This window comes from Streptomyces sp. NPDC090022 (assembly GCF_044748145.1).
Lineage (GTDB): Bacteria > Actinomycetota > Actinomycetes > Streptomycetales > Streptomycetaceae > Streptomyces.
Genome location: NZ_JBIVFN010000012.1, coordinates 114,744 through 167,857, shown reverse-complemented (window position 1 = coordinate 167,857; position 53,114 = coordinate 114,744). Strand labels below are relative to the sequence as shown.

Annotated in this window: 66 protein-coding genes (2 of these 66 cut by a window edge); 7 read left to right on the top strand and 59 right to left on the bottom strand. The window is 70.9% G+C overall.

What is annotated here, in order from left to right:
• Both ACIPXB_RS22125 and ACIPXB_RS22120 read right to left on the bottom strand, forming a co-directional pair.
• A protein-coding gene (locus tag ACIPXB_RS22125; RefSeq protein ID WP_401452446.1) for a polysaccharide deacetylase family protein crosses the window boundary here: on the bottom strand, positions 1-606 show its 5' portion. It extends 306 nt beyond the left edge of the window; only the first 606 of its 912 coding nucleotides appear in the window; its start codon is at positions 604-606; the stop codon falls past the left edge of the window.
• Positions 603-1,535 carry a polysaccharide deacetylase family protein gene (locus ACIPXB_RS22120; RefSeq protein WP_401452444.1) on the bottom strand — a complete coding sequence of 311 codons (933 nt, stop codon included), beginning with the start codon at positions 1,533-1,535 and terminating at the stop codon, positions 603-605. The genes ACIPXB_RS22125 and ACIPXB_RS22120 overlap by 4 nt, the downstream gene beginning before the upstream one ends.
• A gap of 100 nt (positions 1,536-1,635) precedes the next feature.
• On the opposite strand from ACIPXB_RS22120, the gene ACIPXB_RS22115 reads away from it, so the two are divergent.
• Positions 1,636-2,883, top strand: coding sequence for a methyltransferase domain-containing protein (locus ACIPXB_RS22115; RefSeq protein ID WP_401452442.1), 1,248 nt, complete (start codon positions 1,636-1,638; stop codon positions 2,881-2,883).
• Here ACIPXB_RS22115 and ACIPXB_RS22110 read toward each other — a convergent pair.
• From ACIPXB_RS22110 to tsaB, 5 genes are read right to left on the bottom strand one after another with little or no spacing between them, the layout of a single operon-like run.
• Positions 2,825-3,484: a hypothetical protein gene (locus ACIPXB_RS22110; protein WP_401452440.1), complete on the bottom strand. Its 660-nt coding sequence runs from the start codon at positions 3,482-3,484 to the stop codon at positions 2,825-2,827. The two genes, ACIPXB_RS22115 and ACIPXB_RS22110, sit on opposite strands and share 59 nt — an antisense overlap.
• Before the next feature lie 56 nt (positions 3,485-3,540).
• On the bottom strand, positions 3,541-3,843 hold the full coding sequence (locus ACIPXB_RS22105; protein WP_401452438.1) for a hypothetical protein: 303 nt from the start codon (positions 3,841-3,843) through the stop codon (positions 3,541-3,543).
• Positions 3,840-5,009, bottom strand: a complete 1,170-nt coding sequence (tsaD, locus tag ACIPXB_RS22100; protein ID WP_401452436.1) for a tRNA (adenosine(37)-N6)-threonylcarbamoyltransferase complex transferase subunit TsaD — start codon at positions 5,007-5,009, stop codon at positions 3,840-3,842. Before tsaD ends, ACIPXB_RS22105 begins: the two co-directional genes overlap by 4 nt.
• Entirely contained in the window at positions 5,002-5,481 is a 480-nt protein-coding gene (rimI, locus tag ACIPXB_RS22095; RefSeq protein ID WP_401452507.1) for a ribosomal protein S18-alanine N-acetyltransferase, read from the bottom strand. Before rimI ends, tsaD begins: the two co-directional genes overlap by 8 nt.
• Before the next feature lie 20 nt (positions 5,482-5,501).
• Positions 5,502-6,164 carry a tRNA (adenosine(37)-N6)-threonylcarbamoyltransferase complex dimerization subunit type 1 TsaB gene (gene tsaB / locus ACIPXB_RS22090; RefSeq protein ID WP_401452435.1) on the bottom strand — a complete coding sequence of 221 codons (663 nt, stop codon included), beginning with the start codon at positions 6,162-6,164 and terminating at the stop codon, positions 5,502-5,504.
• Positions 6,165-6,287: 123 nt separating this feature from the next.
• Between tsaB and ACIPXB_RS22085 the strand changes: the two genes are divergently transcribed.
• The gene (locus ACIPXB_RS22085; protein WP_401452433.1) at positions 6,288-6,857 is read left to right on the top strand and encodes a hypothetical protein; all 570 of its coding nucleotides are present in this window, start codon (positions 6,288-6,290) and stop codon (positions 6,855-6,857) included.
• A gap of 64 nt (positions 6,858-6,921) precedes the next feature.
• Here ACIPXB_RS22085 and ACIPXB_RS22080 read toward each other — a convergent pair whose 3' ends face one another.
• From ACIPXB_RS22080 to ACIPXB_RS22045, 8 genes are all read right to left on the bottom strand, one after another.
• On the bottom strand, positions 6,922-7,176 hold the full coding sequence (locus ACIPXB_RS22080) for a hypothetical protein (RefSeq protein ID WP_401452431.1): 255 nt from the start codon (positions 7,174-7,176) through the stop codon (positions 6,922-6,924).
• Positions 7,177-7,305: 129 nt separating this feature from the next.
• Entirely contained in the window at positions 7,306-7,860 is a 555-nt protein-coding gene (gene tsaE / locus ACIPXB_RS22075; protein WP_401452429.1) for a tRNA (adenosine(37)-N6)-threonylcarbamoyltransferase complex ATPase subunit type 1 TsaE, read from the bottom strand.
• Entirely contained in the window at positions 7,811-9,028 is a 1,218-nt protein-coding gene (locus tag ACIPXB_RS22070; RefSeq protein WP_401452427.1) for an alpha/beta fold hydrolase, read from the bottom strand. The genes tsaE and ACIPXB_RS22070 overlap by 50 nt, the downstream gene beginning before the upstream one ends.
• Positions 9,021-10,160 (bottom strand): alanine racemase, encoded by a 1,140-nt coding sequence (gene alr / locus ACIPXB_RS22065; RefSeq protein ID WP_401452425.1) that lies wholly within the window; start codon positions 10,158-10,160, stop codon positions 9,021-9,023. Before alr ends, ACIPXB_RS22070 begins: the two co-directional genes overlap by 8 nt.
• Before the next feature lie 712 nt (positions 10,161-10,872).
• Positions 10,873-12,339 carry an NAD(P)H-hydrate dehydratase gene (locus ACIPXB_RS22060; protein WP_401452423.1) on the bottom strand — a complete coding sequence of 489 codons (1,467 nt, stop codon included), beginning with the start codon at positions 12,337-12,339 and terminating at the stop codon, positions 10,873-10,875.
• Positions 12,340-12,356: 17 nt separating this feature from the next.
• The gene (locus ACIPXB_RS22055) at positions 12,357-12,725 is read right to left on the bottom strand and encodes a holo-ACP synthase (RefSeq protein ID WP_401452421.1); all 369 of its coding nucleotides are present in this window, start codon (positions 12,723-12,725) and stop codon (positions 12,357-12,359) included.
• A 34-nt stretch (positions 12,726-12,759) separates the two neighbouring features.
• Positions 12,760-14,607 carry a glutamine--fructose-6-phosphate transaminase (isomerizing) gene (glmS, locus tag ACIPXB_RS22050; protein WP_401452419.1) on the bottom strand — a complete coding sequence of 616 codons (1,848 nt, stop codon included), beginning with the start codon at positions 14,605-14,607 and terminating at the stop codon, positions 12,760-12,762.
• 106 nt (positions 14,608-14,713) lie between these two features.
• Positions 14,714-15,442, bottom strand: a complete 729-nt coding sequence (locus tag ACIPXB_RS22045; protein WP_401452417.1) for a hypothetical protein — start codon at positions 15,440-15,442, stop codon at positions 14,714-14,716.
• Positions 15,443-15,657: 215 nt separating this feature from the next.
• Between ACIPXB_RS22045 and coaA the strand changes: the two genes are divergently transcribed.
• Both coaA and ACIPXB_RS22035 read left to right on the top strand, forming a co-directional pair.
• Positions 15,658-16,686: a type I pantothenate kinase gene (gene coaA / locus ACIPXB_RS22040; protein WP_401452415.1), complete on the top strand. Its 1,029-nt coding sequence runs from the start codon at positions 15,658-15,660 to the stop codon at positions 16,684-16,686.
• 2 nt (positions 16,687-16,688) lie between these two features.
• Complete coding sequence (locus ACIPXB_RS22035) at positions 16,689-17,639, top strand: DUF389 domain-containing protein (RefSeq protein WP_401452413.1); 951 nt, start codon at positions 16,689-16,691, stop codon at positions 17,637-17,639.
• Between the two features lie 93 nt (positions 17,640-17,732).
• Here ACIPXB_RS22035 and glmM read toward each other — a convergent pair whose 3' ends face one another.
• From glmM to ACIPXB_RS21850, 37 genes are all read right to left on the bottom strand, one after another.
• Positions 17,733-19,091: a phosphoglucosamine mutase gene (gene glmM, locus ACIPXB_RS22030; RefSeq protein ID WP_401452411.1), complete on the bottom strand. Its 1,359-nt coding sequence runs from the start codon at positions 19,089-19,091 to the stop codon at positions 17,733-17,735.
• 143 nt (positions 19,092-19,234) lie between these two features.
• The gene (gene rpsI, locus ACIPXB_RS22025) at positions 19,235-19,750 is read right to left on the bottom strand and encodes a 30S ribosomal protein S9 (protein ID WP_401452409.1); all 516 of its coding nucleotides are present in this window, start codon (positions 19,748-19,750) and stop codon (positions 19,235-19,237) included.
• A gap of 42 nt (positions 19,751-19,792) precedes the next feature.
• Entirely contained in the window at positions 19,793-20,236 is a 444-nt protein-coding gene (gene rplM, locus ACIPXB_RS22020) for a 50S ribosomal protein L13 (protein WP_401452407.1), read from the bottom strand.
• A 235-nt stretch (positions 20,237-20,471) separates the two neighbouring features.
• Complete coding sequence (locus tag ACIPXB_RS22015) at positions 20,472-21,722, bottom strand: glycosyltransferase family 87 protein (protein ID WP_401452405.1); 1,251 nt, start codon at positions 21,720-21,722, stop codon at positions 20,472-20,474.
• A gap of 67 nt (positions 21,723-21,789) precedes the next feature.
• Complete coding sequence (locus tag ACIPXB_RS22010) at positions 21,790-23,418, bottom strand: ABC-F family ATP-binding cassette domain-containing protein (RefSeq protein WP_401452404.1); 1,629 nt, start codon at positions 23,416-23,418, stop codon at positions 21,790-21,792.
• Positions 23,419-23,479: 61 nt separating this feature from the next.
• Positions 23,480-24,343: a tRNA pseudouridine(38-40) synthase TruA gene (truA, locus tag ACIPXB_RS22005; protein ID WP_401452402.1), complete on the bottom strand. Its 864-nt coding sequence runs from the start codon at positions 24,341-24,343 to the stop codon at positions 23,480-23,482.
• A 93-nt stretch (positions 24,344-24,436) separates the two neighbouring features.
• Positions 24,437-24,916 carry a 50S ribosomal protein L17 gene (rplQ, locus tag ACIPXB_RS22000; RefSeq protein WP_401452400.1) on the bottom strand — a complete coding sequence of 160 codons (480 nt, stop codon included), beginning with the start codon at positions 24,914-24,916 and terminating at the stop codon, positions 24,437-24,439.
• Between the two features lie 173 nt (positions 24,917-25,089).
• Positions 25,090-26,112 carry a DNA-directed RNA polymerase subunit alpha gene (locus ACIPXB_RS21995; protein ID WP_401452398.1) on the bottom strand — a complete coding sequence of 341 codons (1,023 nt, stop codon included), beginning with the start codon at positions 26,110-26,112 and terminating at the stop codon, positions 25,090-25,092.
• Between the two features lie 137 nt (positions 26,113-26,249).
• Positions 26,250-26,654, bottom strand: a complete 405-nt coding sequence (rpsK, locus tag ACIPXB_RS21990; protein ID WP_003956432.1) for a 30S ribosomal protein S11 — start codon at positions 26,652-26,654, stop codon at positions 26,250-26,252.
• 54 nt (positions 26,655-26,708) lie between these two features.
• A complete protein-coding gene (gene rpsM / locus ACIPXB_RS21985; protein WP_007265919.1) occupies positions 26,709-27,089 on the bottom strand; it encodes a 30S ribosomal protein S13 in 381 nt (126 codons plus the stop codon).
• Between the two features lie 188 nt (positions 27,090-27,277).
• Positions 27,278-27,391 carry a 50S ribosomal protein L36 gene (gene rpmJ, locus ACIPXB_RS21980; protein WP_003956441.1) on the bottom strand — a complete coding sequence of 38 codons (114 nt, stop codon included), beginning with the start codon at positions 27,389-27,391 and terminating at the stop codon, positions 27,278-27,280.
• A gap of 73 nt (positions 27,392-27,464) precedes the next feature.
• The gene (gene infA, locus ACIPXB_RS21975) at positions 27,465-27,686 is read right to left on the bottom strand and encodes a translation initiation factor IF-1 (RefSeq protein ID WP_003956442.1); all 222 of its coding nucleotides are present in this window, start codon (positions 27,684-27,686) and stop codon (positions 27,465-27,467) included.
• Between the two features lie 161 nt (positions 27,687-27,847).
• The gene (gene map, locus ACIPXB_RS21970; protein WP_401452396.1) at positions 27,848-28,699 is read right to left on the bottom strand and encodes a type I methionyl aminopeptidase; all 852 of its coding nucleotides are present in this window, start codon (positions 28,697-28,699) and stop codon (positions 27,848-27,850) included.
• A 133-nt stretch (positions 28,700-28,832) separates the two neighbouring features.
• Positions 28,833-29,480 (bottom strand): adenylate kinase, encoded by a 648-nt coding sequence (locus tag ACIPXB_RS21965; protein ID WP_401452394.1) that lies wholly within the window; start codon positions 29,478-29,480, stop codon positions 28,833-28,835.
• Positions 29,480-30,793 carry a preprotein translocase subunit SecY gene (gene secY / locus ACIPXB_RS21960; RefSeq protein ID WP_401452392.1) on the bottom strand — a complete coding sequence of 438 codons (1,314 nt, stop codon included), beginning with the start codon at positions 30,791-30,793 and terminating at the stop codon, positions 29,480-29,482. The genes ACIPXB_RS21965 and secY overlap by 1 nt, the downstream gene beginning before the upstream one ends.
• Positions 30,794-30,981: 188 nt before the next feature.
• Positions 30,982-31,437 carry a 50S ribosomal protein L15 gene (gene rplO, locus ACIPXB_RS21955; RefSeq protein WP_366474133.1) on the bottom strand — a complete coding sequence of 152 codons (456 nt, stop codon included), beginning with the start codon at positions 31,435-31,437 and terminating at the stop codon, positions 30,982-30,984.
• Positions 31,438-31,439: 2 nt separating this feature from the next.
• On the bottom strand, positions 31,440-31,622 hold the full coding sequence (rpmD, locus tag ACIPXB_RS21950) for a 50S ribosomal protein L30 (RefSeq protein WP_005313525.1): 183 nt from the start codon (positions 31,620-31,622) through the stop codon (positions 31,440-31,442).
• On the bottom strand, positions 31,622-32,227 hold the full coding sequence (gene rpsE / locus ACIPXB_RS21945) for a 30S ribosomal protein S5 (RefSeq protein ID WP_005313527.1): 606 nt from the start codon (positions 32,225-32,227) through the stop codon (positions 31,622-31,624). Before rpsE ends, rpmD begins: the two co-directional genes overlap by 1 nt.
• 45 nt (positions 32,228-32,272) lie before the next feature.
• Positions 32,273-32,656, bottom strand: a complete 384-nt coding sequence (gene rplR, locus ACIPXB_RS21940) for a 50S ribosomal protein L18 (protein ID WP_401452389.1) — start codon at positions 32,654-32,656, stop codon at positions 32,273-32,275.
• Between the two features lie 3 nt (positions 32,657-32,659).
• Positions 32,660-33,199, bottom strand: a complete 540-nt coding sequence (gene rplF / locus ACIPXB_RS21935) for a 50S ribosomal protein L6 (protein WP_042812337.1) — start codon at positions 33,197-33,199, stop codon at positions 32,660-32,662.
• Positions 33,200-33,219: 20 nt separating this feature from the next.
• Complete coding sequence (rpsH, locus tag ACIPXB_RS21930; protein WP_079429302.1) at positions 33,220-33,618, bottom strand: 30S ribosomal protein S8; 399 nt, start codon at positions 33,616-33,618, stop codon at positions 33,220-33,222.
• Positions 33,619-33,837: 219 nt separating this feature from the next.
• Positions 33,838-34,023: a type Z 30S ribosomal protein S14 gene (locus tag ACIPXB_RS21925; RefSeq protein ID WP_003956452.1), complete on the bottom strand. Its 186-nt coding sequence runs from the start codon at positions 34,021-34,023 to the stop codon at positions 33,838-33,840.
• A 5-nt stretch (positions 34,024-34,028) separates the two neighbouring features.
• A complete protein-coding gene (rplE, locus tag ACIPXB_RS21920) occupies positions 34,029-34,580 on the bottom strand; it encodes a 50S ribosomal protein L5 (protein WP_401452386.1) in 552 nt (183 codons plus the stop codon).
• Positions 34,580-34,903, bottom strand: coding sequence for a 50S ribosomal protein L24 (gene rplX / locus ACIPXB_RS21915; protein ID WP_401452384.1), 324 nt, complete (start codon positions 34,901-34,903; stop codon positions 34,580-34,582). Before rplX ends, rplE begins: the two co-directional genes overlap by 1 nt.
• Before the next feature lie 2 nt (positions 34,904-34,905).
• Entirely contained in the window at positions 34,906-35,274 is a 369-nt protein-coding gene (gene rplN / locus ACIPXB_RS21910) for a 50S ribosomal protein L14 (protein ID WP_003956455.1), read from the bottom strand.
• Between the two features lie 97 nt (positions 35,275-35,371).
• Positions 35,372-35,656, bottom strand: coding sequence for a 30S ribosomal protein S17 (rpsQ, locus tag ACIPXB_RS21905; protein ID WP_401452382.1), 285 nt, complete (start codon positions 35,654-35,656; stop codon positions 35,372-35,374).
• The gene (gene rpmC / locus ACIPXB_RS21900; protein ID WP_030773828.1) at positions 35,656-35,880 is read right to left on the bottom strand and encodes a 50S ribosomal protein L29; all 225 of its coding nucleotides are present in this window, start codon (positions 35,878-35,880) and stop codon (positions 35,656-35,658) included. Before rpmC ends, rpsQ begins: the two co-directional genes overlap by 1 nt.
• Entirely contained in the window at positions 35,880-36,299 is a 420-nt protein-coding gene (rplP, locus tag ACIPXB_RS21895; protein ID WP_401452380.1) for a 50S ribosomal protein L16, read from the bottom strand. The genes rpmC and rplP overlap by 1 nt, the downstream gene beginning before the upstream one ends.
• A gap of 5 nt (positions 36,300-36,304) precedes the next feature.
• Positions 36,305-37,141 carry a 30S ribosomal protein S3 gene (gene rpsC, locus ACIPXB_RS21890; RefSeq protein WP_401452378.1) on the bottom strand — a complete coding sequence of 279 codons (837 nt, stop codon included), beginning with the start codon at positions 37,139-37,141 and terminating at the stop codon, positions 36,305-36,307.
• Complete coding sequence (gene rplV, locus ACIPXB_RS21885; RefSeq protein WP_226734108.1) at positions 37,141-37,488, bottom strand: 50S ribosomal protein L22; 348 nt, start codon at positions 37,486-37,488, stop codon at positions 37,141-37,143. Before rplV ends, rpsC begins: the two co-directional genes overlap by 1 nt.
• A 43-nt stretch (positions 37,489-37,531) precedes the next feature.
• Positions 37,532-37,813, bottom strand: a complete 282-nt coding sequence (gene rpsS, locus ACIPXB_RS21880) for a 30S ribosomal protein S19 (RefSeq protein WP_007265903.1) — start codon at positions 37,811-37,813, stop codon at positions 37,532-37,534.
• A 12-nt stretch (positions 37,814-37,825) separates the two neighbouring features.
• Complete coding sequence (gene rplB, locus ACIPXB_RS21875; RefSeq protein ID WP_125642230.1) at positions 37,826-38,662, bottom strand: 50S ribosomal protein L2; 837 nt, start codon at positions 38,660-38,662, stop codon at positions 37,826-37,828.
• A gap of 39 nt (positions 38,663-38,701) precedes the next feature.
• Positions 38,702-39,022, bottom strand: coding sequence for a 50S ribosomal protein L23 (gene rplW, locus ACIPXB_RS21870; protein ID WP_401452375.1), 321 nt, complete (start codon positions 39,020-39,022; stop codon positions 38,702-38,704).
• Positions 39,022-39,672, bottom strand: a complete 651-nt coding sequence (rplD, locus tag ACIPXB_RS21865; protein WP_401452373.1) for a 50S ribosomal protein L4 — start codon at positions 39,670-39,672, stop codon at positions 39,022-39,024. Before rplD ends, rplW begins: the two co-directional genes overlap by 1 nt.
• 5 nt (positions 39,673-39,677) lie before the next feature.
• The gene (gene rplC / locus ACIPXB_RS21860) at positions 39,678-40,322 is read right to left on the bottom strand and encodes a 50S ribosomal protein L3 (protein WP_150209236.1); all 645 of its coding nucleotides are present in this window, start codon (positions 40,320-40,322) and stop codon (positions 39,678-39,680) included.
• 14 nt (positions 40,323-40,336) lie between these two features.
• On the bottom strand, positions 40,337-40,645 hold the full coding sequence (gene rpsJ, locus ACIPXB_RS21855; protein ID WP_003948644.1) for a 30S ribosomal protein S10: 309 nt from the start codon (positions 40,643-40,645) through the stop codon (positions 40,337-40,339).
• Positions 40,646-41,178: 533 nt separating this feature from the next.
• Entirely contained in the window at positions 41,179-43,002 is a 1,824-nt protein-coding gene (locus ACIPXB_RS21850) for a hypothetical protein (RefSeq protein WP_401452371.1), read from the bottom strand.
• Between the two features lie 429 nt (positions 43,003-43,431).
• On the opposite strand from ACIPXB_RS21850, the gene ACIPXB_RS21845 reads away from it, so the two are divergent.
• Entirely contained in the window at positions 43,432-45,141 is a 1,710-nt protein-coding gene (locus ACIPXB_RS21845) for a hypothetical protein (protein WP_401452369.1), read from the top strand.
• Positions 45,142-45,219: 78 nt separating this feature from the next.
• Here the strand turns inward: ACIPXB_RS21845 and ACIPXB_RS21840 are convergent, their stop codons facing one another.
• The 6 genes from ACIPXB_RS21840 to rfbB all read right to left on the bottom strand — a co-directional run bounded on the left by ACIPXB_RS21840 (position 45,220) and on the right by rfbB (position 50,516).
• Complete coding sequence (locus ACIPXB_RS21840) at positions 45,220-46,119, bottom strand: glycosyltransferase family 2 protein (RefSeq protein WP_401452367.1); 900 nt, start codon at positions 46,117-46,119, stop codon at positions 45,220-45,222.
• Positions 46,120-46,125: 6 nt separating this feature from the next.
• Positions 46,126-46,539: a DUF2304 domain-containing protein gene (locus ACIPXB_RS21835; protein WP_401452365.1), complete on the bottom strand. Its 414-nt coding sequence runs from the start codon at positions 46,537-46,539 to the stop codon at positions 46,126-46,128.
• The gene (locus ACIPXB_RS21830; RefSeq protein WP_401452363.1) at positions 46,539-47,225 is read right to left on the bottom strand and encodes a glycosyltransferase family 2 protein; all 687 of its coding nucleotides are present in this window, start codon (positions 47,223-47,225) and stop codon (positions 46,539-46,541) included. The genes ACIPXB_RS21835 and ACIPXB_RS21830 overlap by 1 nt, the downstream gene beginning before the upstream one ends.
• Positions 47,226-47,293: 68 nt before the next feature.
• Positions 47,294-48,625, bottom strand: coding sequence for a lipopolysaccharide biosynthesis protein (locus ACIPXB_RS21825; RefSeq protein WP_401452361.1), 1,332 nt, complete (start codon positions 48,623-48,625; stop codon positions 47,294-47,296).
• A complete protein-coding gene (gene rfbD / locus ACIPXB_RS21820) occupies positions 48,622-49,491 on the bottom strand; it encodes a dTDP-4-dehydrorhamnose reductase (protein WP_401452506.1) in 870 nt (289 codons plus the stop codon). The genes ACIPXB_RS21825 and rfbD overlap by 4 nt, the downstream gene beginning before the upstream one ends.
• Before the next feature lie 47 nt (positions 49,492-49,538).
• On the bottom strand, positions 49,539-50,516 hold the full coding sequence (rfbB, locus tag ACIPXB_RS21815; protein ID WP_401452359.1) for a dTDP-glucose 4,6-dehydratase: 978 nt from the start codon (positions 50,514-50,516) through the stop codon (positions 49,539-49,541).
• An 82-nt stretch (positions 50,517-50,598) separates the two neighbouring features.
• Between rfbB and rfbA the strand changes: the two genes are divergently transcribed.
• Complete coding sequence (rfbA, locus tag ACIPXB_RS21810; protein WP_401452357.1) at positions 50,599-51,474, top strand: glucose-1-phosphate thymidylyltransferase RfbA; 876 nt, start codon at positions 50,599-50,601, stop codon at positions 51,472-51,474.
• Positions 51,471-52,070, top strand: a complete 600-nt coding sequence (rfbC, locus tag ACIPXB_RS21805; protein WP_401452355.1) for a dTDP-4-dehydrorhamnose 3,5-epimerase — start codon at positions 51,471-51,473, stop codon at positions 52,068-52,070. The genes rfbA and rfbC overlap by 4 nt, the downstream gene beginning before the upstream one ends.
• A 72-nt stretch (positions 52,071-52,142) precedes the next feature.
• On the opposite strand, the gene ACIPXB_RS21800 is transcribed toward rfbC, so the two are convergent.
• Positions 52,143-53,114, bottom strand: partial view of a hypothetical protein gene (locus ACIPXB_RS21800; protein WP_401452353.1) — the 3' portion only. Its footprint extends 198 nt past the window's final position; only the last 972 of its 1,170 coding nucleotides appear in the window; its start codon lies off the right edge, out of view; it ends in the stop codon at positions 52,143-52,145.

The following is a 53,114-nucleotide window of genomic DNA, read 5'->3' as shown; positions in this document are numbered from 1 at the left end:
GTGGTCCTGCTGGCCGCAGATCTCGCGCTTCTGCGTGGTGTACGGCAGGGTCCGCAGGTTGGGGTGGGACAGCGTGTGGTTGTTGATCACACTGCCGTTGCCCATGTCACGCAGCTTCTGGAAGTAGCCGTAGTCCGCCGACGCGATGTCGTCCGTGAGGAACATGCTGATCGGCAGTTTGAGGTCGGCCGCCATCTTCAGGAACTCGGGGTCCTTCTCGGCGCCGTCGTCGAAGGTCAGGAAGACGACCTTCTCCCCGGCCGGCACGGGTATTCGGTCCACCACCGCGACCTTGCCCGCGGGCGCGGCCGGCAGCTTGGGCTTCTCCGCCGGCTTCGGGGCGAACTCCAGGGGGCGGCTCAGCCCCCACTTCCGGTACGCCTCGTCGGACGCGCCGCCCGAGGGCGGGAGCGAGGGCGAGGCCGGGGCCGAGGGAGCCGCGGAGCCGCCCGGCCCCGGCGCTCCGGACGCCTCGTCCTGGACCTCCTGCGTCGTCTTGCGGCCCAGCCGTTCGATGGGTTCGACGCTCTCCCCGCACCCCGCCAGGGAGAGCGCGAGCGCGCCGGCCGCCAGCGTTCCGGCCACCGACCGGCGCGCGTTCCTCACAGGTAGTCCTCCAAGCGGGCCACGGCGTATCCCTTGTCCGTGACGGTCTTCATGACCTGACGGATCATGTCGGGCATGGTCCCCTTCCAGTCCTCCCGGCCCCGGAAGTGGGTCAGGATGATGTCCCCGGGGTGCAGGTCGCGGTCCCACTCCCGGTAGTCCATCTTGTCCGGGAAGGCTTCGGCGTTCCACAGCGGGGCGTACTTGATGCCGCAGGACTTCGCCGCCTTGAGGGTGTCCTCGTTGTAGTTGCCGTACGGCGGCCGGAAGAGGGTCGGCGCCTTGCCGAACTCCTTGTGGATGGTGTTCTGCTGGCCGCAGATCTCCTGGCGCTGCTTCTCGTACGACAGGGCCGGCATGTACCGGTGGTTGAGGGTGTGGTTGTTGATGGTGACGCCCGAGGCCTGCATCTCCTTGAAGTACGCGTAGTTGTCGCGGATGACGTAGTCGCTGACGAACGCCGTGTACGGGATCTTCAGCTCCTTCATCATCTTCAGGAACTCGGGATCCTTCTCCGCGCCGTCGTCGATGGTGAGGAAGACGACGTTCTCCTCGGTCGGGATGGTCGTGAAGACCGGGGGCAGGCCCAGCTCCTCGTGGTCCTCCACCTCGAAGCCGTCGCGGGTGGTGATCTCCGGCTTGGTCGTGGGCGCGGCGGGCGCGGTGAGCGGCACCTTGGCCAGGCGCCATTTCTTGGTGGCGGCGACGAGGGCCTGCCGCTGCTGCTGGGGGGTCAGGGCGGGGGCGCCGCCCTGGGCGCCGCTGCCGGTCTTGGGTTTCTCGGGCTTGGTGGCGGGCCTTCCGCCCTCGCCCGAGCCGCAGGCGGTGCCGAGGGCGGCGACCATGAGCGCGGCCAGCGCCACCCCGTACCGGCCGCGCGGGCGTGCGGGAAGGCGGGCGGTTTTTCCTGATTGTCCTACTAGCTTCATAGTTGCGGATGGTGGCAGGCGGAAGCCGCGCCGCTGTGCCGACACCGCGACCGGACGCTCCACTTCCACCGAGTGGCCCACACTGGCCGACAATGAACCGGTGAACCACGACGACTTCGCCGCCCTCCTGACCCCCGAGGGCCAGGCCCTGCTCGCCGGCCTGCGCGACTACGACCCCGCCACGGAACTCGCCACCGCCACCCGGCTGCGCCGCGAGCATCCGGCCGCGCTGGTCTCCGCCGCCCTCGGCCAGGCCCGGCTGCGCGGGCGCGCCGTGGCGAAGTTCGGCGAGCGGGACGCGTACCGGATGTACTTCACGCCGGGCGGCGGCGAAATGGCCACCCGCGCCTCGGTGGCGGCGTACCGCGCCGAGCGGATCGCCGCGCTCGGCGTCCGCAGCCTGGCCGACCTGTGCTGCGGCATCGGCGGCGACGCGATCGCGCTCGCCCGCGCCGGCATCCGCGTCCTGGCGGTGGACCGGGACCCGCTGACCGCCGCCGTGGCGCGGGCCAACGCCGAGGCGCTGGGGCTGGCGGAGCTGATCGAGGTCCGTGAGGCGGACGTGACGGAGGTGGACACGAGCGGGTACGACGCCGTGTTCCTGGACCCGGCCCGCCGGGGCGGCCGGGGCCGGATCTTCGACCCCGAGGCCTATTCGCCGCCGCTGTCCTGGGCCGTGGAGACCGCCCGGGCGGCGCGGTACGCGGCCATCAAGATCGCCCCGGGCATCCCGCACGAGGCGGTCCCCGCCGAGGCCGAGGCCGAGTGGATCTCGGACACCGGCGACGTGAAGGAGGCGGTGCTCTGGTTCGCCGCCCCACTGGAACCGGCCCCCGGCACCGCGACCACCCCCGCCGCCACCACGCCCGCCACCACCCCCGCCGTCACCCCCGGCGCCGTGCGTGCCACCCTGCTGCCCGGGCCGCACTCCCTGCGGACCACCGATCCGCTGCCCGACCCCGAGACCGGCCCGGTGGGGCGCTACCTCTACGAGCCCGACGGCGCGGTGATCCGCGCGCACCTGGTGGCCGAGGTCGCGGCCGGACTCGGCGGCCGGCTGATCGACCCGACCATCGCGTACATCACGGCCGACGAACTGCGCGCGACGCCGTACGCCACGGCGTACGAGATCACCGACGTGCTGCCCTTCGGCCTGAAGAAGCTCAAGGCGCTGCTGCGCGAGCGCGAGGTGGGCGTGCTGACGGTCAAGAAGCGGGGTTCGGCGATCGAGCCGGAGGAACTGCGCAAGAAGGTGAAGCCGCAGGGGAGGAACGCGGCGACCGTCTTCCTCACCCGTGTGGCGGGAGCCCCGTCGATGCTGATCGGCTTCCCCGCCCCGGCGCCGTGAGCGCGCGCAGCGCCCAGCGGTAGTGGGCGGCGGCCTTGCCGACGCCCAGCAGCCCGGTGATCCACAGGATCATGCCCAGGCCCATGTGGTACGCGACCTCGCCGTACGTGTCGCTGCCCGGCCGGGCCGTCGCCGCCGTACCGAAGGTCACCCACAGGCCCAGCGCGCACAGCCCCAGCGACGGCAGCAGCCAGCCCAGGCTCAGCCCGGGCGCCCGCAGCCGGGCGTCGACCACCGGGTCCGGTTCGAACTCGGCCCACGCGCACAGCAGTTGACGTACCTGCCGGTCCCGCCGGGCGCCCCACGCCAGCCAGAATCCGGCGGGCACCAGCACACCGGCGCCCAGGGCGGCGTACACGGCGCCGAAGATGTCCTCCAGGGCCCGGTCCTGCTCGAACGACATCAGGGCCATGCCGACGAACGACCAGCCGAACGCGAAGACGGCCGCGATCGCCCAGAGCAGCAACAGCCGCCCCGGGCCCAGGCTGCGCCGCCCGAGGTCCTCCAGGAACCGGGCGCGGTCGGCCCGTACGACGCTGTCGTCGAGCCAGGCGCGCAGGTGCGCGGGCGGCGGCAGGGGCGGCAGGTCGCGACGAGGCATGACCATGACGATAGCGCCAGCCGGACGCGGCCCCGACCGCCCGCCCCGGGCCGTCGCTAGGGTTTCCCGACTGTTCCCCGCAGCGTTCCCCCGGCCGCGCCCTCGACCGACTCGAAACGCCAGCGGTGCACCGGACGGGTGATCAGATCTGCTGCGGGTTCGGGGAGTTCGGGCAGATCGGCCGAGAGGGCCGGGGCGTGCCACCAGGTGATGACGAGCACCCGGTCCTGCGGGGCGCGCAACACCTCGCGGTGCACCGGCTCGTGGGCGAGGACCTGCGAACGGGCCCACTCCAGGAGCTCGTCCCCCCGCCCGGCGGTCGCCCGCGCCTCCCACATCAACGCGACGGTGAGGCTCATGAGTAGAGGTTGTCCTTGCTGAGCTCGTGCACGTGGTCGTGGTCGTGCGCGTGGCCGTTCCCGTGCCCACCGCCGTGCCCGTGCCCCTCGCCGTGCCCACCGCCGTGCTCGTGCTCGTGACCGGCGCCCGGCACGTGCGGGTCCGTCACCGGCAGCGAGGAGTCCGCCGACAGATCCCAGTCCGATGCCGCCCGGTTCCGCTTGACCATCTCCGCGCCCAGCGCCGCCACCATCGCGCCGTTGTCGGTGCACAGCTTCGGCCGCGGCACCCGCAGCACGATGCCCGCGTCGTCGCAGCGCTCCTGCGCCAGCGCCCGCAGCCGGGAGTTGGCGGCCACGCCGCCGCCGATCATCAGGTGGTCGACGCCCTCGTCCTTGCACGCGCGGATCGCCTTGCGGGTGAGCACGTCGACCACGGCCTCCTGGAAGGACGCGGCCACGTCGCGCACCGGCACCTCCTCCCCCGCGTTCCGCTTCGCCTCGATCCAGCGCGCCACGGCGGTCTTGAGCCCGGAGAAGGAGAAGTCGTACGCCGGGTCCCGCGGCCCGGTCAGCCCGCGCGGGAAGTGGATCGCCGTCGGGTCGCCCTCCTTGGCGAGCCGGTCGATCACCGGGCCGCCCGGGAAGCCCAGGTGCAGCACCCGCGCGATCTTGTCGAAGGCCTCGCCCGCCGCGTCGTCGATGGTCGCGCCCAGCGGCCGGACGTCGGAGGTGATGTCGGGGGCGAGCAGCAGCGAGGAGTGCCCGCCGGACACCAGCAGCGCCATGGTCGGCTCCGGCAGCGGCCCGTGCTCGAGCTGGTCCACGCAGATGTGCGAGGCCAGGTGGTTCACGCCGTAGAGCGGCTTGCCGAGCGCGTACGCGTACGCCTTCGCCGCCGATACGCCGACCAGCAGGGCGCCGGCCAGGCCGGGCCCGGCGGTGACCGCGATGCCGTCGAGGTCCTTGGCGCTGACGCCGGCCTCCTTCAGGGCCCGCTCGATGGTCGGGACCATCGCCTCCAGATGGGCGCGGGAGGCCACCTCGGGCACGACACCGCCGAAGCGCGCGTGCTCGTCGACGCTGGAGGCGACCGCGTCCGCGAGCAGCGTGGTGCCGCGGACGACGCCGACGCCGGTCTCGTCGCAGGAGGTCTCGATGCCGAGGACGAGGGGTTCGTCAGCCATGGGTGTCAGATCCTTGTACGGAGCGTGCGGGGTCGGAAAGGCGCATGACGAGCGCGTCGACGTTGCCGGGCTGGTAGTAGCCGCGCCGGAAGCCGATGGGCTCGAAGCCGAAGCGCTCGTAGAGCTTCTGGGCGCGGGTGTTGTCCACCCGTACCTCCAGCAGCACCTCGGCGCACTCGAACGCGGTGGCGGCGCTCAGCAGGTCGGTGAGCAGCCGGGCACCGAGCCCGGTCCCCCACTGGTCGCGGGCGGCCGCGATGGTCTGTACGTCGGCCAGGTCGCCGGCGGCGGCCAGGCCCGCGTAGCCGACGACCCGGCCGCTGCCGGGGTCCTCCGCCACGATGTAGCGGCGGGTGGCGTGCGGGCCGCGCGCGTGGGCCAGCTCGGACCAGAACATGCCGGCGGACCAGGCGTCCTCGGGGAACAGCTCGTGCTCCAGTTCCAGCACGGGCTCGATGTCCCACCAGCGCATGTCGCGCAAGACGGCCGTCGTCACTTCGGAGTGACCACCTTGTAGTTCTTGGGGACCTGCGCGTCGGGGCGGCGCAGGTACAGCGGTGTCGGAGGCAGGAACTCCGCCCCCGCCGCCAGCCGTTCCGCGGCCAGGGAGGCCAGGGCCGCCGCCGACTGGTGCTCGGGGCCGCGGGCGTCCGCGAAGACCTCGGGGTAGAGCAGCGCGCCGGCGCCCACCGCGGGCAGGCCCGCGACCTGGTCGGCGATGTCGGCCGGCCGGTCCACGGCCGGCTCGCCGGTGCGCGTGCGCGGGTCCTCGTAGCGGGCCCAGTAGACCTCCTTGCGGCGCGCGTCGGTGGCGACCACGAAGGGGCCCTCGATCCCGGCGGTCCCGGCGGCGTACGCGAGGCCGTCGAGGGTGCACAGGCCGTGCACCGGGACGCCGAGCGCGGCGGCGAAGGTGGAGGCGGTCACGAGGCCGACGCGCAGTCCGGTGTACGGGCCGGGGCCGACGCCCACGACGATGCCGGTCACGGCGTCGAGCCGGAGCCCCGCCTCGGCGAGCACCTTGTCCACCGAGGGCAGCAGCAGCTCCCCGTGGCGGCGGGCATCGACCTGGTGGGACTCGGCGACGACGGAGTCGCCGTCGTGCAGGGCGACGGTGACGGCGGGCGTGGCGGTATCTACAGCGAGCAAGAGCACGCGAACAGCCTACGACTCCTGGCACCGGGCCCGGTGCGGCCCGATCGCCACCGCCCCGGCTGCTACCTTCGATCACGTATCCAGGGTCAAGAGCCGGGGGAAGCCCGGGGAAGGCGGCGCAAGGTGGCACGCAGCAGCTCGGGAATCGTGGCCGGGCTCACCGCCGCGGCACTCGCCATGGTCGGCTTCCTCGCGTACCAGGCGTCCGCGACCGCGCCCGCCCGTCCCGCCGCCGGGGCGAAGGCCGAGCCGTCGCCGGCCGCCGGCCAGGCCCAGCAGCCCGCCGCGCCGCAGGGCCCCGCCAAGCCGGGACCGCTGCCGGCCGACTCCGGGACCGGGACCCGGGTGGTCTACTCGGTGGGCCAGAAGCGGGTGTGGCTGGTGGGTGAGCCGGGCAAGCCCGAGCCGCGCACCTTCGCCGTGATGCCGAGCACCGTGCAGCCCAAGGCGGGCACCTACATGGTCAACTCCCGCTCGGGCGCGGTGACCGGCTCGGACGGCGTGCCGGTCGAGCACGTGGTGCGGTTCGCCACGTCGGACGGTGTGGTGGTCGGCTTCAGCGCCCGGCTGGACGGCGCGCTGCCGGAGCCGGACCCGAAGAAGAAGACCGGCGGCATCCGGATGTCGCGCGCGGACGGCGACGCGATGTGGAACTTCGCGACGATCAACACCAAGGTGGTCGTCGTCCCGTAGTCACCCGAACGGGGCAGCGGCCACCGCGGCCCCGGGTGGACTCAGGCCGCTTCGGACTCCGCACTCAGGCCGCTTCGGACTCCGGAGCGGCCTGCCCGCGTACGGCGCCCGGCCCGCGCACCGGCGCCTGCCCCGGCCCGTGCCCCGGCCCTTGTCCCGCCCCCTGTCCCGCCCCCTGCTCCCGCGCCGGCTCGCGGCGCGGCGGGGTGGAGACGGCGGTCGCGGCCGCGCACGAGGCGAGCAGCGCCTGCATGGACAGCCCGGACGACGGCACGGCGTAGGGGCGACGGGGTGCGTCTTCGCGCTCTGCTGCCGACATGGCTGCCCTCCAAAGGACCCGGGGCGCCGGACTGGGGCCTGACTTAGGTAGACCTAACCGGCTCTCGGTACCATGTCATCACGCACCCCACCGTGGGCGCAATATCTTGCCGACGGGTTGTCGGTACGTTTACGCGAGCTTCGCCAGCTCGGCCGCGTCCCAGCGGTCGCCGATGCCCGTCACCGACACCTCGCGCACGTCGTCGAGGACCTCCTCGTGGCCCACCGCCCGCGCGATCACCACGTGCAGCCGGTCGTCCGAGAGCTCCTCCACCTTGCCGTCGCCCCACTCCACGACGATCACGGACTCGGGCAGCGAGACGTCGAGGTCCAGGTCCTCCATCTCGTCCAGGCCGCCGCCCAGCCGGTACGCGTCCACGTGGACCAGCGGCGGGCCGTCCACCAGCGAGGGGTGCACCCGGGCGATCACGAAGGTCGGCGAGGTCACGGCCCCGCGCACGCCCAGGCCCTCGCCCAGGCCCCGGGTCAGGGTGGTCTTGCCCGCGCCGAGCTCGCCGGTCAGCAGGACGAGGTCGCCGGGGCGCAGCAGGGCGGCGATCCGCCGGCCCAGGTCCTGCATCCGCTCGGGCGAATCGACGGTGATGACGGCCGGGGCGGCCGGGACGGCCGAGGCCTCAGTCCCGGCCCCGGTGGTGCGGGGGTGCGCTGCGTGCGGTGCTTCCATACGTGCCAACGTTAGCCGCTGCGGGCACCGCGCCCGTGCGGGCCAGCAGGTCGGTCAGCAGCCCGGTGACGGTCTCGGGGTGCTCCAGCATCATCAGGTGTCCGGCGCTCTCCAGCACCGTCAGCTCGGCGGCCGGGAGTTCGGCCTTGATGGCCACGCTGTGCCCGGGCGGGGTGATCATGTCGCGGTCCCCGGCGATCACGGTGACCGGGATGTCCGCGAACCGCTGGAGGGCGGCGGTCTTGTCGTGGGTCTGGAAGGCCGGGTAGAACTCCGCGACCACGTCGATCGGGGTGGCCTCGATCAGGCGTTCCGCGAACCGGGCGACGGCCGGGTCCACGTCGCGCGAGGCGAACGAGTACCGCTTGACGGTCCCGGCGAACAGGTCGGCGGTGGCCCGCCGGCCCCGCTCCACCAACTCCGCCTGCGAGCCCAGCGCCTTCAGCACGCCCGGCAGCACCCGGCGCACCGCGCTCACCCCGGCGGCCGGCAACCCGAACGTGACCTCGTCCATGCGGCCGCTGGAGGTCCCGATGAGGGCGATGCCGACGATGCGGTCGCGCACCAGCTCGGGGAACCGCTCGGCGAGCGCCATGATCGTCATACCGCCCATGGAGTGCCCGACGAGGATCAGCGGGCCCTCGGGGGCGGCGGCGTCGATGACCGCCTTGAGGTCGCGGCCGAGCTGGTCGATGGTGACGGGCTCGCCGTCGGCCTGGGCCAGGCCCCGGTCCGAGCGGCCGTGGCTGCGCTGGTCCCAGTAGACGGCGCGGACCAGGCCGCGCAGCGCGGCCCGCTGGAAGTGCCAGGCGTCCTGGGCCAGGCAGTAGCCGTGGCAGAACACGACGGTGGCGGGCGGGGCGGCCTTGCGGCGCAGCCGGCGGCGCTTGGGGGTGCTCTCCTCGCCGATCTCGTCGACCTCGTAGTGGAGCGCGGTCCCGTCCTCGGCCCGGCAGGTGCCCTCGCGGCCGCGCAGGGAGCCGAACGGGCCGGCGGCGTCGAGGGCCAGGCGGGCCCTCATCCGCATGCCGCGGCCGACGGTGAGCCGCTCGACCGCGACGCCCGCCGCCGCGCCGGCGGCCAGCACGCCGATGGCGGCGCCGGCCCAGCCGGCCCGCCGCCAGTTCCCGGCGGCGCCGGGATTCCCCAGCCCCGTCGGGTCAGACATGGAGGTGGACCCGGGGCACGCGGCCCCCGATGCGGGTGACGATCTCGTAGGCGATCGTCCCGGCGGCCTGGGCCCAGTCCTCGGCGGTGGGCTCGCCGTGGTCACCGGGGCCGAAGATCACGGCCTCGTCGCCGGGGCGTACGGCGGCGTCGTCGCCGAGGTCGACGACGAACTGGTCCATCGCGACCCGCCCGGCGACCGTCCGGACGGAGCCGCCGACCAGGACCGGCCCGCGCCCGGAGGCGTGCCGCGGGATGCCGTCGGCGTACCCGGCGGGGATCAGCGCGAGCCGGGTCGCGCCGGACGTGACGTAGTGGTGGCCGTAGCTGACGCCGTGACCGGCGGGCACGTCCTTGACCAGCGCGACGGAGGCCTTCAGCGTCATGGCGGGCCGCAGGCCGAGCTGCTGGGCGGTGCCGAGCTCGGGGGCGGGCGACACGCCGTAGACCGCGAGGCCGGTCCGTACGAGGTCGAAGTGGCTCTCGGGGAGGGTGAGCGTCGCCGGGGAGTTGGCGATGTGCCGGACCTCGGGCTCGACGCCCTCCTTCTCGGCGTACGCGAGCATCTCCCGGAAGGCGGTGAGCTGCGGCTGGATGGAGGGGTGGCCGGGCTCGTCGGCGCAGGCGAAGTGCGACCAGATGCCGGTGACCCGGACGGTGCCCTCGGCCTGGGCGGCGACGGCCGCCGTGACGAGGGCGGCCCAGTCGGCGGGCTGGCAGCCGTTGCGGCCGAGACCGGTGTCGGCCTTGAGCTGGATCCGCGCGGTCCGGCCGGCCGCGCGGGCGGCGGCACGCACCTCGTCCAGGGCCCACATCCCGCTCACGGACACGTCGATGTCGGCCTCGACGGCCTCGCGCCAGGGCCCGCCGGGGGTCCACAGCCAGCACATGATCCGCCCGCCGAGGCCCGCCGCGCGCAGGGCGAGGGCCTCCTGGGGCGTGGCCGTGCCGATCCAGCTCGCGCCGGCCTGCTGGGCGGCGCGGGCACAGGCGACCGCGCCGTGGCCGTAGGCGTCCGCCTTGACGACGGCCATCAGCTCGGCCCGGGGTGCCCGGTCGCGCAGTGCGCGCACGTTCCCCCGTACGGCGTCAAGATCGATCTCGGCGTGTACGCGCGGCGGTGTCTCGTTCATCGCCGCCCAGTCTCTCAGAACCCGCCACCACCCCCGGCGCACACCTCACCCCCGGCGGGCCACAACCCGCGGCACCCCGGCGCCCCCGCTCACCGACGCGGCTGGGGGCCCGGGGCGGAGCCCCGGCACCCCCCAGCCCCGTCGGCGCTGAAGTCAGGGACCCGCCCCACCAGCCCCGCCGGCGTTTGAGGCGCAGGGCCCGGGACGGAGCCCCGGCACCCCCCAGCCGCGCCAGCATTTGAGGCGGGGCCCAGCCCACCAGCCCCGCCGGCGTTTGAGGCGCAGGGCCCGGGACGGAGCCCCGGCACCCCCCCAGCCGCGCCAGCATTTGAGGCGGAGCCCAGCCCACCAGCCCCGCCGGCGTTTGAGGCGCAGGGCCCGGGACGGAGCCCCGGCACCCCCCCCCAGCCGCGCCAGCATTTAAGGCGGGGCCCAGCCCTCCAGCCCCGCCGGCGTTTGAGGCGCAGGGCCCGGGGCGGAGCCCCGGTTACGGGAAGGGGCGGGGTGGGGAAGGAGCCCCGCGCAGCGGACCCCTCGTCAGCCGCCCCCCACGGCACCGGGACCCCGGGCGCGGAGACCCGGGCGCGGAACCCTGGGCGCGTGCCCCGGGCGCGGAGACCCGGGCGGCGGCTCCGGCGACCCCGGCGGGAACCACCGGCAGGGGCGCCAGGGCCCGGCGGGCCACCGGCAGGGGCCGGGCCCCGGGGTGGGACTACCGTGGGGAGACCGAGCGCCACGCGGCCGGCAGGGCGTCCGCGATCTGCTGGGCCAGCAGCGGCGCCCCCGCGGCCGCGCCGCGCCCCGCCAGCCCGTGGAGGTACGCCGCCACCGACCCCGCGTCCAGCGCCCCCAGCCCGGCCGCCAGCAACGACCCCGCCAGCCCCGACAGCACGTCACCGCTCCCCGCCGTCGCCAGCCATGACGTACCCGTCGGGTTCACCCGGACGGGGGCCCGGCCGCCGTCCGGATCGCACACCACCGTCGTCGAGCCCTTCAGCAGCACCGTCGCCCCGTACCGCCCCGCCAGCTCCCGCGCCGACTCCAGCCGTTCGGCCTCCACCGTCGCCCGGTCCACCCCCAGCAGCGCCGCCGCCTCGCCCGCGTGGGGCGTCAGCAGGGTCGGCGCGGACCGCCCCCGCAGCCCCCGCCCCCGCCCCGAGCCCCCCGCGTCCCGCAGATCCCGCAGATCCCGCAGATCCCGCAGACCGCGCAGACCGTCCGCGTCCACCAGCACCGGCACGTCCGACTCCAGCACCTCCGCGACCTCGGCCAGCCGCGCCTCGCCCAGCCCCGGCCCGACCACCCACGCCTGCACCCGCCCCGGCCCGATCAGCGTCTCCGGGTACCGCGCCAGCACCGCCTCGGCCGCCGGCCCGACGTACCGGACGGCCCCGGCGCCGCCCCGCAGCGCGCCCGCGACCGCCAGCACCGCCGCGCCCGGGTACTGCGCGGACCCGGCCAGCACCCCCACCACGCCCCGCCGGTACTTGTCGCTCTCCGCGCCCGGTACCGGCAGCAGGGCGGCCACGTCGGCGTGCTGGAGGGCCTCGGCGTCCGCCCGCTCCGGCAGCGTCAGCCCGATCTCCACCAGCCGCAGCGCGCCCGCCCGCTCCGCTCCGGGATCCACCAGCAGCCCCGGCTTGTACGCGCCGAACGTCACCGTCGCGTCCGCCGTCACCGCCGGCCCCACGACCTCCCCGGTGTCCGCGTCCACCCCGCTGGGCAGGTCGACCGCGACCACCAGCGCGCCCGCCTCCCGCGCGGCGGCCGCCTGCGCGGCCAGCGCGGCCGCGCTCGGCCGCAGCCCGCCCCGCCCGCCGATGCCCAGCAGCCCGTCCATGACGAGGTCCACCCGGTCCGGGACCCGCTCGGCCACCCGCCCGCCCGCCGCGCGCAGCGCCGCCAGACCGCCGGGATGCACCCGTTCGGCGTCCAGCAGGACCGCCCGGACGGCCGCGCCCCGGCGCGCGAGCCGCGCCCCCGCGTACAGGGCGTCGCCCCCGTTGTCCCCGGTGCCCACGAGCAGCGCCACGCGCGCCCCCGACACCCGTCCCAGCAGCCCCGCGCAGGTGGCCGCGAGGCCCGCCGCCGCGCGCTGCATCAGCGCGCCCTCCGGCAGCCGCGCCATCAGCTCGCGCTCGGCCGCCCGTACCGTCTCCACGACATAAGCAGTCCGCATGGCGTCAGCCTCCCAGGTCAGCCCTCCGCGATCACCACCGCCGACGCCACTCCCGCGTCGTGGCTGAGCGAGATGTGCCAGGAGGCCACGCCCAGTTCCGCCGCCCGCGCCGCGACCGTCCCGGACACCCGCAGCCGCGGCCGCCCGCTGTCCTCGACGTACACCTCGGCGTCCGTCCACAGCAGTCCGGCGGGCGCGCCCAGCGCCTTGGCCAGCGCCTCCTTCGCGGCGAACCGCGCCGCGAGCGACGCGATCCCGCGCCGCTCGCCGCTCGGCAGGTACAGCTCCGCCTCCAGGAACAGCCGCTCCGCCAGGTGCGGTGTGCGCAGCATCGCCGCCTCGAACCGGTCGATCTCGGCCACATCGATGCCCACGCCGACAATCACGACTACGCGCCCCTACTCCACCGTTGTTCCACGGCTACTCCACCGTGACCGACTTCGCCAAGTTACGCGGCTGGTCCACCTCGTTGCCGCGCGCGGTCGCCAGCTCGCACGCGAACACCTGCAGCGGCACCGTCGCCACGAGCGGCTGGAGCAGCGTCGGTGTGGCCGGGATCCGGATCAGGTGGTCGGCGTACGGCACGACCGTCTCGTCCCCCGCCTCCGCGATCACGATGGTCCGGGCGCCCCGGGCCCGGATCTCCTGGATGTTCGACACGATCTTGTCGTGCAGCACCGAGCGGCCGCGCGGCGACGGCACCACGACCACCACCGGCAGGTCGTCCTCGATCAGCGCGATCGGCCCGTGCTTGAGCTCGCCCGCCGCGAAGCCCTCCGCGTGCATGTACGCCAGCTCCTTGAGCTTGAGCGCGCCCTCCAGCGCGACCGGGTAGCCCACGTGCCGGCCCAGGAACAGCACGGTGTCCTTGTCCGCCAGCGAGCGGGCCAGCCGCCGTACCGGCTCCATGGTCTCCAGGACCGCGTCCACCGCGCCCGCGATCTCCGACAGTTCCCGGACGACCGCCCGGATCTCGTCGCCCCACTTGGTGCCCCGCACCTGCCCCAGGTACAGCGCGACCAGGTAGCAGGCCACCAGCTGCGTCAGGAAGGCCTTCGTCGAGGCCACCGCGACCTCGGGGCCCGCGTGCGTGTACAGCACCGCGTCCGACTCGCGGGGGATGGTGGAGCCGTTGGTGTTGCAGATGGCGAGCACCTTGGCGCCCTGCTCGCGGGCGTGCCGCAGCGCCATCAGGGTGTCCATGGTCTCGCCGGACTGCGAGATCGCGATCACCAGCGTGCGCCGCCCCAGGATCGGGTCCCGGTAGCGGAACTCGCTGGCCAGCTCGGTCTCGCAGGGGATCCGCGTCCAGTGCTCGATCGCCAGCTTCGCGATCATCCCCGCGTGGTACGCCGTCCCGCACGCGACGATGACGACCTTGTCGACCTCGCGCAGCACCGACGCCGGGATCCGCACCTCGTCCAGGGTCAGCGAACCGCCCGCGTCGATCCGGCCCAGCAGGGTGTCGGCGACCGCCTTGGGCTGCTCGGCGATCTCCTTCAGCATGAAGTAGTCGTAGCCGCCCTTCTCGGCGGCCGAGGCGTCCCAGTCGACGTTGTAGGCCCGTACGTCGGCCGGGCCGCCCGCGAAGTCCGTCACCGTGACCCCGTCGCGGCGCACCTCCACGACCTGGTCCTGGCCGAGCTCGATGGCGGAGCGGGTGTGCGCGATGAAGGCGGCGACGTCGGAGGCGAGGAAGTTCTCGCCCTCGCCGACCCCGACCACGAGCGGGGAGTTGCGGCGCGCGCCGACCACCACGTCGGGCTCGTCGGCGTGCACGGCGACGAGGGTGAAGGCGCCCTCCAGGCGGCGGCAGACCTGGCGCATCGACTCGGCGAGGTCGCCGGTGGAGGAGAAGGCCTCGGCGAGCAGGTGGGCGACGACCTCGGTGTCGGTCTCGGACTCCAGCCGGTGGCCGCGCTCGGCGAGTTCCGCCCGCAGCGCGGCGAAGTTCTCGATGATGCCGTTGTGGACGACCGCCACGCGTCCGGAGTTGTCCAGGTGCGGATGGGCGTTGGTGTCCGTCGGCCCGCCGTGCGTGGCCCAGCGGGTGTGCCCGATGCCCGTGGCCCCGCTCGGCAACGGGTGGGCGACCAGTTCCTTCTCCAGGTTGACGAGCTTCCCGGCCTTCTTGGCGGCGGCGAGCCCGCCGTCGGCGAGGACGGCGACCCCGGCCGAGTCGTAGCCGCGGTACTCCAGCCGCTTGAGTCCGGCGATGACCACATCGAGCGCCGACTGCGCTCCCACGTAACCCACAATTCCGCACATACGCGGCAGGGTACGCCGAAGTCGGCCGCCCGCCCGGTACCTGGACGAGACGAAAACCCCGCCCGGTGGACACCACCGGGCGGGGTTGACGGTTCGTCGGCGAGGGTCAGCCGAGCTTCTTCGTCTGCGCGGCGACGGCGGCCTTCGGCTGCTCGGCCGTGCCGCTCAGGCTGAGCGAGGAGAACGTGGCGAGGGTGTTGCCCTTGCGGACGACCACCAGCTGCGTCGTGATCTTCTCGCCGTCGGCGTCGGTGTCGATGGTGTAGGCGAGGGCCTCGTCACCGGCGGTGACGGCCTCGCCGGCCGCGACCTTGCTGATCTTGCCGGACTCGGCGCCCTGGGTGGCCGTGTAGCCGCCGGCGCAGGCCGTGCCCGCCGCCTTGACGGCCGCGAAGGCCTCCTGGGCGCCCTTGCCGTCGTACGAGGCGAGGGTGACCGCGGTGGCCGTGGTGCCGAGGGCCGCCTTCAGCTTGTCCTCGGGGGACGCGTCCGCGGCGGGCTCCTTCGGCTTGGCGGCGACCTTGGTGCGGGCGGTGCCGGTCGCGGTGCCGATCGCGGAGAACGACTGGGCCTGGACCAGCGGCTTGCACTCGGCCTTGTCGGTGGTGGCCGTGGCCCCGGCGCCGGCCTCCTGCGGAGTGGCCCCCTTGAAGACGTGGTCGGGCAGGTCGGCCTGGACGATCAGGACCGGGGCCAGCTCGGCGTCGGTCTTGCCCTTCGCCGCGGGCGCGGCGGCCGCGGAGCCGGCGGCCTTCGGCTCGTCCTTCTTGTCGGCCGGCTTGTCCGAGCCGCACGCGGTGACCAGCAGGGCCAGCGACACGGCGGACGCGGTCATGACAGAACGACGGACGATGGTGTTACGCACGGTGAAAATCCCCCCACGGATGGCGATGTCGCTGTGAAATCTACCGGGCGGCACCGACAGAAGATCACCGAATATGCGTGCCCGCTCCGCATCGTGATCCAGGCGAGACCCCTATGTCACCGGGCCGTACCCCACGTGACCGAGCCCACCACCCACATCCGAGCCGGAGCGCCGACAATGACGGTGTGATCACTTCGCCGCCACGAAGCACGCCCACGGACCGCCTCCTCGCCCGCGCCGCCGAACGCCCGCACCGCCGGGCCGAGGGTTCGCCGTACGTGGACCTCACCCGCGCCGAGTGGAGCGCGCTGCGCGAGCGCACCCCGCTGCCGCTGACCGCGCAGGAGGTGGAGCGGCTGCGCGGGCTCGGGGACGTCATCGACCTCGACGAGGTCCGCGACGTCTACCTGCCGCTGTCGCGGCTGCTGAACCTCTACGTCGGGGCGACCAGCAACCTGCGCGGGGCGCTCAACACCTTCCTGGGCGACGCGGGCAACGGCCACGGCGCCCAGAGCGGCACCCCCTTCGTCATAGGCGTCGCCGGGTCCGTCGCCGTCGGCAAGTCCACCGTGGCCCGCCTCCTCCAGGCCCTGCTCGCCCGCTGGCCCGAGCACCCGCGCGTGGAGCTGGTCACCACCGACGGGTTCCTCTACCCGATGGAGGAGCTCCGCGCCCGCGGCCTGACCTCGCGCAAGGGTTTCCCGGAGTCGTACGACCGGCGCGCGCTGACCCGGTTCGTCGCCGACATCAAGGCGGGCAAGGACGAGGTCAGCGCCCCGGTCTACTCGCACCTGATCTACGACATCGTGCCCGGCGAGCGGCTCGTCGTGCGCCGCCCGGACATCCTGATCGTGGAGGGCCTCAACGTCCTGCAGCCGGCCCTGCCCGGCAAGGACGGCCGCACCCGGGTGGGGCTCGCGGACTTCTTCGACTTCTCCGTCTACGTCGACGCCCGCGCCGAGGACATCGAGCGCTGGTACCTCAACCGCTTCCGCAAGCTGCGCGAGACCGCGTTCCAGAATCCTTTCTCCTACTTCCGCAAGTACACCCAGGTGTCGGAGGAGGAGGCCATGGAGTACGCCCGCACCACCTGGCGGACCATCAACCGGCCCAACCTCCTGGAGAACGTGGCGCCCACCCGCGGCCGCGCCAACCTCATCATCCGCAAGGGCCCTGACCACAAGGTCCAGCGCCTGAGCCTCCGTAAGCTCTGAGGATGCTGCACCTCAGGCTGATCACACCGACCGAACGTACGGAGGCGGTGACCGAGGTCATCCAGGCGACCGTCGGCACCACCCACCTCGTGGTGCTGCCCGGCGCCGCCCGGGACCCGCGGGGGGACCTCGTCCTGTGCGACGTCGCCCGCGAGGCCGGTGACCAGCTGCTGCACGAACTGCGGCAGCTGGGCATCGACCAGGACGGCTCCATCGCCGTCGAGAACGTCGACCTGTCGCTCTCCAAGCGCGCCGAGGAGGCCGAACGGGAGGCCCCCGGCGAACCGGCGGACGCCGTGGTCTGGGAGCAGCTCGCCGAGGCCACCCACGAGGAGTCCACGCTCACCATCACCTACGCCGCGTTCATGATCCTCGCGACGATGATCGCGGCCTGCGGCGTGGTGCTCGACAACGCGGTCCTGATCGTGGGCGCGATGGCGGTCGGACCGGAGTTCGGCCCGCTCGCCGGGGTGTGCACCGGTCTGGTGCAGCGCCGGCGCGGGCTGGCCGGGCGCTCGCTGGCGGCCCTGCTGATCGGGTTCGCCGCGGCCATCGCGGCGACCACCGTGTTCAGTCTGGTGATGGACGCGCTCGGGCTGTTCGGGCAGCACATGCTGGACAACGAGCGGCCGAACACCAGCTTCATCTGGCAGCCGGACCCGTTCTCGTTCGTGGTCGCCGTGCTCGCGGGAACGGCCGGCATGCTGTCGCTGACCTCGGCGAAGGCCGGCGCGCTGGTCGGCGTCGCCATCTCGGTGACCACCGTCCCGGCCGCCGCGAACGCCGCCGTGGCGCTCAGCTACGGGGAGTACGCGCAGATGTGGGGCTCGGCGGCGCAGCTGCTGGTGAACCTGGGCGGGATCGTGCTCGCCGGGGTGGTCACGCTGATCGCGTGGAAGGCCCTGTGGAACACCCAGCGGGGCCGCTGGAAGCGGTCCCTGCCCCGGCGCTGACGGGAGCCGGAACGGCCGGAGCGGCCGTACGGACGGGGTCCGTACGGCCGCTCCGGCCCGCGCTCCTCTGATGGCAGGACGCGAGGACAGGTCCTAGCCCAGCGCCGACTTCACCGCGTCCGCGAGGCGCCCGGCGACGGCGCGCGCCTGCTCGATGTCGGCGGCCTCCACCATCACCCGGACGAGCGGCTCCGTACCGGACGGACGGAGCAGCACCCGCCCGGTGCTGCCCAGCTCCCGCTCGGCGTCGGCGACCGCCGCCGCCAGCTCGGCGGAGGTGGACACCCGGGACTTGTCGACGTCCGGAACGTTGATCAGGACCTGCGGCAGGCGCTGCATGACACCCGCGAGGTCGGCCAGCGAGCGGCCGGTGGAGGCGACCCGGGCGGCCAGCATCAGGCCGGTCAGCGTGCCGTCACCGGTGGTCGCGTGGTCCAGGATGATCACGTGGCCGGACTGCTCGCCGCCCAGCGCGTAGCCGTTCTCCTTCATCGACTCCAGCACGTAGCGGTCGCCGACGCCGGTCTGGACGAGCTCGATGCCCTCGCGCTCCATGGCCAGCTTGAAGCCCAGGTTCGACATGACGGTGCCGACGACGGTGTCGCCGCGCAGCTGCCCGCGCTCGCGCATGTCCAGCGCCAGCACCGCGAGGATCTGGTCGCCGTCGACCTCGGCGCCGGAGGCGTCCACGGCCAGGCAGCGGTCGGCGTCGCCGTCGTGCGCGATGCCGAGGTCGGCGCCGTGCTCGACCACGGCCGCCTTGAGCAGGTCCAGGTGGGTGGAGCCGCAGCCTTCGTTGATGTTGAGGCCGTCCGGCTCGGCGCCGATCGTGACGATCTCGGCGCCGGCGCGCACGAAGGCCTCGGGCGAGACGCGGGCGGCCGCGCCGTGCGCCTCGTCCAGGACGATCTTCAGGCCGTCGAGGCGGTGCGGGAGGACGGCGATGAGGTGGGCGACGTACTTGTCGAAGCCCTCGTCGTAGTCGGAGACCCGGCCCACGCCCGCGCCCGTCGGGCGGTCCCAGGGGGCGCCGGTGCGGTGCTGCTCGTAGACGGCCTCGATCTGGTCCTCCAGCTCGTCGGCGAGCTTGTGGCCGCCGCGCGCGAAGAACTTGATGCCGTTGTCGGGCATGGCGTTGTGGCTGGCCGACAGCATCACACCGAGGTCGGCGCCCAGCGCACCGGTGAGATACGCCACCGCCGGGGTGGGCAGCACACCGACGCGCAGGACGTCCACGCCGGCACTGGCGAGGCCCGCGACGACCGCGGCCTCCAGGAACTCGCCCGAGGCCCGCGGGTCACGGCCGACCACGGCGGTCGGCCGGTGTCCCTCGAAGGTGCCCGCCTCGGCGAGCACATGGGCGGCCGCGACGGACAGACCGAGGGCCAGTTCGGCCGTCAGATCCGCGTTGGCGACGCCGCGTACGCCGTCCGTTCCGAAGAGTCGTCCCACAGTTGTCCTCCGAGTTCGCGCTGGGTACATCGTTGTACGTAACCGCGTGTGACAGGTATGTCCCGCCCCGGGCGGTAAACGAACCGCCCCGGACAGCACAGAGTGTGCCGCCGGGGCGGATTCGTGCAGAACAGCGGGCGTGATTAGCGCTTGCTGTACTGCGGAGCCTTGCGGGCCTTCTTGAGACCGGCCTTCTTGCGCTCGACCGCACGGTCGTCGCGGGAGAGGAAGCCGGCCTTCTTCAGCGCCGGGCGGTTGTTGTCCACGTCCGCCTCGTTCAGCGCACGGGCCACGCCGAGGCGCAGGGCGCCGGCCTGGCCGGAGACGCCGCCACCCGCGATGCGGGCGATGACGTCGTAGCGGCCGTCAAGCTCGAGCACCTTGAAGGGCTCGTTGACTTCCTGCTGGTGCACCTTGTTCGGGAAGTAGTCCTCGAGGGTGCGACCGTTGATCTTCCACTTGCCGGTGCCCGGAACGATCCGGACGCGGGCGATGGCGTTCTTGCGACGGCCCAGGCCGGCGGCCGGCTGCGGGTCGCCGAAGCGGCCGGCGAGGGACTCGGAGGTGTAGTCACCCTCCGGCGCCTCGGACTCGAAAGTGGTGACAGCGTCGTAGGTCTCGTCGCCCTCGATGGGGGTCTCGACGGTGGTCTCGGCCACGATTCTCCTCAGAATTCTTTACGTCTTAGGGGGTGGCCGGAACTACTGCGCGACCTGGGTGATCTCGAACGGCACCGGCTGCTGGGCAGCGTGGGGGTGCTGGTCGCCCGAGTAGACCTTCAGCTTCGAGAGCATCTGACGGCCCAGGGAGTTCTTGGGGAGCATGCCCTTGATGGCCTTCTCGACGGCCTTCTCCGGGTTGTTCGCCAGGAGGTCGTCGTAGCGCACCGCGCGGAGACCGCCCGGGTAGCCGGAGTGGCGGTACGCCATCTTCTGGGACGCCTTGTTGCCGGACAGGTGGACCTTGTCGGCGTTGACGATGATGACGAAGTCGCCCATGTCCATGTGGGGGGCGTAAGTCGGCTTGTGCTTGCCCCGCAGGAGGGCAGCGGCCTGGGTCGCCAGACGGCCGAGGACAACGTCCTGGGCGTCAATGACGAGCCACTGGCGCGAGATGTCGCCGGGCTTGGGGCTGAACGTACGCACGCGTATGCCTTCGCTTCTTCAGTGGTGGGTCATCCCCAGGGCGCTAGCCCGAGGGGACGGGTCCTGACAAGGGTCACCACGGACGATCACGACAGCCCTGGTGCACTCCGGGGACGCAACCCGTGTGTACCGCTGGTCATCGGCCCGGTGGACCGGCGTAAGGCCCTTTCACGTGAGAATGAGCAAGCCAATACGCATAACGAACCAGCAGGATACCCGGGCTGCCCCGGACGGGTCAAAACGCCGAGCGGGATCCCGCCTCGGCCGGCTCGCCGGCGCGCCGCACGGCACCTGCCGTCGTCACGTCCTCCAGGTTAACCCGGGCCGGACCCAGGCACCTGCGCAGCAGGGTGAGCGCCAGCACACAGAGCGTGAAGCAGTCCTTGAAGGCCCGCCGCTCCCCCTCCAGCGCCCGCGGCCACGGCACCCCCGCGATCTGCGGCCCCATGGCCACCCAGAACCACGGCGAGCGCGGCACCGAACCCTCGCGCACCGCCGACGCCAGCAGCAGCGGCAGCACCACCAGCAGGTAGTGGTCGAAGGACGGCCGCGACACCAGAAAAGCGGCGAGCATCACCATGCAGGCCGTCTCCGCCAGCCGCTGCTCCCCCGCGTCCGTGTCGTCCTCGCGCCGCCAGCGCTGCCAGGCCCCCCACAGCCCGGCCAGCGCGCCCACCCCGGCGCACAGCACCGCGACCGGCTCCCAGATCCCCAGCCGGGGCCCGATGGCGATCGGCGAGGCGTCCCAGGGCAGCGCGTACGAGTCCTGGCCCTGGAGCAGGAAGGGCAGCGTCTTGGTGAAGAACAGCGTCGGACTCGGCATGAGCATCGCGCCGGCCAGCGACATCCCCACCGGCACCAGGACCGCCACGGCCAGCCCCCGCCACTGCCGCGCCAGCAGGAACACGAGCCCCACCGGCACCAGCATCGGCTTGCAGGCGATGGCCAGCCCCACGACGAGACCGGCCGCCCCCCAGTAGCGCCGGTGGGCCAGCAGCAGCGCCAGCGGCAGGGCGGCCGCCGAGATCGAGGTCCAGTTCCCGATCAGGACGAGGTTGAGGTACGGCTTGTAGGCCAGCGCGAGGAGGCCGAGCCCGCCGACCGCGAAGCGGGAGCGCACCGGCACCGAGAACAGCCGCATGGCCGCCCACCAGCCCACGGCCAGCAGCCCGGTCATCCCCATCGGCAGCACCCAGCGCAGCACCTGCGTGGGCAGCAGCGCCTCGGGAACCGCCATCAGCACCGCGCTCGGCAGGTAGAGGAAGCGCTTGTCCTCGTACGGCGAGCCGCCCGCGAGGAGCGTGTCCGCGGCCTTGACCACGAAGGCGTTGTCCGAGCCCCAGTTCTGCCGCAGGCTCGTCGAGACCGCGATGGAGAGCACGATCACCAGTGAGACGGCCTGCAGGGAACGCGGCGCCGGCCGCAGCAGCCAGTCCAGCAGCCGGTCCTGCATCCGGTCTCCGGAGCTCCGCTTCTCCCACTTCATGAGCCAGATGCTAGGGCGCAGCCCCACGACGCCTCCCCCTCGACTCGCTGAGGGGAACCGGAACCCCCTAGCGCTTGCGCTCGACCCTACGTTCGTCCCAAACAGGCTCCTGAGTCTCTCGCACAACACCGTCCGAACCGAAGACCAGATAGCGGTCAAAAGAGCGCGCGAACCACCGGTCGTGCGTGACGCACAGCACAGTCCCCTCGTACGACTCCAGGCCGTCCTGGAGGGCCTCCGCCGACTCGAGGTCGAGGTTGTCCGTCGGCTCGTCCAGCAGCAGTGCGGTGGTGCCCGCAAGCTCCAGGAGCAGGATCTGCAGGCGCGCCTGCTGGCCGCCCGAGAGCTTCTCGAACGGCTGGTCGCCCTGGCGTTCCAGCTCGTAGCGGCGCAGCACGCTCATCGCCGCGCCGCGGTCCTTGGCGTGTTCCGTCCACAGGATGTCCACCAGCGTCCGGCCGAAAAGCTCCGGGTGCGCGTGCGTCTGCGCGAAGTGACCGGGCACCACGCGCGCCCCCAGCTTCCAGTTGCCCGTGTGGGCGACCGGGTTCGACGTGTCGCCCGCCAGCAGCCGCAGGAAGTGCGACTTGCCCGAGCCGTTCGAGCCGAGCACCGCGACCCGCTCGCCGTAGAAGACCTCCAGGTCGAACGGCTTCATCAGCCCGGTCAGCTCAAGGTTCTCGCAGGTCAGCGCCCGTACGCCGGTGCGCCCGCCCTTGAGCCGCATCCGGATGTCCTGCTCGCGCGGCGGCTCCGGCGGCGGCCCCGCCTCCTCGAACTTCTGGAACCGGGTCTGCATCGCCCGGTACCGCGAGGCCATGTCCGGGCTGATCGCGGCCTGGTTGCGCAGCCGCAGCACCAGCGCCTTCAGCCGCGCGTGCTCCTCGTCCCAGCGCCGCTTGAGCTCCTCGAAGCGCGCGAAGCGCTCCTTGCGGGCGTCGTGGTACGTCGCGAAGCCCGCACCGTGCACCCACACGTCGGTGCCCATCGGGCTCGGCTCCAGGCTGACGATCTTCTCGGCGGCCCGGGACAGCAGCTCGCGGTCGTGGCTGACGAAGAGCACGGTCTTGCGCGTGGCCTTCAGCTGCTCCTCCAGCCACCGCTTGCCGGGGACGTCGAGGTAGTTGTCCGGCTCGTCGAGCAGCAGCACCTCGTCGGGCCCGCGCAGCAGCGCCTCCAGGACCAGGCGCTTCTGCTCACCGCCGGAGAGCGTGCGCACCTCGCGGAACTGCGCCCGCTCGTACGGCACGCCCAGCGCGGCCATGGTGCACACGTCCCACAGGGTCTCCGCCTCGTAGCCCCGCACGTCGGCCCAGTCGCTGAGCGCCTGCGCGTACGCCATCTGCGCGGCCTCGTCGTCCACCGTCATGATCAGGTGCTCGGCGCGGTCCACGGCCCGGGCGGCCTCGCGGATCCGCGGCTGTGCCACGGAGACCAGCAGGTCGCGGATGGTCGTCTCGTCGCGGACGGAGCCCACGAACTGCGGCATCACGCCGAGCCCGCCGCTGACGGTGACGCCGCCGCCGTGCGGCTGGAGCTCGCCGCTGATCAGCTTCAGCAGGGTGGTCTTGCCGGCGCCGTTCGCCCCGACCAGGGCGACGACCGCGCCCTCGCCGACCCGGAAGGAGACGTCGGGCAGCAGCACCCGCCCGTCCGGAAGGTAGTACTCCAGGTGGCCGGCTTCGAGATGTCCCATGCGCCGCATTGTCCCGGTCGGCGGGCGTGCACCCAAACGGTTTAGCGGCGCCCGGGCGGGCTCAGCAGCAGCCGGGGGTCTGCGCGGCGCCGGGCAGGGTCCGCAGGTTGCGCGCCTGCCGGCTGCGCTCGGCCAGCAGTTCGTCCGCCGGGTAGCCGACCTCCTCCAGGGTCAGCCCGTGCGGCCGTACGACGTGCACGGAGGAGTCCCGTACGGCGGCGGCCAGCACCTTGCCGGGCCAGTCGACGGGCCGGTGGCCGTCGCCGACGTGCAGCAGGGCGCCGACGAGGGAGCGGACCATGTTGTGGCAGAAGGCGTCCGCCCGGACGGTCGCGGTGATCACGCCGTCCTCCGCCCGCTCCCAGCTGAGCTGCTGGAGGGTGCGGATGGTGGTGGCGCCCTCGCGCTTCCTGCAGTACGCGGCGAAGTCGTGCTCGCCGAGCAGCGCCTTCGAGGCCTCGTTCATGGCGGCCACGTCCAGCGGCCACTGGTGCCACAGGACGTGCCCGCGGCGCAGCGGGTCGACGCCGCCCCGGTGGTCGCCGACGCGGTAGGCGTAGCGGCGCCAGACGGCCGAGAAACGGGCGTTGAACCCGGCGGGGGCCTCGGCGACCTTCCACACGCGTACGTCGTGCGGCAGCCGCCCGGCGAGCCGCCGCAGGAGCTTGTCGTGGTGCTCGGCCCAGACCTCCTCGGCGAGGTCCACGTGCGCCACCTGGCCGCGGGCGTGGACGCCCGCGTCCGTCCGCCCGGCCACCGTCAGCTCCACCGGCGCGTCGAGCCGCATGACGGTCCGCAGGGCCGACTCCAGCTCGCCCTGCACGGTCCGCCGCGTGCTCTGCTTCGCCCAGCCGGAGAAGTCCTTGCCGTCGTACGACAGGTCCAGCCGCACCCGGACACGGCCGGGCTCCACCTCGTCACTCACCCGTAGATCCTCTCAAGTCGCGCGGAAAAAGCGGAACGGGCCCGCCCCCGTGAGGGGACGGACCCGTTCCAGGCCTTACGGCACCAGGGGGGCTCAGGCCTCCTTGGTCTCCTCGGCCGGAGCCTCGGTCTCGGTGGCCTCAGCCTTGGCCTCGGCCTCCTTCACCGCACGCTTGGTGGCGGCCTCGGCCTCACCGGTGGCCTGCTGGGCCACGGTCAGGGCCTCGACCAGCTCGATGACCGCCATCGGGGCGTTGTCGCCACGACGGTTGCCGATCTTGGTGATGCGGGTGTAACCACCGGGGCGGTTCTCGTACCGCGGGGCGATCTCGGTGAAGAGCGTGTGGACGATGCCCTTGTCCGTGATCGTCTGCAGGACGAGGCGACGGTTGTGGATGTCGCCCTTCTTCGCCTTGGTGATCAGACGCTCGGCGACCGGACGCAGGCGGCGGGCCTTGGCCTCGGTCGTGGTGATGCGGCCGTGCTCGAAGAGCGCCTTCGCGAGGTTCGCGAGCAGCAGCTTCTCGTGCGCGGCGGAGCCGCCGAAGCGGGCGCCCTTGGTGGGACGCGGCATGGTGTTCTCCTAGGTGTCTGCCCCGGCCGTATCAGGTACCGAGGTCAGTATCCGAGCGAGCGGTTGCCCGTCGGAGACCCGCGCCCCGTAAGGGGCGCGGGAGGGGTTGCATTCTGCGGCTGCCGCCGCGCGGGCGCGATCGGCCGAGGCCGGTCCGCAGCCGAAGAACGAGCTCAGTACTGCTCGGTCTCCACGAACCCGGCATCCGCGTCGTCGTCGGCGCCGAAGGCGTCCGCCGCGGCGGTCGGGTCGAATCCGGGCGGGCTGTCCTTGAGGGCCAGGCCCATGCCGGCCAGCTTCGCCTTGACCTCGTCGATCGACTTCGCACCGAAGTTGCGGATGTCGAGCAGGTCCGCCTCGGAGCGGGCGACGAGCTCACCCACGGAGTGGATGCCCTCGCGCTTGAGGCAGTTGTACGACCGGACGGTGAGCTCGAGCTCCTCGATCGGCAGCGCCAGGTCGGCGGCCAGGGCGGCGTCCGTCGGGGACGGGCCCATGTCGATGCCCTCGGCGTCGATGTTGAGCTCGCGGGCCAGACCGAACAGCTCGACCAGGGTCTTGCCGGCGGACGCCATGGCGTCGCGCGGGCGCATGGCCTGCTTGGTCTCGACGTCGACGATGAGCTTGTCGAAGTCGGTGCGCTGCTCGACTCGGGTCGCCTCGACCTTGTAGGTGACCTTGAGGACGGGCGAGTAGATGGAGTCGACCGGGATACGGCCGATCTCCTGGCCCACCTGCTTGTTCTGGACGGCGGAGACGTAGCCGCGACCGCGCTCGACGGTCAGCTCCATCTCCAGCTTGCCCTTGCCGTTCAGGGTGGCGAGGACGAGGTCCGGGTTGTGCACCTCGACACCGGCCGGGGGCGCGATGTCGGCAGCGGTGACCAGGCCGGGGCCCTGCTTGCGCAGGTACATCACGACCGGCTCGTCGTGCTCCGAGGAGACGACCAGCTGCTTGATGTTGAGGATCATGTCCGTGACGTCTTCCTTGACGCCCGGCACGGTGGTGAACTCGTGCAGGACGCCGTCCACGCGGATGCTGGTGACAGCGGCACCCGGGATGGAGGAGAGGAGCGTACGGCGCAGGGAGTTGCCGAGGGTGTAGCCGAAGCCCGGCTCCAGCGGCTCGATCACGAACCGCGAGCGGTACTCGTCGACGACCTCTTCGGTCAGCGAAGGACGCTGAGCGATAAGCATGTGTGTTCCTTCAGTCGTGGACGCCCACTATTTGACGCCCGACATGTACTGCTGGGTACTGCAAGGGTACGGGCGGCACGTCCCCCCGAAGGGGTTCGTACCGCCCGGACACTCGAAGACGCACAGGCGTCGCTGCGTCAGACGCGGCGGCGCTTCGGCGGGCGGCAGCCGTTGTGCGGGGTGGGGGTGACGTCCTGGATCGAGCCGACCTCGAGGCCGGTGGCCTGCAGGGAGCGGATCGCGGTCTCACGGCCGGAGCCGGGACCCTTGACGAAGACGTCGACCTTGCGCATGCCGTGCTCCTGCGCGCGGCGGGCGGCCGACTCGGCGGCCATCTGCGCGGCGAAGGGGGTGGACTTGCGCGAGCCCTTGAAGCCGACGTGGCCGGCGGAGGCCCAGGAGATCACGTTGCCGGACGGGTCCGTGATCGAGACGATGGTGTTGTTGAACGTGCTCTTGATGTGCGCGTGGCCGTGAGCGACGTTCTTCTTTTCCTTGCGGCGCACCTTCTTGGCAGCGCCCTGACGACCCTTGGGGGGCATCTAAATCTCCTACGGGAGGTGGTCGGTCCTACAGCGCAAGACCGCTGAACAGGACTACTTCTTGCCCGGCTTCTTCTTACCGGCGATCGCGCGACGCGGGCCCTTGCGGGTACGCGCGTTCGTGCTGGTGCGCTGACCGTGCACCGGCAGGCCACGACGGTGGCGGATGCCCTGGTAGCACTGGATCTCGATCTTGCGGCGGATGTCGCCCTGGATCTCGCGGCGGAGGTCACCCTCGGTGCGGAGGTTGGCGTCCACGTACTCGCGGATCTTGACGAGGTCCTCTTCGGCCAGGTCACGAACGCGGGTGTTCGGGTTCACGCCGGTGGAGGCGAGGATCTCCTTGGACCGGGTGCGCCCGATACCGAAGACGTAGGTGAGTGCGATCTCCACACGCTTTTCGCGCGGGATGTCAACACCGGAAACGCGTGCCATTCACTGGCTCCTGTGTGTTCGGGGGTCTTCCGCAGAGCCGCTCCCGGCAGGCCGTACGAGGTACCAGTCGGGTCTCCGGCCCCCGCCGGAGGTGCCGCCGACCCTTGCGGGCTGGGCGGGCTCTGCGTATGTACGTATTACGTGCGTCGCGCGAAGAACTGCGAAAGTTGCAGGTCGGTCGGCGTGCGTCAGCCCTGGCGCTGCTTGTGGCGCAGGTTGTCGCAGATGACCATGACCCGACCGTGACGGCGGATCACCTTGCACTTGTCGCAGATCTTCTTGACGCTCGGCTTGACCTTCATGTTGGTGAGGTTCTCCGGGTCAGTGCCACCACCCGCACCGGGACCGACGCCCAGGCAGGAGTGAAAGCAAGATCTACTTGTATCGGTAGACGATCCGGCCACGCGTCAGGTCGTACGGAGAGAGCTCCACCACGACCCGGTCATCGGGGAGGATACGGATGTAGTGCATCCGCATCTTGCCGCTGATGTGCGCGAGGACCTTGTGACCGTTCTGGAGTTCCACCTTGAACATGGCGTTCGGGAGGGACTCGATCACGGTGCCCTCGATCTCGATGGCACCTTGCTTCTTGGCCACGCTTCGCCTTTCGAATCGGCTACCTTGATCGGCTGACAGGCATGGGAATGCACGTGAGCCGACGAGTCAGTCTACGTCAGGGCACCCAGAAAGACGAATCCGGAAAGTTTGCCCACGAGTCTAGATCATTAAGCCGACATGTCGACGGGGCCGGGCCCCGCTCAGCCCAGGGGGTCGGGGGCCGTCGTCACGCCGTACTCCGCGAGCTTGGCCTTGCCGCAGTCCGGGGACGTCAGGACGATCGGGCCGGCCTCCGTCAGGGCGACCGAGTGCTCCCAGTGGGAGGACCAGGTGCCGTCGGTGGTGATGACCGTCCAGTCGTCCGCGAGGACCTCGGTACGGGGCGTGCCCAGGGAGACCATCGGCTCGATGGCCAGGCAGACGCCCGGGACCAGCTTGATGCCCTTGCCGCGCTTGCGCGAGACGTAGTTCAGCAGGTGGGGGTCCATGTGCATCTCCGAGCCGATGCCGTGGCCGCCGTACTCCTCGATGATCCCGAACTTGCCGAGGCTGTGGTCACCGGCCGCCGGCCGCGGCTGGCGCTTGATGTACGACTCGATCGCCCGCGAGATGTCGACCAGGCGGTTGCCGGCCTTCATCGCGGCGATGCCCGCCCACATCGACTCCTCGGTCACCCGGGAGAGCTCGATCAGCTCCGGAGCGTGACCGGTGCCCACGAAGGCCGTGTACGCCGCGTCGCCGTGCCAGCCCTCCACGATCGCGCCCGCGTCGATCGAGATGATGTCGCCGTCCTTGAGGACCGTCTTGTCGTCCGGGATGCCGTGCACGACGACCTCGTTCACCGAGGTGCAGATGGTCGCGGGGAAGCCCCCGTACCCCAGGAAGTTCGACTTCGCCCCGTGGTCGGCGATCACCTTGCGGGCGACCATGTCCAGATCCCGCGTCGTGGCGCCCGGCACGGCCGCCTCCCGGGTCGCCGCGTGAATGGCGGCGACGACCAGACCGGCCTCCCGCATCTTCGCGATCTGCTCGGGAGTCTTCAGCTGGACCATGGACGTGTGCCTTCCACCTTCGGGAGTACGGGGTAACGGGTACGGAGTACGGGGTAAACGGGGATGAGCCGTATCAACAGTACGGCCGCGGCGTCCGGTGGACACCGCGGCCGTACAGCGCTACAGCGCGGAACTACTTCTTCAGCGCTTCCATGGCGCGCTTCGTGACGTCCTGCACCTCACCGAGGGCGGAGATCGTCACCAGCAGGCCCTGGGCCTTGTAGTAGTCGATGATCGGCTCGGTCTGCGTGTGGTAGACCTCCAGCCGGGTGCGGACGGTCTCCTCGGAGTCGTCGCCGCGCTGGTACAGCTCGCCGCCGCAGACGTCGCAGACGCCCCCGGTCTTCGGCGGGGCGTACGTCACGTGGAAGACGTGCGAGGAGTCGTTGCGGCAGATCCGGCGGCCGGCGATCCGCTTGACCACCTCGTCCTCCTCGACCTCCAGGTCGAGGACGGCGTCCAGCTTCATGTTGGCGGCCTGGAGCATTCCGTCCAGCGCCTCCGCCTGGGAGACGTTGCGCGGGAACCCGTCCAGCAGGAAGCCGCCGGCGGCGTCGGGCTGCTCCATGCGGTCCTTCGCCATCCCGATGGTCACCGCGTCCGGGACCAGGTCGCCGGCGTCCATGAACGCCTTCGCCTGCTTGCCCAGCTCGGTGCCCTGGCTGATGTTCGCGCGGAACAGGTCGCCCGTGGAGATGTGCGGGATGTTCAGGTTCTTGGCAAGGAACGCGGCCTGCGTTCCCTTGCCCGCACCGGGAGGCCCGACGAGGACGATACGCATCAGCGGAGGAACCCTTCGTAATTGCGCTGCTGGAGCTGGCTCTCGATCTGCTTCACGGTTTCCAGACCCACACCCACGATGATCAGGATGCTCGTCCCGCCGAACGGGAAGTTCTGGTTCGCCCCGAAGCCCGCCAACGCCATCGTCGGCACAAGAGCGATGAGACCCAGGTACAGCGACCCCGGCCAGGTGATCCGGTTGAGGACGTAGCTCAGGTACTCGGCAGTAGGTCGGCCTGCCCGGATACCCGGGATGAAGCCACCATACTTCTTCATGTTGTCCGCTACTTCCTCGGGGTTGAACGAAATCGCCACGTAGAAGAACGCGAAGAAAACGATCAGGATGAAGTAGACGGCGATGTAGTAGGGGTGGTCGCCCTTGACGAAGTGCTTCTGGATCCAGGTGGCCCAGCCGGCGGTCGAACCGCTGAACTGCACGATGAGCGCCGGGATGTACAGCAGCGACGAGGCGAAGATGACCGGAATGATGCCGGCCTGGTTCACCTTGAGCGGGATGTAGGTCGACGTGCCGCCGTAGGCGCGCCGGCCGATCATGCGCTTCGCGTACTGGACCGGGATGCGGCGCTGGGCCTGCTCGACGAAGACCACCAGGCCGACCATCGCGAGGCCGACGAGCATGACGACGCCGAACTCGACCCAGCCGTCGGCGATCTTGCCCTGGAGCTTGATCTGCCACAGCGCGCCGATGAATCCGGCGGCGATCGAGATGAACATGAGGATCGACATGCCGTTGCCGATGCCGCGGTCGGTGATGAGCTCGCCGAGCCACATGACGACACAGGTACCGGCGGTCATCGTGATGACCATGACGACGGTGGTGAAGATCGTCCGGTCGGGAACGATCTGGCTGGCGACCTGGCAGCCCTGGAAGAGCGCACCGGAGCGGGCCGTGGCGACGAGGCCGGTGCCCTGGAGGATGGCGAGGGCCACCGTCAGGTAACGCGTGTACTGCGTGATCTTCGCGGTACCGGCCTGCCCCTCCTTCTTCAGGTTCTCCAGCTTGGGAATGACCACGGTCAGCAGCTGCAGGATGATGCTCGCCGTGATGTACGGCATGATGCCGAGCGCGAAGATCGTGATCTGCAGCAGCGCACCGCCGCTGAACATGTTCACCAGACCGAACAGGCCGTTGGAACTGCCGGCCTGGTCCACGCAGATCTGGACGTTCTTGTAGCTCACGCCGGGTACCGGGATGTGGGACCCGAGCCGGAACAGCACGATGATGCCGAGCGTGAAGAGCAGCTTCTTGCGCAGGTCGGGCGTCTTGAACGCCCGGGCGAACGCGGTGAGCACGGTGCCTCCTGCGACCCCCGCGCTACTGCGTCAGAGGTGACGGTCTGAAGGAATCGACGTATACGACAAAGCAAAGGTGCAGGCCACCTTACCGGCGACTGCGCCCCCCGTGGAACGACCAACCGGGGATGCCCCATTTGTGAGGCATCCCCGGTCGGTTTTATTCGCTATGAGCCACTGAACTCGTCTCAGACGAGCTCGGTGACGGTGCCGCCCGCAGCGGCAATCTTCTCCTTGGCGGAGCCGGAAACGGCGTCAACCGAAACCTGCAGCGCCACGGAGATCTCGCCCTGGCCCAGGACCTTGACGAGGCTGTTCTTGCGAACAGCACCCTTCTCGACCAGCCCGGCCACGGTGACCTCTCCACCCTCGGGGTAGAGCTCGGCCAGCTTGGCCAGGTTGACGACCTGGTACTCCGTACGGAACGGGTTCTTGAAGCCCTTCAGCTTCGGGAGGCGCATGTGGAGGGGCATCTGCCCGCCCTCGAAGCGCTCCGGAACCTGGTAGCGGGCCTTGGTGCCCTTGGTACCACGACCGGCCGTCTTACCCTTCGACGCCTCACCGCGACCCACACGGGTCTTCGCGGTCTTGGCGCCCGGGGCGGGACGGAGGTTGTGGATCTTGAGCGGGTTGTTCTCCGCCATGATCAGTCGACCTCCTCAACCGTCACGAGGTGGCGGACGGTGTGCACCATTCCGCGGAACTCGGGGCGGTCCTCCTTGACGACCACGTCGTTCAGGCGCTTGAGCCCGAGCGAACGCAGGGTGTCGCGGTGGTTCTGCTTGCTGCCGATGTACGACTTCGTCTGCGTGATCTTGAGGCGAGCCATTACGCACCCGCCCCAGCACGCGCACGAAGGAGAGCCGCGGGGGCGACGTCCTCGAGCGGCAGACCGCGGCGGGCCGCGATCTCCTCGGGACGCTGCAGGCCCTTGAGGGCCGCCACGGTCGCGTGCACGATGTTGATCGCGTTGTCGGAGCCGAGCGACTTCGACAGGATGTCGTGAACGCCGGCGCACTCCAGAACGGCGCGCACCGGGCCACCGGCGATAACACCGGTACCGGGGGAAGCAGGCTTCAGCAGGACGACGCCCGCCGCCTTCTCACCCTGGATCGGGTGCGGGATGGTGCCCTGGATACGGGGGACCTTGAAGAAGTGCTTCTTGGCCTCCTCCACACCCTTGGCGATGGCGGCCGGCACCTCCTTGGCCTTGCCGTAACCGACACCTACGGTGCCGTCACCGTCACCCACCACGACGAGCGCGGTGAAGGAGAAACGACGACCACCCTTGACAACCTTGGCGACGCGGTTGATCGCGACAACGCGCTCAACGTACGCGGTCTTCTCGGCGGCAGCAGCGCCACCGTCGCGACCCTTCCGGTCCCGCCGCTCGCCGCCACCGGCACCGCTGCCGCGGCGCTGGGGTCCAGCCATTGGATTACCTCTCTCTGTTACGTCCGTTAGTCCCGGAACCGGGGCTTAGAACTTCAGCCCGGCTTCGCGGGCGGCGTCAGCCAGAGCGGCAATGCGCCCGGCGTACCTGTTGCCACCACGGTCGAACACGACGGCCTCGACGCCGGCGGCCTTGGCGCGCTCAGCGACCAGGGCACCGACCTGCTTGGCCTGCGCGGACTTGTCACCCTCGCCACCGCGGATCGAAGCGTCCAGGGTCGACGCGGACGCCAGGGTGTGACCCTGGAGGTCGTCGATGACCTGAGCGACGATGTTGCGGTTGGAACGCGTCACGACGAGGCGCGGACGCTCCGCCGTACCCGACACGTTCTTGCGGATGCGGATGTGGCGGCGAGCCTTGGCCGCACGCTTGTAAGCGTCGCCCTTGGCGATCTTCACACCGTATGCCATGGCTTACTTACCAGCCTTTCCGACCTTGCGGCGGATGACCTCGCCGGCGTACTTGACGCCCTTGGCCTTGTACGGGTCGGGCTTCCGCAGCTTGCGGATGTTCGCCGCGACCTCGCCGACCTTCTGCTTGTCGATGCCCTCGACCGAGAACTTGGTCGGCGACTCGACCTTGAAGGAGATGCCCTCGGGGGCCTCCACCAGGATCGGGTGGCTGTAGCCGAGCTGGAACTCCAGGTCGGAGCCCTTCGCGGCAACGCGGTAACCGACACCGCTGATCTCGAGCGCCTTGGTGTATCCCGTGGTCACACCGGTGATCATGTTGGCCACCAGCGTGCGGGACAGGCCGTGGAGGGCCTTGTTCTGACGCTCGTCGTTCGGACGGGTGACGTTCAGAACGCCGTCCTCGCCCTTAACGATCTCGATGGGGGCGGCAACGGTGTGCGTCAGGGAGCCCTTGGAGCCCTTGACGGTGACCGTGCGGCCATCGATGGTGACGTCCACGCCGGCGGGAACCGGGATGGGGAGCTTGCCGATACGAGACATAGCTTTTCCTCCGTTCCCGACTACCAGACGTAGGCGAGGACTTCCCCACCCACGCCCTTCTTCTGCGCCTGCTGGCCGGTCAGGAGACCGTGGGACGTGGAGATGATCGCCACGCCCAGGCCGCCGAGGACCTTCGGCAGGTTGGTGGACTTCGCGTACACGCGCAGACCCGGCTTCGAGATGCGCTTGATGCCGGCGATCGAACGCTCGCGGTTCGGACCGAACTTCAGCTCGAGAACGAGGTTCTTACCGACCTCGGCGTCCTCGACCTTCCAGCCGGTGATGAAACCCTCCTGCTTGAGGATTTCCGCGATGTGCGACTTGATCTTGCTGTGCGGCATCACGACCTGGTCGTGGTACGCCGAGTTTGCGTTACGCAGACGAGTCAGCATGTCTGCGATCGGGTCAGTCATGGTCATGAATCGGCCTTCGGCCTCTCTCGCCGGGGTTTCCTGTATGCGCCATCCCTCTCCCCACACAGGGGCGGGACGGGTGCGGCGCGGGGACCTACGGCGTAGTAAGTCGGTAGGGCGGCGGACGCCCAACCCCACAAGCCTACGGCATGCGGGATGGGCGGTCCGCCGACCTGATGCTTACCGAGAGCGTCTGGAAGCCTCAACACCCAAAGGGTGAAGGGACTACCAGGAGCTCTTGGTCACGCCCGGCAGCTCGCCACGGTGAGCCATCTCACGAAGGCACACGCGGCACAGGCCGAACTTGCGGTACACGGAGTGCGGACGGCCGCAGCGCTGGCAGCGGGTGTACGCACGCACACCGAACTTGGGCTTACGAGCAGCCTTGGCAATAAGAGCCTTCTTCGCCATCTCGCTTACGCCTCCTTGAAGGGGAAGCCGAGGTGACGGAGGAGCGCGCGGCCCTCGGCGTCGTTGGTCGCCGTGGTGACCACGGTGATGTCCATACCCCGGACGCGGTCGATCTTGTCCTGGTCGATCTCGTGGAACATGACCTGCTCCGTGAGACCGAAGGTGTAGTTGCCACGGCCGTCGAACTGCTTCGGGGACAGGCCGCGGAAGTCGCGGATGCGCGGCAGCGCGAGCGACAGGGTGCGGTCCAGGAACTCCCACATGCGGTCGCCACGGAGAGTGACGTGGGCACCGATCGGCTGGCCCTCACGCAGCTTGAACTGCGCGATGGACTTGCGGGCCTTGGTGACGGCCGGCTTCTGACCGGTGATTGTGGTGAGGTCGCGAATGGCGCCGTCGATCAGCTTGGAGTCGCGGGCGGCGTCGCCCACACCCATGTTGACCACGATCTTCACGAGGCCGGGAACCTGCATGACGTTCCCGTAGGAGAACTCCTCACGCAGCTTGCCCGCGATCTCCTCGCGGTACTTCGTCTTCAGACGCGGAGTGGTAGCCATCAGATGTCCTCACCCGTGCGCTTGGCAACGCGGATCTTGTTGCCCTCGTCGTCGAAGCGGTAACCGACGCGGGTGACGACCTTCTTGCCGTCCTTCTCCACGACCAGCTGAACGTTGCTGACGTGGATCGGGGCCTCGGTGATCACAATGCCACCGGCCTGCGAACCACCAGCGGTCTGACCAGCCTTGGTGTGCTTCTTGACCCGGTTGACACCCTCGACCAGAACGCGGTTCTCAGTCGGCATGGCCTGGATGACCTTGCCCTGCTTGCCCTTGTCCTTGCCGGTGATGACCTGAACCAGGTCGCCCTTCTTGATCTTCATGCTTACAGCACCTCCGGCGCGAGCGAGATGATCTTCATGAACTTCTTCTCGCGCAGCTCACGGCCGACGGGGCCGAAGATACGGGTGCCGCGAGGGTCGCCGTCGTTCTTCAGAATGACGGCGGCGTTCTCGTCGAAGCGGATGTACGAGCCGTCCTGGCGGCGGCGCTCCTTGACGGTGCGAACGATGACCGCCTTGACGACGTCACCCTTCTTCACGTTGCCACCGGGGATCGCGTCCTTGACGGTGGCGACGATGACGTCACCGATGCCCGCGTAGCGGCGACCCGAACCACCGAGAACACGGATGCAAAGGATCTCCTTGGCACCAGTGTTGTCGGCGACACGCAGTCGCGACTCCTGCTGGATCACGTCTATCTCCTGTTTGTCTGCCGGTTCCCGGCCGGGGCTTCAGAGAAGCCCCGGCCGAGCCTGGCGGAACGAATCCGGGGGAAACCCCCCGGACTGATTACTTGGCCTTCTCGAGGATCTCGACGACGCGCCACCGCTTGGTGGCGGACAGCGGCCGGGTCTCCATCAGGAGGACGCGGTCGCCGATGCCGGCGGCGTTCTGCTCGTCGTGCGCCTTGAGCTTGTTCGTACGGCGGATGACCTTGCCGTACAGGGCGTGCTTGACGCGGTCCTCGACGGCGACGACGACGGTCTTGTCCATCTTGTCGCTGACGACCAGACCCTCACGGGTCTTGCGGAAACCGCGCTCGGTCTTGTTCTCAGTCACGTTGTTCTCGCTCATCAGGCGCTCTCCACCGTCTCGATGCCGAGCTCGCGCTCGTGCATCAGGGTGTAGATCCGGGCGATGTCCTTGCGGACGGCCTTGAGCCGGCCGTTGTTCTCCAGCTGACCCGTGGCCGCCTGGAAACGGAGCTTGAACAGCTCTTCCTTGGCCTCACGCAGCTTGGCAACGAGCTCCTCGTTGCCGAGCTCGCGCAGTTCCGACGCCTTGGTACCGGCCGCCATCACGACTCACCTGCCTCGCGCTTGACGATCCGGCACTTCATCGGCAGCTTGTGGGCCGCACGAGTCAGAGCCTCACGCGCAATCTTCTCGTTCGGGTAGGACAGTTCGAACATGACCCGGCCCGGGTGCACGTTCGCGATCCACCACTCCGGGGAACCCTTACCGGAACCCATGCGGGTCTCGGCGGGCTTCTTCGTCAGCGGACGGTCCGGGTAGATGTTGATCCAGACCTTGCCGCCACGCTTGATGTGGCGGGTCATCGCGATACGAGCCGCCTCGATCTGGCGGTTCGTCACGTAGGCCGGGGTCAGCGCCTGGATGCCGTACTCGCCGAATGCGACCTCAGTGCCACCCTTCGCCATACCGCGACGCTTCGGGTGGTGCTGCTTGCGGTGCTTGACCCTACGAGGGATCAGCATGTCGGTCAGGCCTCCGTTCCGGTGCTCTCAGCCGGAGCGGCGGCAGCGGCCTCGGCCTTGGGGGCCTCGGCAGCAGCAGCCTGCTGCGGCTTGCGGCCGCCACGGCCGCCACGCTCGCCACCGCGACCACCACGGCCACCGGCCGGACGGTCGGCGCCACCACGGGCCGGGCGGTTACCCGCGCGGGCCGCAGCGTTCTCGGCGCGAACCTCGGCGATGTTCTTGACATCGCCCTTGTAGATCCAGACCTTCACGCCGATGCGGCCGAAGGTGGTCTTGGCCTCGAAGAAGCCGTACTCGACGTTCGCGCGCAGCGTGTGCAGCGGCACACGACCCTCGCGGTAGAACTCCGAGCGGGACATCTCGGCGCCGCCGAGACGGCCGCCACACTGGATCTTGATGCCCTTGGCGCCGGCCTTCATGGCGGACTGCATGCTCTTGCGCATGGCCCGACGGAAGGAGACGCGGGAGGACAGCTGCTCGGCGACGGCCTGGGCCACCAGCTGAGCGTCGACCTCGGGGTTCTTGACCTCGAGGATGTTCAGCTGGACCTGCTTGCCGGTCAGCTTCTCCAGGTCGCCGCGGATGCGGTCGGCCTCGGCGCCGCGGCGGCCGATGACGATGCCCGGGCGAGCGGTGTGGATGTCCACGCGGACACGGTCACGGGTGCGCTCGATCTCAACCTTCGAGATGCCGGCGCGCTCCATGCCGGACGTCATCATCCGACGGATGGCGACGTCTTCCTTGACGTAGTCCTTGTACAGCTTGTCGGCGTACCAACGCGACTTGAAGTCGGTGGTGATGCCGAGCCGGAACCCGTGCGGGTTTACCTTCTGGCCCATTACCGGGTTCCTTCCTTGCTGCTGACGACCACGGTGATGTGGGAGGTCCGCTTGCGGATCCGGTAGGCACGGCCCTGGGCGCGCGGACGGAACCGCTTCAGGGTCGGACCCTCGTCAACAAACGCCTCGCTGATGACCAGCGAGGAGGCGTCCGTGTGGTTGTAGTTGTGCGCGGCGTTGGCGATGGCGCTGTCAAGCACCTTGCCGACCGGCACAGACGCGGCCTGCGGGGCGAAACGCAGGACCGCCTGGGCCTCCGTGGCGTCCATGCCACGGATGAGGTCCACCACACGGCGGGCCTTCATGGGCGTGACGCGGATGTACCGCGCCTGGGCCCTGGCTTCCATGGTTGTCCCTTCGATGTAAGTCATTAGTCAGTCCACCCCGCGATTAGCGGCGCTTCGACTTCCGGTCGTCCTTGACGTGGCCGCGGAAGGTGCGAGTCGGCGAGAACTCGCCGAGCTTGTGGCCGACCATGGACTCGGTGACGAACACCGGGACATGGGTCTTGCCGTTGTGCACCGCGATGGTGTGACCCAGCATGCTGGGGATGATCATCGAGCGACGGGACCAGGTCTTGATGACGTTCTTGGTGCCGGCTTCGTTCTGGGCGTCCACCTTCTTTACGAGGTGGTCGTCGACGAAGGGCCCCTTCTTGAGACTGCGCGGCATCTAAACCCGCTCCTAGCGCTTCTTGTTCGTCTTGCGGCGGCGGACGATGTACTTGTTCGAAGCCTTCTTCGGCGAACGAGTACGACCCTCCTTCTGACCCCACGGGGAGACCGGGTGGCGACCACCGGAGGTCTTGCCCTCACCACCACCGTGCGGGTGGTCAACCGGGTTCATCGCGACACCGCGGACGGTCGGGCGGACGCCCTTCCAGCGCATGCGGCCGGCCTTGCCCCAGTTGATGTTCGACTGCTCGGCGTTGCCGACCTCGCCGACGGTGGCGCGGCAGCGCACGTCGACCAGGCGGATCTCACCGGACGGCATACGGAGGTGCGCCATGGCACCTTCCTTCGCCAGCAGCTGCACGGAGGCGCCCGCGGAACGGGCGAACTTGGCACCGCCACCGGGACGGAGCTCGATCGCGTGGATCGTGGTACCGACCGGGATGTTGCGGAGCGCCAGGTTGTTACCGGGCTTGATGTCGGCCGTCGGGCCGTTCTCGATCCGGTCGCCCTGGTTCAGGCCGCGCGGAGCGATGATGTAGCGCTTCTCGCCGTCCGCGTAGTGCAGGAGAGCGATGCGCGCAGTGCGGTTGGGGTCGTACTCGATGTGCGCGACCTTGGCCGGCACGCCGTCCTTGTCGTGACGACGGAAGTCGATCACGCGGTAGGCGCGCTTGTGTCCGCCACCCTGGTGGCGAACGGTCACACGACCGGCGTTGTTACGGCCGCCCTTGCTGTGCAGGGGGCGGACCAGCGACTTCTCCGGCGTGGACCGCGTGATCTCGACAAAGTCGGCGACGCTGGAGCCACGACGGCCCGGAGTCGTCGGCTTGTACTTGCGGATACCCATTTCTCAGTCCTCGTCCGATATTCGGACCAGGGCGCTCCGTTAGGAGGCCTGGCCGAAGATGTCGATACGGTCGCCCTCGGCAAGGGTCACGATGGCGCGCTTGGTGTTGGCACGCTTGCCGAACCCCGTCTTGGTGCGCTTGCGCTTGCCCTGGCGGTTGATCGTGTTGACCCCGGTGACCTTGACCGAGAAGACCGCCTCGACGGCCTGCTTGATCTGGGTCTTGTTCGCACGCGGGTCGACGACGAACGTGTACTTGTTCTCGTCCAGCAGCGCGTAGCTCTTCTCGGAGACGACCGGCTTGATCAGCAGGTCGCGCGGGTCCGTGAAGGTCTTGCTGGTGATCGTGGCCTCAGACATCAGCCCTCGTTCCCTTCGGTCTCAGCGGCCTTGGGGCCAGACACGAAGGACTCGAGAGCGGCCTGGGTGAAGACCACGTCGTCCGAGACGAGCACGTCGTACGTGTTCAGCTGGCCCGGCTCCAGGATGTGCACCTGGGGCAGGTTGCGGGCGGACAGCCACGCGGCCTCGTCGGCGCGCTCGACGACCAGGAGCAGGTTCTTGCGCTCCGAGATCTTGCCGAACAGCGTCTTGGCGGCCTTGGTGGAGGCGGCACCCTCGACCACGCCGGAGACGACGTGGATGCGGGAGTGACGGGCCCGGTCGGTGAGGGCGCCACGCAGGGCGGCGGCCTTCATCTTCTTCGGGGTCCGCTGCGAGTAGTCACGCGGCACGGGGCCGTGGACGACGCCACCGCCGGCGAACTGCGGCGCACGGGTCGAACCCTGACGGGCGCGGCCGGTGCCCTTCTGGCGGTACGGCTTCTTACCACCACCGCGGACCTCGCCACGCGTCTTGACCTTGTGCGTACCCTGACGGGCGGCGGCCAGCTGCGCGACGACGACCTGGTGGATCAGCGGAACGCTGACCTTGGCGTCGAAGATCTCGGCCGGGAGCTCGACGGTCCCGGTCTTGTCGCCTGCGGGCGACAGAATGTCAATGGTGCTCATAGTCCTCAGGCCCCCTTGGCCGCAGTGCGGACCAGGACGAGGCCGCCGTTCGGACCAGGAACCGCGCCCTTGATGAGCAGCAGGCCCTTCTCCGCGTCAACGGCGTGAACGGTCAGGTTCTGGGTGGTGACCCGCTCGTTGCCCATGCGGCCAGCCATGCGGAGGCCCTTGAACACACGGCCCGGGGTGGCGCAGCCACCGATGGAACCGGGAGAGCGGTGCTTGCGCTGCGTACCGTGACCGGCACCCAGACCACGGAAGTTGTGGCGCTTCATGACACCGGCGAAGCCCTTGCCCTTGCTCTTGCCCGTGACGTCGACCTTGACGCCGGACTCGAACACCTCGGCAGTGATCTCCTGGCCGAGCGTGTACTCGCTGGCGTCGGAGGTACGGAGCTCCACCAGGTGGCGGCGCGGGGTCACGTCGGCCTTGGCGAAGTGGCCCTTGAGGGGCTTGTTCACCTTGCGCGGGTCGATCTCGCCGAAGGCGATCTGAACCGACTCGTAGCCGTCGATGTCGTTGGTACGGACCTGGGTCACGACACAGGGCCCGGCCTTGACGACGGTCACCGGGACGACACGGTTGTTCTCGTCCCAGACCTGGGTCATGCCGAGCTTCTCGCCCAGGACGCCCTTGATCTGCTTTGCCATCTTCTCGACGCCTCTCAGAGCTTGATCTCGATGTCGACGCCGGCCGGAAGGTCCAGGCGCATCAGCGAGTCAACGGTCTTGGGCGTCGGGTCGAGGATGTCGATCAGGCGCTTGTGCGTGCGCATCTCGAAGTGCTCGCGCGAGTCCTTGTACTTGTGCGGCGACTTGATGACGCAGTACACGTTCTTCTCAGTGGGCAGCGGCACCGGGCCCGCGACCGACGCACCAGTGCGGGTCACCGTCTCGACGATCTTCTTCGCCGAGGAGTCGATGACCTCGTGGTCGTAGGCCTTGAGCCGGATGCGGATCTTCTGTCCCGCCATGGCTACTCAGTAGTCCTTTGTCTAGTGAAAACGCTCTGGTACTCGGCCGGCTGCGCTCTCGCGCGGCTTCTCTCCGACCCACGCGGTCGGGCGTGTCGCACTCCCGCCAGAGAAAATTCCCATACGGAAATTCCCTGCTCAGAGGGGATGCGGTCCAGACCCGGTCCGCGGTTCGGGGGAGAAACACCCACCGAGTGCCTGGCGAGTACCCCGCCCACGCTTCCCGGAAGATTCCCGTACGTCCGCCCCATTGCTGCCCCAGGGGGCAGATAAAGGCGACGAGTACTGTGGGACTCGCTTCCGGTCCTCCCGGCGGGAGGCGCGCAGCATCGGCACTCAACCGAGCAACCCCGACAGTCTGCCATACGAGACACGTACTGCGCCAATCGGGGCCCTAGACAATACCCGCCTGCGGGGACACGTCAAACCGCGCCACGCGGGGCCGCGGGGCTTCCGCCACGCGGGGCCACGGCGGCCGAAAAGGGCGGGGCGGTCCCGGTTCGAACCGTGACCGCCCCGCCCCTTCGCCTCCGCTACTTCGGGTCCTCGAACGGCGCCCGGCGGCCGCAGACCTTCGGCCAGTCCTTGGCGGCGACGTTCGCGCACCAGATGTGGCCGTCGTCCGCGCTGGGCTTCCAGTCCTGGACGATCGGCTCGGCGCACTTCTTGACCGGGGAGAAGCGCGGGCACGTGCCGTCCGGCTTCTTGATCGTGTGGGCGCGCCAGGCGTCGATGCCCATCGTGTCCTGCGAGTTGTTCGCGGCCTCGGCCGCCGGCATGTAGCGGTTGACCGACCAGGAGGCGCCCATGGTCGCGAACAGCGCGGTCACGCAGATCAGGCCCGCCACCAGCTGCTGGACGACCCGCCGCGGCACGACCGGGGCCGCGCCCGCGCCCGCGTCACCGCCGCGCCGCAGGGTGCGCTCGGCCCAGCCGGAGCCTCGCCGGACCGTGATCATCAGGCCCAGCACGGCCAGGATCATCAGGCAGTACATGATGATCCAGGTGGTCCGGGGGTAGAGCTGGACGGCCTTCTCGTGCGCCATGTGGGAGGCGAACCAGAAGCGGGCCAGCCACGCGCCGACCAGGACCGCCGCCGTCGTGCGCACGACGATGCTGCGCAGCCCCAGGCCGATGCCCAGGCCCACGCCGAGCAGCAGGAGCAGCGTGAAGGCGCTCTGGCCGGCCATCTCGCCCGCCACCGGCCAGCTCTCGTACGTCAGCGTGCCCGCGCGGTCGGAGGCCCAGCCCATGACGTACGCGGGGTCGGCGTAGACCGACAGGTAGGCGTAGCGGTCCGGGGTCTGGGAGCCCAGCCGGATCATCTGGTACAGCAGCGGGGCGCCGACCACGCCGGCCGTGACCACGGTGGCGCCGAGGTAGGCGCCGGCCCGGCCGCGGGCGGCCGCGCCACCGCGCCAGGGGAAGACGAACAGGGCCAGCAGGAACACGCCGGGCGCGGCCCAGACGTACCAGCCGGAGTACCAGAGGAAGAGGATGCCGAAGACCAGGCCCAGGCCCGCGCCGCGCAGCAGGGCCGTGCGCACGGAGCGCCCGGCGGACCGCCGGATCTCGCGCATGAAGTAGGCGAGCAGCGGGAGCAGCACGATCATGACGACGTGGCTGTACGGGCGGATCGGGTCGAGGAAGAGCACGGCCGCGGGGACCGCGATCAGCAGGGCCCAGAAGGGGCGCAGCAGCAGCCGCCAGGCCAGGTACGCCATCGGCCCGGCCAGGGCGCTGAAGAAGATCTGCATGTCGTGCAGGGCGAAGCCGGAGCTGCCGATGCCGTCGTAGCGGATCTTCGCCCAGGCGGCCATCAGGGCCGGGAAGCCGGGCGGGTAGATGCCCGACATGCCCTCGCCGTGCAGGAAGGAGTTGGCCATGGCGATCAGGACGCTCGGGTCGCCCTCCTGGCCGCCGAGCGGCCAGGGGGTGCCGCGCAGCGCGACCACGACACCGCCGGCGATCACGCCGGTGGACAGGCCGGCCAGCGCGGCGCAGACCAGGCGCTTGACGGTCTCGTGGCGCCGCAGCGCGCCGCGGTAGGCCGTGTACAGCAGCAGCGCGAGCAGCGGCAGGGCGAGGATCGCCACGTACTGCTGGAGCTTGGCGAGGCCGCTGACCTGGCCGATGCGGTTCATCGGGTTCACGCTGATGTGCCGGGCCAGGAGCGTGTAGCCGAGGGCGGCGCCGACGCTGACCAGGATCTCGGCCAGGGCGCGCACCCAGCGCCGGGACATCCACGAGGCCGCTCGGCCGCGCGGGGCGGAGGCGGCGGGGCTGCCGTCCGCGCTCCCGGGCCGGCGCTGCGCCGTGGCGGCCTCTCCGACCGCCTCGGGGGCCAGGTTCGTCATCTCAGTCCATTTCCGTCGCGACGTCACCGCGAACAGCGTGCTGCGGCCGTATGTCTGCTGCTGGCCGCCCCGGTACGGCCGCCGCGGTGGCGGCTGGGGCGGCTGGGCGCGGTCTCGGCGCCCGCGCGCCGCGCGCGACGGGGTCGCCGGCGCAGCATGGAGCACGTGCATCCGGGAGGCGCGTGGAAGCGGCTCCCCGTGGCACGTGTGCGCACGACCTCGGCGTCCCCCCGCGGCAACCGTACCAAGTGCCGGCGGCGCTCCGGCGGCCCGCGGGTGCGCGGTGGGTGCCGCCGCCCCGCCGGGACCCGCCCGGGCCGGCCGGGACGGCGGCGGGCGGGAGCGGACGGCGGGGGGCGGCCCACGGGGGGCGGCCAGGTGCCGGGCTCGGCGCAAAGCGGCCGGATCCGGCCGGTAGGCTCGGGGCACATGACAGTCACCGCGCCCCCGGCAGCACCGGGCGCAGAACGCCTGGTCGCGCGCCCCGCTCCGCGCCGCGGCCGCGGCCGCTCCACCCGTACCTTCGCCGTCACCCTCGCCGAGGCGGGCACGGCGGTCTTCGCCGCCCTCCTGCTCACCTGGCTGAGCATGAGCCTGCGCGAGAACCCGATGGAGCGGATCGGGCAGGTCAGCGGCCTGGCCGCGATCCAGCTGCGGCTGCTGGCGCTGCTGACGGTGACCGTGCTGCTGTACGCGGCCCTGGCCCGGCGGATGCCGGGGGTGGCCGTCCGGCTGGGCGCGGCGGCGGTGGCCGGTCTGGCCACGGGCGTGACCGCGGCCGGCAGTGTGGTGGCCCTGCGCGGCACGGTGTGGCCGATGTACGCGAACTGGGGCGACGCCGGGACCCTGCAGAGCTGGGCGTACGACGTGATGGACGGGGTGGCGCTGCCCCCGTCGTACCCGCCGGGCCTGCCGTACCTGCTGGCGTGGACCGCCGAGCTGGCCTTCGGCGGCGATGTGGCCAAGGCCATGAAGTGGCTGATGATCGGGTTCCTGGCGCTCTGCGGGCCGGCCGCCTACCTGGCCTGGCGGATGCTGCTGCCGCCGCTGTGGGCCCTGGGCATCGGGGTGACGGCCTCGCTGCCGCTGGTCGAGCCCTACAAGCCGTACTCCCCGCTCGTCCTGATGATCGTGATCCCGGTGTTCGCCAAGCTGGTCGACACCACGCAGCGCTCGGCCCGGCTGGGGCGGCGGCGGGCCATGGTGACGGGCGGCGTGCTGGGTGCGGTGCTCGCCGCGCTGTTCCTGCTGTACGCGGGCTGGTTCGTGTGGTCCGCGGTGGGCGTGGTCGTGCTGTTCGCGGTGGTGCTCGTGGGGCTGGCGCGGTCGGGCGGGGCGCGGGCGCTGCTGGACGGGCTGCTGGTGCTGGCGTCCTCGCTGGGTGTGTTCCTGGTGCTGGCCGGGGGCTACATGACGCGGCTGCTCGGCGTGAGCGGTTCGACCAAGGACAACTACTTCTACTTCGACACCCTCAGCGACCCGGCGTACTTCGCGATGTGGGGTGCCTCGATGCCGGGCCCGCTGCGCAGCATCGGCTGGCCGCCGCCCGGCGAGCTCGGCGGGGTCGGGCTCTTCACGATCGTGCTGGTGGCGGGGCTGGGCGTGGCGGTGGCCCTGGGGCTGCGGCAGCCCACCGTGCTGACGCTGGCGGCCTGCACGGCCAGCGCGTTCGCCCTGCGCTACTGGTACGCCTCGCACATGGCGCGCGACCAGGCCGTACAGCTCTATCCGCGGACCAGCCTGCAGATCGTGTACTGCCTGATCGCGCTGACCGGGCTGGCGGTGTACCTGGGGGCCGGGCGGATCCGGGACTGGCTGCGCACCCACGAGGCGCTGGTGCCGGGCCTGGGCCGGCGCGGTGTCACCGGCCCGCGGCGGCGGGCCGGTGTGATCGGCGCGCTGTGCGCGCTGGGGCTGCTCTTCGGTACGGCGGGTTCGGCCACGGCCGACGCGTACATGCCGCGCTCCCCCGCCGAGAACTCCACCGGGCAGCTGGCGTGGACCTCGCACAACGTGCGCCAGCCCGACGGGACGTGTCCGCGGTTCGCCGTCAAGGGCGCGATCCAGGGCGACTGCGCGGTGTACATCCCGCCGGTACGGGGCGGGAAGGGCACGCCTCCCGGGCAGCAGCGCCCGTAGCGCGCACGCGAAAGGGGTGTGCCGCCGGTCCTCGGACCGGCGGCACACCCCTTTGCGCTGTGTGGGCGGCGCTGCGGCTCAGCGCGCGCCGGGGGTGAAGGCGTGGCGGGCCAGGACCTTCACGCCGTCGCGCTGACCGCGCCTGAGCGCGCCGGGCAGCATGGTGATCGCGTGGAAGCGCGAGCCGTGGTGGATCCGGGCGGCGCGGGCCGCCTTGCGCCAGCCGCGGGCGTCCATCCGGTCGGCGACCGCGTGGAAGTAGCGCTCGGCCTCGGCGAAACGGGTGCCGGAGAAGGCCTGCACCGAGGACTCGCTGACCGCGTGGCGGCGGTACTGGAAGACGGTGGTGGTCTGGTCGACGACCATCCGCTCGCCGGCCTCCAGCAGGTCCACCACGAGGGCGAGGTCCTGGATCACCGAGTAGTCGTCGCGGAAGTTGACGGCCCGCAGGGCCTCGCCGCGCCAGCTGATCGAGGGGAAGTACAGCCAGTTGCCGCGCAGCAGGCTGGTGGCGAGTTCCTCCCCGCCCATCACGCGGCGGCCCTTGACCTGCGGGGCGTACAGCCAGTGCTTGACGTTGTCCGCGAGGCCGGAGGTGACCTTGCCCTCGCCGTCGATCACCTCGACGCCGGGCTGGACCATGCCGATGCCCGGGTCGGCCTCGATGAGGGCGCGGACGGTCTCCAGGTAGTGCGGGTGCAGCAGGTCGTCGCAGCCCATGATGACGACGTAGTCGGCCTCGGAGAGCCGGACGCACTTCTGGAAGTTCTTGGTGATGCCGAGGTTGTGCTCGTTGCGGGTGTAGTGGACCCGCTCGTCGCCGAGCTGCTCGAACCAGCCGGGGACCTCCGGCTCACGGCCGTCGTCGATGACGACGAGCCGGAAGTCGGGGTCGGTCTGCGCCAGCACGCTGCGCACGGCGTCCTGCATCATCGCCACGTCCCCGTAGTAGGGGAGCATGAAGTCGAAGGTCACCACGGGCGCTCAGGCCTTCACGGAGTCGGAGGGCTTCGCCGGGGCCGGGACGGCGGCGCCGTCCTCCGCGCCGAGGCGCTCGTCGTTGTGCCGCAGGCCCTCGTTGATGGCCACGGTCCGCGCGAGGTCGGTGATCTTCTTCTCCAGCGAGCGGAAGCGCAGGAAGGTGTTGAGGGTCAGGAAGCCCATCGCCAGCACCATGACGTACAGCACGAGGTCGGTGCCGCGGCCGACGCCGAGCTGCTGGGCGACCCAGGTGACGTCGGTCGGGCGGAGCACCGCGTACACGTTGACGACGACGAACAGCGAGAACGCGATGCGCTTCCAGGCACGGTTCTTGGCCTGGCTCCAGGTCCGTATGAAGACCAGGGCCATCGACACCGAGCCCGCGATGAGCAGCAGCTGGATCCAGAAGTACTTCATCAGCGGCCACGCTCCCGCATCGTGATGTCGAAAATGATGTTGACGCCGTTGATCAGGGACTGGCCCTTGGCGCGCGAGTACTCGGTGTAGAGGATGTCCACCGGCACCTCGGCGACCCGCAGGTCGGAGCCGGCGAGGAAGCCGACGATCTCCGAGGCGTGGGCCATGCCGTTCATGGTGATCCGCAGCTGCTCCGCCGCCTCGCGGCCCAGCACCCGCAGGCCGTTGTGCGCGTCGGTGAGCTTGAGCTTGCGGGCGGTCGGGCTGACGGCGGCGGCCGTGCGCAGCACGACCCGCTTGATCCACGGGACCTGGTCGTTCTGCACGATGAAGCGGGAGCCGAGCACCACGTCGACCTCGCCGCCGCGCAGCACCTCGACCATCTTCTCGACGTCGTGGGTCTGGTGCTGGCCGTCCGCGTCGAAGGTGGCGAAGTACTTCGCGCCGGGCTGGGCGAGCGCGTACGTCAGGCCGGTCTGCAGGGCGGCGCCCTGGCCGAGGTTGACGGGGTGGCGGACGAGGTGGGCGCCGGTGGTGGCGATGTGCTGGGCCGAGTCGTCGGTGCTGCCGTCGTCGACGACGACGATGTTCGGGAAGGTCTTGCGCGCTCCCTCCACGACGTCGGCGATCACCTGACCCTCGTTATAGGCCGGTATGACCAGCCAGACGTCGTCGTATTGGGTCACGGTAGCTCCAGCGGAATTCGGCACGTTCGTGTGCGCGGTGATCGGTGTGGCATCAAGGGCCGGCTCGGTCATCTGCTGACCGCACCGGCGCCCAGCGGGCTTGCGGCGTCCGTGTGCCCGGCCCCCTGCGCGGCAGCCGCGGCCGCTCCGGGGAAGCTCAGCCTCAGCGCCGTCAGCATACCGAGGACGGTGGCGAGGGAGCCGAGAGCGTAGGCGAGGATCACCCGCAGGGCCACGTCGCCCGGCGCGAAGGTGATGCACACCAGTACTACGGTACCGACGGCCCAGCACAGCAGTTGCAGGTTGTGCCGCCTGAATACCATCAGGGCCTGTCCGAGGACCATCGCGAACATGTACGCGACGGTGCCCGCGGACAGCAGGAAGAAGTCGAAGGATCCGAGCGCCGGACGGGCGCCGAAGAGCACCTCGATGAGCCAGGGGCCCAGCGCCGTGGCGGGCACCCCGCCGGCCAGCCCCAGCAGTCCGACGACCACGCCGATGCGGCGCAGCATCGACCAGAACGCCGCCCGGTCGCCGGCCTCGAACGCGGCGCTCAGCCCGCTCAGCAGCGAGGCCTGGAGCGAGCCGAAGACGAACAGCGGCACCCGGGCCAGGACCAGGGCGCTCAGCAGCGCCGCGATCAGCGCGCTGTCGGTGGGGGCGAGCAGCTTGGTGCTCATCACCGCCGCGTTGACGACGACCTGGGCCAGCAGGGTGGAGCAGATCAGCAGGCCGAGCCCGCCGGTCAGCTCGCGCCAGCCGGCCACGTCCCCGGGTCCGCTGGCGCGCAGCAGCGCGGGCAGGGTCACGAGCACCGAGACGACCGGTGCGACGGCGAGCACCAGGCTGAAGGCGAGCGCCGAGTGCAGCCCGGCCAGCGCGCAGCCGAAGGCGAGCGCGATGCGCAGGCCGCCGTCGACGGCGAGCTGGGTGCCGTACGCGCCGAAGCGGCCGAGGCCGGCGAGGACGCCGCGGGTGAGGTAGCAGACGGCCATGCCGGTGAAGGCGGCGCCGAGCGCGGCCACCAGGCCGCGGTCGCCGTGGAAGAGCAGGTCGGCGACGGGGCCCGCGGCCAGGCCCAGGGCGAGCAGGGTCGCGCCGAGGATCCCGGTGGTGAGCAGGGCGGCCCGGCGCAGTACGGGGGCGGCGCCCTGGCCGCCCACGGCGCGGGCGGCGACGATCCGGGTGAGCTCCTGCTCGATGGGGAAGAAGAGGCCGATGCCGACCGACATCACGATGGTCCACAGCACGGAGACGTTCGCCATGGCGTCCGTCGACAGGCTGTGTCCGGCGACACCGAGGTGGACGTACGAGGCGGCGCCGAGCACGACGGTGCCGCCGGCCACCGCGACGGTGCCCGGCGGCAGCGCCGCGGTGAGCCTGGTCAGCAGGGACGTCATCCCGCGCTGCCGTTCCGGGCCGCCTTCGCGAGCGCGGCGAAGCCGGGGGTGGCGAGCGCCTCGGCCAGCTGGTCCCGCCAGTCGGGCAGCGGGGCCAGGCCGGCCTCGGCCCAGCCGTCGTGCGCGAGCACGCTGAAGGCGGGGCGGACGGCGGGGCGGACGAACGCCTCGGAGGTGGTCGGCCGGATCCGCTCGGGGTCCAGTCCGCATCGCCGGTAGGTCTCGCGGGCCAGGCCCATCCAGGTGGTCCGGCCGCTCGCGGTGCCGTGGTAGATCCCGCCCATGGCCGAGCCGTTGAGGGCGGCCAGGCCGAGCTCGACCAGGTGGCGGGCCAGGGCGTAGGACCAGGTGGGCTGGCCGTGCTGGTCGTCGACCACGTCGAGGCTGTCGCGCTGGACGGCCAGCTTCAGCATGGTGGCGACGAAGTTCGCCCCGTGCTCGCCGTACAGCCAGGCCGTCCGTACGACGTAGCCGTCCTGCGGCAGAGTCGCGGTGACGGCCTGCTCGCCGACGAGCTTGGACCGCCCGTACGCGTTGACCGGGCCGGTCGCGGCGTCCTCGCGGTACGGCTCGGTGGCGTCGCCGGGCAGCACGTAGTCGGTGGAGACGTGGATCAGGCGCACGTGGGCGGCGGCGCAGGCCTCGGCGAGGACGCGCACGGCGGTGCCGTTGACCGCGGTGGCGGCCTCCTCGGCGGTCTCGGCGCCGTCGACGTCCGTCCAGGCGGCGCAGTTCACGACCACGGTGGCGCCCTCGACCGCGGCCCGGACGGCGGCCGGGTCGGTGATGTCGAGGTCGGCGCGGCTCAGGCCGACGGCCTCGATCTTCGCGCGCTTGAGGACGGTCAGGACGTCCTGGCCGAGCATCCCGCCCGCGCCGGTGACGAGCCAGCGCCCGGCGAAGGAGTTGGTCCTCACTTCTGCAGCGCCGCCTTCGCCTTCAGCGGCTCCCACCAGGCGCGGTTCTCGCGGTACCAGTCGATGGTGGCCTTGATGCCGTCCTCGAAGGTGACCTGCGGGGCGTAGCCCAGCTCGGCGCCGATCTTGCTGATGTCGATGGAGTAGCGCAGGTCGTGGCCCTTGCGGTCCTCGACGTGCTCGACCATGTCCCAGCCGAGGCCGGCGGCCTCCAGCAGGACGCCGGTGAGCTCCTTGTTGGTGAGCTCGGTGCCGCCGCCGATGTTGTAGACCTCGCCGGCCCGGCCCCCCCGCATGGCCAGGTCGATGCCGCGGCAGTGGTCGGAGACGTGCAGCCAGTCGCGGACGTTGCCGCCGTTGCCGTACAGCGGGACCTTCCTGCCGTCCATCAGGTTGGAGACGAACAGCGGGATGACCTTCTCCGGGAACTGGTAGTGCCCGTAGTTGTTGGAGCAGCGCGTGACCACCACGTCCATGCCGTGGGTGCGCGCGTAGGCCAGGGCCAGCAGGTCCGAGGACGCCTTGGAGGCGGAGTACGGCGAGTTGGGGACCAGCGGCCACTCCTCGGTCCAGGAGCCCTCGCCGATCGAGCCGTACACCTCGTCGGTGGAGATGTGGACGAAGCGGCCGACGCCGTGCTTGCGGGCGGCGTCGAGGAGCACCTGGGTGCCGACGACGTTGGTCATCACGAACGGTCCGGCGCCGGCGATCGAGCGGTCCACGTGAGACTCGGCGGCGAAGTGCACCACGACGTCGTGACCGGGCATGACCTGGTCGACGGCCTCCGCGTCGCAGATGTCGCCCTTGACGAAGCGGTAGCCGGGGTGGTCGGCGACCGGCGCAAGGTTGGCCTCAACGCCGGAGTAGGTCAGCTTGTCGAAGACCGTGATCCGTGCGGACGCGTCGGCACCGAGCTGCTGGCGGACGAATTCTGAACCGATGAAGCCGGCGCCGCCGGTCACGAGGATGCGCATAATACGAAGAGTCTAGCGGTCCGCTGAACGTCACACTCCGGCCCCGGCCCGCCCCCTCGCGCCCCTCGCTTAGGGTTCTCCCATGCGTGGAATTCTCTTGGCCGGTGGTACCGGATCCCGACTCTGGCCGCTGACGCGGGCAGTCTCGAAGCAGCTCCTGCCCGTCTTCGACAAGCCGATGATCTACTACCCGCTGTCCACCCTGGTCATGGCCGGGATCAGTGAAATCCTGATCATCACCACCCCCGAGGACCGTGACCAGTTCGAGCGACTGCTCGGCGACGGCTCGCAGTTCGGCCTCAAGCTGGAGTACGCCGTCCAGGAGCGCCCGGAGGGCATCGCCCAGGCGTTCGTCCTCGGCGCGGACTTCATCGGCGACGAGCACGTCGCCCTGATCCTCGGCGACAACATCTTCCACGGCAGCGGGCTCGGCACCCGGCTCGCCCAGCACACCGACGCCAAGGGCGGCCGGGTCTTCGCGTACCCGGTGGCGGACCCGACGGCGTACGGCGTCGTCGAGTTCGACGACAACGGCCAGGCGATCTCCATCGAGGAGAAGCCGGCCAAGCCCAAGTCCCGCTACGCGGTGCCGGGTCTGTACTTCTACGACAACCAGGTCGTGGAGATCGCGCGCGGCCTGAAGCCCAGCGCCCGCGGCGAGCTGGAGATCACGGCCGTCAACGACGCCTACCTCCAGGCCGGTGAGCTCAATGTCACCATCCTCGACCGCGGTACCGCGTGGCTGGACACCGGGACGTTCGTCTCCATGGTGCAGGCCTCGGAGTTCGTGCGCGTGATCGAGGAGCGCCAGGGCTTCAAGATCGGCTGCATCGAGGAGGCGGCCTGGCGGGCCGGCCTGATCGACTCCGCGCAGCTGCGCGCCCTCGCCGAGCCGCTGGTCAAGAGCGGTTACGGCGACTACCTGCTGCGTCTGCTGGACGAGGAGAGCGCCCGATGAAGATCCGTCCCCTGTCGATCGACGGTGCCTTCGAGCTCACCCCGCAGCTGCACGGGGACCCGCGCGGCCTGTTCACCGAGTGGTACCGCCACGACAAGCTGGCCGAGGTCGTCGGCCACCCGCTGAAGCTGGCGCAGGCCAACCTCTCGGTGTCGTCGCGCGGCGTGGTCCGCGGCATCCACTTCGCCGACGTCCCGCCCGGCCAGGCCAAGTACGTGACGTGCGTGCGCGGCGCCGTGCTCGACGTCATCGTCGACCTGCGGGTGGGCTCCCCGACCTTCGGCCGCTGGGAGGGCGTCCGGCTGGACGACGTCGACCGCCGCGCGGTCTACATCTCCGAGGGCCTGGGCCACGGCTTCTGCGCGCTGAGCGACGACGCGACGCTGTCGTACCTCTGCTCGGAGACGTACAACCCGACGGGCGAGCACGCGGTGCACCCGCTGGACCCCGACCTCGGCATCGAGTGGCCGGCGGACGTCCCGCAGCTCTCGGCCCGCGACGAGGCCGCCCCGTCCCTGGCCGAGGCGATCGCGTCGGGCCTGCTGCCGGACTACGCGGCCTGCCAGGAGTTCACGGAATCCCTGCGGACGGTCTGACACCCGACGCCGTACGAGGAGAAGGGCCGCACCCGGCAGGGTGCGGCCCTTCTCACATGGGGCCCGCGGGCCTCAGGTCCGGGACAGGGCCCCGCACCCCTCATCGGTTCCGTCGCGGGCGATGTCCTTGCTGCGGTCGTACGGGTCCACGGGCGGCCCCGACGGCTGCGGGCCCGTGTCCGGGCTGTCGCTGAAGGAGGGGTGCAGGAAGCCGTCGAAGTCGGAGCAGGACGAGTTGAGGACGTCGTAGCTGTAGTCACCGAGCTGCATCGTGTCCGGCGTGACCTGCCAGCGGGCCGGGTCGGCGAACGCGAACGTCATCTGGCGGCGCACGATGGTCCGCCGGACCTCGCTCGCGCCGGCCTTCACCTGTACGAGCGGGTAGACGAACGTGTAGTCCGCCGCCACGTCGAACTGCCCCGGCTTCGGGCCGTCCTTGACCGTCATCCGGCCGCGCACCTTCACCACGTCGCCGGCGAGCCTGAGTTCGGCCGGATCGATCCGGGTGAACATCTGGAGCGGATCCGTCTCCTTGGCCGGCCGGTCCAGGGCCCGCTCCAGGCGGTCGACGGCCTCGCGCTGGCGCGGCTCGATCATCTTCAGCACGGCCTCGGGGCGGTCCCCGCGCAGGGTGGCCGGGTCCAGGTTGGCCAGCACCAGGAACTGCTTGACCTGCGCCAGCCCCTGCGCGACCTGCTCCTTGGACACCCCGCCCGCGGCCTGCGCCTCGGGCACCTCGATCCCGGCGGCGCCGTCGGCCCACTGCACGGCGGGCGATCCGCGGAAAGGTTCCTTCAGCGTGGGCCGGTCCGGATCCATCCGCTCCGGCGGCCCGGTGGGCCGTACGGACTCGGCCGGCAGCGGAGCCTGACGGCGACCGTCCTGCCCGTCCTGCCCTGCCTTCCCGGTGATCCGGTCGATGACCAGCTCCGGCCGTACGGCGATCAGCGCCAGCCCGGCGATCAGCACGATGACCACGGCCGCCTTCAGCCGCCGGCCGCCCTTCTCCCTCGGCGCCGGCCCGGTCCGCCACCCCGGCGGCGG

Excerpts from the sequence above, each read along its gene's own strand:
- ACIPXB_RS22120 (WP_401452444.1), bottom strand. The coding sequence starts at position 1,535 with ATGAAGCTAGTAGGACAATCAGGAAAAACCGCCCGCCTTCCCGCACGC.
- ACIPXB_RS22110 (WP_401452440.1), bottom strand. The coding sequence starts at position 3,484 with ATGCCTCGTCGCGACCTGCCGCCCCTGCCGCCGCCCGCGCACCTGCGC.
- ACIPXB_RS22105 (WP_401452438.1), bottom strand. The coding sequence starts at position 3,843 with ATGAGCCTCACCGTCGCGTTGATGTGGGAGGCGCGGGCGACCGCCGGG.
- tsaD (WP_401452436.1), bottom strand. The coding sequence starts at position 5,009 with ATGGCTGACGAACCCCTCGTCCTCGGCATCGAGACCTCCTGCGACGAG.
- rimI (WP_401452507.1), bottom strand. The coding sequence starts at position 5,481 with ATGCGCTGGTGGGACATCGAGCCCGTGCTGGAACTGGAGCACGAGCTG.
- ACIPXB_RS22080 (WP_401452431.1), bottom strand. The coding sequence starts at position 7,176 with ATGTCGGCAGCAGAGCGCGAAGACGCACCCCGTCGCCCCTACGCCGTG.
- tsaE (WP_401452429.1), bottom strand. The coding sequence starts at position 7,860 with ATGGAAGCACCGCACGCAGCGCACCCCCGCACCACCGGGGCCGGGACT.
- ACIPXB_RS22070 (WP_401452427.1), bottom strand. The coding sequence starts at position 9,028 with ATGTCTGACCCGACGGGGCTGGGGAATCCCGGCGCCGCCGGGAACTGG.
- alr (WP_401452425.1), bottom strand. The coding sequence starts at position 10,160 with ATGAACGAGACACCGCCGCGCGTACACGCCGAGATCGATCTTGACGCC.
- ACIPXB_RS22060 (WP_401452423.1), bottom strand. The coding sequence starts at position 12,339 with ATGCGGACTGCTTATGTCGTGGAGACGGTACGGGCGGCCGAGCGCGAG.
- glmS (WP_401452419.1), bottom strand. The coding sequence starts at position 14,607 with ATGTGCGGAATTGTGGGTTACGTGGGAGCGCAGTCGGCGCTCGATGTG.
- ACIPXB_RS22045 (WP_401452417.1), bottom strand. The coding sequence starts at position 15,442 with ATGACCGCGTCCGCCGTGTCGCTGGCCCTGCTGGTCACCGCGTGCGGC.
- ACIPXB_RS22035 (WP_401452413.1), top strand. The coding sequence starts at position 16,689 with ATGCTGCACCTCAGGCTGATCACACCGACCGAACGTACGGAGGCGGTG.
- ACIPXB_RS22015 (WP_401452405.1), bottom strand. The coding sequence starts at position 21,722 with ATGAAGTGGGAGAAGCGGAGCTCCGGAGACCGGATGCAGGACCGGCTG.
- ACIPXB_RS22010 (WP_401452404.1), bottom strand. The coding sequence starts at position 23,418 with ATGGGACATCTCGAAGCCGGCCACCTGGAGTACTACCTTCCGGACGGG.
- rplQ (WP_401452400.1), bottom strand. The coding sequence starts at position 24,916 with ATGCCGCGTCCCACCAAGGGCGCCCGCTTCGGCGGCTCCGCCGCGCAC.
- ACIPXB_RS21995 (WP_401452398.1), bottom strand. The coding sequence starts at position 26,112 with ATGCTTATCGCTCAGCGTCCTTCGCTGACCGAAGAGGTCGTCGACGAG.
- rpsK (WP_003956432.1), bottom strand. The coding sequence starts at position 26,654 with ATGCCCCCCAAGGGTCGTCAGGGCGCTGCCAAGAAGGTGCGCCGCAAG.
- rpsM (WP_007265919.1), bottom strand. The coding sequence starts at position 27,089 with ATGGCACGCGTTTCCGGTGTTGACATCCCGCGCGAAAAGCGTGTGGAG.
- rpmJ (WP_003956441.1), bottom strand. The coding sequence starts at position 27,391 with ATGAAGGTCAAGCCGAGCGTCAAGAAGATCTGCGACAAGTGCAAGGTG.
- map (WP_401452396.1), bottom strand. The coding sequence starts at position 28,699 with ATGGTCCAGCTGAAGACTCCCGAGCAGATCGCGAAGATGCGGGAGGCC.
- ACIPXB_RS21965 (WP_401452394.1), bottom strand. The coding sequence starts at position 29,480 with ATGCGTATCGTCCTCGTCGGGCCTCCCGGTGCGGGCAAGGGAACGCAG.
- rplO (WP_366474133.1), bottom strand. The coding sequence starts at position 31,437 with ATGGCGGAGAACAACCCGCTCAAGATCCACAACCTCCGTCCCGCCCCG.
- rpmD (WP_005313525.1), bottom strand. The coding sequence starts at position 31,622 with ATGGCTCGCCTCAAGATCACGCAGACGAAGTCGTACATCGGCAGCAAG.
- rpsE (WP_005313527.1), bottom strand. The coding sequence starts at position 32,227 with ATGGCTGGACCCCAGCGCCGCGGCAGCGGTGCCGGTGGCGGCGAGCGG.
- rplR (WP_401452389.1), bottom strand. The coding sequence starts at position 32,656 with ATGGCATACGGTGTGAAGATCGCCAAGGGCGACGCTTACAAGCGTGCG.
- rplF (WP_042812337.1), bottom strand. The coding sequence starts at position 33,199 with ATGTCTCGTATCGGCAAGCTCCCCATCCCGGTTCCCGCCGGCGTGGAC.
- rpsH (WP_079429302.1), bottom strand. The coding sequence starts at position 33,618 with ATGACCATGACTGACCCGATCGCAGACATGCTGACTCGTCTGCGTAAC.
- ACIPXB_RS21925 (WP_003956452.1), bottom strand. The coding sequence starts at position 34,023 with ATGGCGAAGAAGGCTCTTATTGCCAAGGCTGCTCGTAAGCCCAAGTTC.
- rplE (WP_401452386.1), bottom strand. The coding sequence starts at position 34,580 with ATGGCTACCACTCCGCGTCTGAAGACGAAGTACCGCGAGGAGATCGCG.
- rplX (WP_401452384.1), bottom strand. The coding sequence starts at position 34,903 with ATGAAGATCAAGAAGGGCGACCTGGTTCAGGTCATCACCGGCAAGGAC.
- rpsQ (WP_401452382.1), bottom strand. The coding sequence starts at position 35,656 with ATGAGCGAGAACAACGTGACTGAGAACAAGACCGAGCGCGGTTTCCGC.
- rpmC (WP_030773828.1), bottom strand. The coding sequence starts at position 35,880 with ATGGCGGCCGGTACCAAGGCGTCGGAACTGCGCGAGCTCGGCAACGAG.
- rplP (WP_401452380.1), bottom strand. The coding sequence starts at position 36,299 with ATGCTGATCCCTCGTAGGGTCAAGCACCGCAAGCAGCACCACCCGAAG.
- rpsC (WP_401452378.1), bottom strand. The coding sequence starts at position 37,141 with ATGGGCCAGAAGGTAAACCCGCACGGGTTCCGGCTCGGCATCACCACC.
- rplV (WP_226734108.1), bottom strand. The coding sequence starts at position 37,488 with ATGGAAGCCAGGGCCCAGGCGCGGTACATCCGCGTCACGCCCATGAAG.
- rpsS (WP_007265903.1), bottom strand. The coding sequence starts at position 37,813 with ATGCCGCGCAGTCTCAAGAAGGGGCCCTTCGTCGACGACCACCTCGTA.
- rplB (WP_125642230.1), bottom strand. The coding sequence starts at position 38,662 with ATGGGTATCCGCAAGTACAAGCCGACGACTCCGGGCCGTCGTGGCTCC.
- rplW (WP_401452375.1), bottom strand. The coding sequence starts at position 39,022 with ATGTCTGAGGCCACGATCACCAGCAAGACCTTCACGGACCCGCGCGAC.
- rplD (WP_401452373.1), bottom strand. The coding sequence starts at position 39,672 with ATGAGCACCATTGACATTCTGTCGCCCGCAGGCGACAAGACCGGGACC.
- rplC (WP_150209236.1), bottom strand. The coding sequence starts at position 40,322 with ATGGCAAAGCAGATCAAGGGCGTCCTGGGCGAGAAGCTCGGCATGACC.
- rpsJ (WP_003948644.1), bottom strand. The coding sequence starts at position 40,645 with ATGGCGGGACAGAAGATCCGCATCCGGCTCAAGGCCTACGACCACGAG.
- ACIPXB_RS21850 (WP_401452371.1), bottom strand. The coding sequence starts at position 43,002 with ATGACGAACCTGGCCCCCGAGGCGGTCGGAGAGGCCGCCACGGCGCAG.
- ACIPXB_RS21845 (WP_401452369.1), top strand. The coding sequence starts at position 43,432 with ATGACAGTCACCGCGCCCCCGGCAGCACCGGGCGCAGAACGCCTGGTC.
- ACIPXB_RS21835 (WP_401452365.1), bottom strand. The coding sequence starts at position 46,539 with ATGAAGTACTTCTGGATCCAGCTGCTGCTCATCGCGGGCTCGGTGTCG.
- ACIPXB_RS21825 (WP_401452361.1), bottom strand. The coding sequence starts at position 48,625 with ATGACGTCCCTGCTGACCAGGCTCACCGCGGCGCTGCCGCCGGGCACC.
- rfbD (WP_401452506.1), bottom strand. The coding sequence starts at position 49,491 with ATGCTCGGCCAGGACGTCCTGACCGTCCTCAAGCGCGCGAAGATCGAG.
- rfbB (WP_401452359.1), bottom strand. The coding sequence starts at position 50,516 with ATGCGCATCCTCGTGACCGGCGGCGCCGGCTTCATCGGTTCAGAATTC.
- rfbA (WP_401452357.1), top strand. The coding sequence starts at position 50,599 with ATGCGTGGAATTCTCTTGGCCGGTGGTACCGGATCCCGACTCTGGCCG.
- rfbC (WP_401452355.1), top strand. The coding sequence starts at position 51,471 with ATGAAGATCCGTCCCCTGTCGATCGACGGTGCCTTCGAGCTCACCCCG.